Origin of the sequence: Streptomyces sp. NPDC057623 (genome assembly GCF_042800355.1) — a bacterium.
Lineage (GTDB): Bacteria > Actinomycetota > Actinomycetes > Streptomycetales > Streptomycetaceae > Streptomyces.
Window position 1 is genome coordinate 1 of record NZ_JBHVGZ010000067.1, and the last position, 46,783, is coordinate 46,783.

Sequence of the window (46,783 nt, forward strand, 5' to 3'; positions counted from 1 at the left end):
GGGAGGATGGGGGGAGTGTGGGGAGGATGGGGGGTGTGGGGGGGTGGGGGGGGTTTGGCGGTTTTGTGATTGTTTTGTATGAGGGGGGGCGGGCGCTGGGTGCCGTCTCTCTCCCCCCCGCCGCCATCCAAGGTGTGCCCGGTTCAGGGCTGCCGGGCGTCTCAGTCGCCGATGAAGCGGTCGATCTTCACTTCGGTGAGCGAGTCCAGCGCATCGAGTTGCGTAGCCGCCGCGGTGATCTGGTCGTATTCCGTCCGCAGAATGCGGATGCGGTAGTACTCGATCACTCGCGCGAGGTCGTCGACGGCCAGTTCGGCTTCGTCGTTGTCGACCATGTGGACGACCGATCGCAGTGCTGCTACTGGACCCTCCTCTCCCGCGAGCCGGCCCGAGATGCTCTCGGCGGCGGCGCGGATGAGTTCATCGGGCGAGTCCGGTTCGTTCATCTGCTGAGACTCTCTTTCGGAAGGTCACCCGGCTTTCGGAAGGTCACCCGGTCCGGTTGATGTAGGCGGTGGTCACACCCAGCGGCTTTCCGTCGGGCGCCGCGGTGGTGCGGTAGTACACGTAGACCGTGTACTTCTTTTTCTTGCGGCATCCGCAGCCGGTCCAGTACGAGTACGTGATGTCCCACTTTCCGTCATAGACACCGCCCCAGGCGTTGCGCCACTTGCCCGAGATGAGCGCCTTCTTCAGGTCGCTGAGCATGGTGGAGCTGGACCTCCACGCGGAGCGCTTGCCCTTTCCGACGTGCTTGTCCTTGATGTGGCGGAGACCGAACTTGCCGTACTTCTTGCCGTTGACGGTGACGTTGGAGGTGCTTCCCTCACGGATGGTCTTCCAGTGGCTTCCGGGAGAGCGGGACCACATGAGGATGCGCCACTTGTCGCAGGGCTTGAACGGGTTGCCCCAGGCGCCGCACCGGCCGTCGAGGTCGGTGCCGTTGACCGGGTCGGCGCAGACGAAGTCGTAGGCGTTGCAGTTGCCGCCGAAGACCGGGTCCAGCTGGAGGAACCGGGCGGTGTTCGGGTCGTACAGCCGCGCACCCATCAGGACGATCCCGGTGAGCGTCTCGCCGGAGCGCTGGTTGGAGCCGAACCAGCCGTAGCGCTGGGCGGTCTTGCCCGTGCGGGAGGCGCCGTTTTCGTTGCTGTCGACGACCGTCGGCGCGAGGGCCGAGTCCAGTGGCAGCTGGAGGGCGACGTCGCCGTGGATGCTTGTCAGCTGGAGGACGGTGCCGCCGGCCTTGCCCGTGGTCGCGCTGAACGCGCCGGTGGCCGAGGTGACGTTGCGGGTCACGGTGCCCTGGGCGGCGTCCTCCACGATCCAGCTCGGGTTGTCCGTGTCGTTGCCGTAGTGGTTGGTCTTGGCCGTGGTCTGGCTCCAGGTGCCGGCGTTGTTGGTCTCCACGGTCCAGGAGCGGAACCGCAGTCCGGCGTCGAGTTGCCACGTCTGGCGCTGGGAACCGGCGGTCTGTCGTTGCACCAGGTCGTTGGCGTAGTACGACAGGGTCGAGCCCGGGAGCGCGGTCGTGCGGCCGAAGGCGTCGTAGGTGTAGCCCGAGTCGGCGATGCGGTCCGCGGTGTCGTAGGTACGGCTCTTCACCGTGCCCGCGGTTGTCGGGCAGAGCTGCCCGGGATCGGCCGAGGTCTCGGTGGTGCCGGTCCGGTTGGAGCGGCTGTCCACGGCGTAGGTCCGCAGGGTGCAGACGTTGTCGCTGGTGTCCTCGATCCGGGTGAGGCGTCCGGCGTCGTCGTAGCCGAACTCCTGGTGCGACCAGCCGGAGCGGGTGGCGGCCTGGCCGTGGATGGTGGAGGTGGCGGCGTCGTTGTAGACGGTCACCCCGTCGCTGTCGCGTGTGTAGGTGCGTTCGACGACGGTGCCTGCGGCGTCCTTGGTCTGCTTGAGCGTGTAGCCGCCCGGCAGCTTCTCGGAGGCCACCGCGCCGTCCGCGTCGTAGGTGGCGGTGAAGGCGCCCGCGACCGAGTCGGTGACCTTGGTGGCCAGCCCGCGCGGCTCGAGAGACGAGTCGTAGGTGTAGGTGACCGTGCTGGGGACGCTGTTGCCGACCTTGACAGGGCGGTTGCGCCGGTCGAACGCGGTGGTGGTGGTCGCTCCGTCCGCGTCGGTGTAGGAGATCTCCCGGCCGAGCTTGTCGTGGGCGCGGGTCAGGGTGCCGCCGGTGGACGACGCCGTCTTGACCGCGCGGCCCGACTCGGGGTCGTAGCTCGTCGTGGTGGACGGCACGGCCGTGCCGAGGCCGGTCGTCTGCACGGTGGTGGGCCGGCCCGCCGCGTCGTAGCCGCGGGTGATGGTGCGGGTGGCCGTGCCGGCCTTCTCGGTGGTCTTCGCGGTGTTGCCCCACCAGTCGTACTCGGCGGTCATCGTGGGCAGCTGGGCCGGGTTGGTCCCGCCGCCGGTGATGTCCCCGGCCGGCCCGCTGGTGCACAGCAGGTCCGCCCACTCGGGACGTCCGGCGCAGGTACCGGTACCGGTGGCCGACCAGTAGGTGCTGACCTGGGTTCCGGCGTCATTGCCGGAAGTGCCGGGTGCCCCCTGCCGGGCGACGCGGCCCTGGGTGTCGTACTCGGTGACGGTGGTGATGGCCAGCCCGTCGGGGTCCTGCACCACCTTGGTGGGCAGGCCCTTGACCCAGTCGTAGGCAACGGTGGTCAGCTGGGCATCGGCCATGACGGCGGGGTGCTCGCGGACCTGAGCGCCCTCCTTGGTGCTGGTGATCTGGTTACTGGTGCCCACGGCGTCCGCGGGACGTCCCTCGTCGTAGAGCTTGCTGGTCCAGCTGCGCGCGAGGACGGAGGAGCCCGCCGCGACGAGCGTGGTGCCGCCCGACTTCAGGTCCTTGGCCAGGTCGATCCGTCCGAGAGGCCCGAACTTCTCCAGTTCACGTGTACCGGTCTCGTCGAACTCGGATCGTGCGGACAGCAGCTCGGCGCGCTCCGCGCTCGGCCGGTCCGTCAGCCCCAGGTCGGCCAGGGCCTCTTTCGCGGTCGCGGTCGCGCCGAGGGCGGTCTCCCGGTTCCCGGCCGACAGTTCACGCACGACGTTGCCGAACCGGTCGTGGTCGGTGTTGTCGATCCGGCCGCCCGGCTCGGCGAGGTTGACCCGCTCGCCGGACACGTTCAGGTACTGCACGGTGGCGAGGCTGTATGCAGACTGCTCCAGTGCCGATCCCGAGTGGGAGGCGGGCACCGTGTCCGCGGGGAAGACGGCGGTGGCGTCCGTGGGGATGTCCTGCTGCCCCCATGTGCGGACCGTGTCCCGGTCCATCGCGTACGGGGCCGAGGTGCCGGACAGCGGTACGTCGTAGACGACGCTGGTCGTCGCCTCGCCCTCGACGGTTCCGGCCGTGCCTTCCTTCAGTGCGGCGCGGGTGGCCTTCAGGAGCATGCCCTCGCCGGCCGAAGGATCGTTGCCCGCCTTGCCGTAGCTGAACGTCCACGGCAGCTCGCCGGGCGGTGTCAGCGAGGTGACCCGGCCGTCCGTGTCGTAGGCGTACTCGGTCACCAGCGCGGGGCTGATCTGCGGGTTCCAGGCCCGGCGGAGCTGGCCCTGGTCGTCGTACTGGTAGGCCTGCACGGCCTTGGACGTGGCGGCCGAGGCTCCGGGCTCGGTGGACCAGAGCCGGATCTCGCGGACCTGGCCGCTGACGTTGCCGAAGGCGGTGGAGGTCGCCGTCGTGGAGGAGGCGTAGACGTACTCCAGCAGGCGGCAGCCCTTCGTCGACGGGTCCGCCGCGCAGGCGGACGCGGTGGCGGCGGACGTCGGGGCCATGATCCGGGTCGGCCGGGCCAGCTCCTTCCCGTCCACGGTGACCGTCTCGGACATGATCGTGGTGGTCGAGTTGGACAGACCGTCGAACAGGGTGCTCTTGACCTGCCAGGCGGTCGCCGCCGGGTCGGCCTTGGCGAACTCGGTCACCGTGCCGGAGCTGTCGGACAGGGTGAAGGTGCCGCTTGTGCTGCCCTTGAGCACCATCTCCTCAGCGCCCGGCTCGGGTATCCACCCGTTCTTGGCCGCGTTGGCGGTGAAGTGGATCGGGCTGTCGTCGGAAAGGACCACACGGACGGCCGTGTCGGAGATCTTCTCCAGGTGGGTGTACTCCGACTCGTTCAGCTGGGCCTCGAAGCCCGACACCCACTGCTTGCCGAAGATCGCGGCCTGGTCGTCCTGCTGGGCACCGGCCTCGGGGCGGCGGGAGTGGGCGATGCGGCTGACGACGAGGTCGAACGCCGATACGTCGTCCGCGGACAGGGCGTAGTCGCCGGTCAGCAGGTTCACCGAGCCGGGTCCGACATCCTCGCTCGCGGCGCCGTCGGCGTTGCGGTCCACCACGACGGTGAGCGGCTCGGTGCTTCCCGCGGCTGCGCCGGGGCCGGTGAAGTCGGCCTTGATCTCCACGGATCCGTCAGGGGTGACGGTGGAGGCGGCGTTCCAGGCCAGCGGGGCGTTCCTGCCGTTCGTCAGGGCCACCGGCCACTGCGCAAGTGCGGTGCCGTCCTCGGTCACGTGCCCGGCGGGGATGGCCTGCCAGTCGTCCGCGGCGGAGCGCCGCCACGAGAAGGAGACCTTGTCGTACTTGCCGCCGTCGGTCTCGGCCTCCAGGGTGAGCCGGCGCGCGGTCCGGTCGCCAGATCCGGGACGCACGAAGCCGCCGGCTCCCACGTTGAAGGTGTACTCGGCCACGGAGGACCGGTTGTCCGCCTTGTCGACGGTCCGCACGAGGAGGGACTGTGCGCCGTTGTCGGAGGGGGTGACGGAGACGTTCTTGTCACCGCTCGCCCCGCCGGTGGCGACCTTGGTCCAGGTCACGCCGTCCAGCGACCACTCCAGCCAGTGGTGGTCGGAGGCGGGCGGGGTCACGGTGAAGGTGCCCGTCTGGCCCGCGCCCTTGCTCCACTTGCCCGTCGGGTAGTCCGTGGACGTGATCTTGGCGGGGGCGGAGGGGACGCTGGTGTCGACCGTGAAGGTCTTCCAGGCTGACCAGCCCGTGTTGTAGTGGGTACCGTCGTACGGGGACGTGCGGAACTTGTACGTCTTGCCGTTGGCCAGCAACCCTGACGGGACGGTCACTGAGGCAACCTGCCCGGACGGCACGTACTTGGACACGATGACGTCGCCGACCTGGGTGTTGGTGGCGTTGTCGTAGATCTGGAAGGTGCCGTTGACCTTGTCACCGTCGGCGTCGACGAAGGTGTCCCGCAGCGTCGGCGTGGTCGTGTTGACCGTGTAGGCGCCGCTGTAGGAGAAGTACGGCGGGCCGGCCTCCTGCTTGGTGCCGGTGCGAGGCCGGTAGTTGTAGTTCACGACCAGCTTCGGTGGGTTGGAGGCGGCGTTGGCGGAGTTGACCCGCTTCCACTGCGCCACCACCGTCTCGCTGGTGGCGCGCAGGCCCATGTGGCCGCGGGTGGCCTTGGCGGAGGCCCACTCCTGCACCATGGACGTCACGTCGGCGTTGATCCAGCCGTCGGGAGCCGAGGTGCAGGCGGTGTTGCCGCGGGTCTCGGTGGAGGTCGCCTTCTTCGCCGTCATCGTCGGACGGTTGGTCCACCGGCTCGACGTGGACGCGGCACCGGAGGTCCACACCTCCCACGGGTACGCCTTGCAGTCCGTGTTGCCCGAGTGGAAGTTCCACAGCGACAGCTTCGCGTCCAGCACCAGGGCGTCCTGAACGGGCGTGGTGTTCCAGGAGATGAACGATTGCGCGGTGCGCGGGGTGCCGTCGGCGTTCTTCGTGCCGGGGTTGCCGAAGTCCAGTTCGGTGTCGGTCGACCAGTCGACGGTCTCGCCCTGCTGGACGTAGGTGTCGAAGACGTTGGACAGCGAGGACGTCGACGGGTCCACGGTGACCGGGTACTTGGTCTTCGGGTCGGCGAGGAACTTCGCGTCCGGGGTGACCACCAGGTCGACGGTGGAGCCCTTCTGCACGACCTTCAGGCCTACGCGCGCCTTGTGGGTGTGCTCGCCGGACCGCTTATCGACCGTGGAGTCCCACATCACCGGCGCGGGCATGACGGCCCGCTTCTTGTTCTTCTTGTCGGTGAACAGCACGCTGCCATCGGCCAGTTGCTTGGCCTTCAAGCCCTTGGCCTTGAGCGGCAGGGTGTAGGAGTAGTCGGCCGAGGCCGGGCGCTGCTTCACCTCGACGAACTGCTCGAAGCCGGTGCGGGTGGCTTCGACGACCACGTCGGCGCCCGGTACGGCGTTGACGTACTCCGCCCGCGTCCCCTCGAGCTTCGGCTTCGGCAGCCCGCCCTTCCACTGGAGGGTGATCTGGCGGTCGCCTTCGCCGAGCGTCACCAGGTCGGTGGCCTTCGCACGGCGCGCGGCCTTCCAGGACGTCGCCGGTGTGCCGGTCCGGCCAGCCAGCCGGAGGCCTTCAGGGTGTGCGACCGGCTCTACACCCGAGCCGGACTGACGCAGGTCGACGTCGACATCGACCCACTTGCCCTCCTGTTTGAAGCGGATCGGTCCCGCGGCCAGCTCGGTGGTGAGGCTGCCGTCCTTGTTCACCCACGTCGTGGACGTCTCCGTGCGTTCGGAGAGTGCCTCCACTCGCTTGCCGGACAGCCTCGCCGCGACGCGGGCCGACGGAATGTCGGCTGCCCGGGTGGCCGCCGGCTTCTTCGGCACGGGTGCGCTGGGGGCCGAAGCGGCTGCCGGCAGACTCGCCACATCCAGCAAGGTGATGGCCATGACCAGGGAAACCCCGCCCGCTGTCCAGCGTGCGGCTCCACCCGATACCGGCCGCCCCCGCCCGCCAGGCAAGGCTCTGTACGCCGTCATGATCTTCCGATCTGTCATTCTTTACATGAACATCACATGTGTGATGGTCGTAAGATCGTATGCGGCAGATCGAGACCTGAAATCATGACAAGTCCACAGAAGTTACACAGGTGGCGGTTAGTGGCCTTCGTGATCTTCGACACCTGCCGATAGCCCGTGAAACCGACGCCTTATACGTGCGTGGCGATACCGATGGGGCGAGCTCGCGCGCAGGCCCCGGCAAGCGTGCCGTCCGACTGGGCGAGGCACGGCAAGGACCGCGCTTTGGGCCGGAGGTATGCCGCGCTCACGAAGTGCGAGGGGATCGAAGACCTTGACCTCTCCGCTGCGATCAGCGGCTCCGTACGGCAGTTGATCGTTCCTGCGGTGAGAGCTGCCGCCCACCCAGCCGCCGCATCCTCAAAGGTCGCCCCGAAGGAACGGAGGCAGGGCTGAACTCCACCGACGCCTGTGGCACCCGCAGAAAGGTCATCCTCGCCGAGGCGCTGCTGGCTCCGCAGGTTGGGCCGAAGTGCGCGTTGACAGGCGGACGGTGGTGGTCAACGTGCGACCAGATACGGATCACTTCGGCGGCCTCGCTCGATGTCGACCACACGGTCCCCCTCGTCGAGGCATGGAACTCCGGGGCCGATGCCCGGACCCGCGGCCCGGCGCGAGGCGTACGCCAACGACCAGGGCGCGCCGAACAGCCTGATCGCCGTCCCGGCAGCTCCATGTCGACGATCACGATTTTCGACTCTGTCGGCGATCTTGTGACCGATGCGCGGTCATGGCTGTGAAGGATGCGTTTGCGGAGAAGCGGGAGGTGCGCGCGGCCAAAGCCCATGCGTTTGAGGAGCTTGGCTCGTGTCGTGACCTTCGACCTGGCCCGTGTTCCAGGGGGGCGAAGGCGGCGGTGACGGCGTCGAGGTCGCGGTGGAAACGGTTGACCAGCGAGTGCACGGCGGGCAGGCATCAGCCCTTGATACGACATGCGCGCTCGTGCCAGCGCGGCGGCTGAGCGGGACCGGTCCCGGACCAGCGTCAATAGCATCCTTACCAGCGGGACTGGTCGTAGGGGGAGAGGGAACTCGTGGTGCGGGAGTGCTGGTTTTGCGGGAATGCCACACCAGCGTCGTGGCACGACCGTGTCCTGGGGCTGCACCAGGACGCCGACACGACCATGACCCCATGGATCGTTGTCCTGCGCACCACTTGGCGTCGGGAAGTCGTCTATGTGCCACGCTGTGCCCGCTGCCACACCGGGCATCAGATCGAGCTGACCGCGGCAGTGCTCTCCCTAGCCGCGCTGATCGCCTACGCCGCCAGCGGCCAGCTGGACCGACTCCTCGGCATTCTGCCGGCTTCGGTCGGAGAGCGGACGGTCGCAGGGATCTGGGCGTTCGTGGCGTGCCTGCCGGGACTCGCCTGGCTCGTCATCAGGCATGGTGGGCTGCCATGGCGGCGCCTGGCCCCCCATCGCCTGGGCTACGCCCGCCACTACCCGGAGTTCGTGCGGCTCCTGGACGAGGGCTGGAAGCCCAGGCCGGCGCCCTTCCCCTACTGGGGAAACCCGCCGAACCTCCATCACCCTCCGCAGCCGGGCAGACTCCGGCGGCTCATCGGACGAGTCATCGGCCTGGCCGGAACGGCCTGCGCCATTGCCATCCCCGTCGCCTACTTCCAGGGCTACGAAGAACTGGCCGGAGGTCTCATCGCGGCGGCGGCAGGGCTGTTCGCCCTGTCTTCGAAGATCAAACCCGAGAACTGAACGCTGTCTTCGAAGCGCTTCTCGGCCGTCCGGCCGACGAGATCGTCGGTGGCGACCGCGTGTGGCAGTCGGCGAGAGGCTGCGTCAGAACCGGTGATCTGTGATGGTCTGTGACCGACGGGCCGGTCGTTGGATGCCGAGGGGGTCTGTACGGTGCGCCCTGTCTGGTTCCTGTGGGAGGACGGCGCCTTCTGGGTGCTGACGGGTCCATGGGCCAGGTTGTTCGGCCGCGTCAACGATGATCCAAACGCTGCGCTCGTGGTGGACGAATGCGATCTCGCGACAGGTCGCGTCCAGCAGGTGATCGCCCGAGGGAAGGCCGAAATCTTGCCTTTCGACGTGCCCAGAGGCCGACGCAAGTTGGTCCGCTATCTCGGGGCGGACGATGCCCCTGTGGGATGCACGGTTCGTTCACTATCTGTATGACGATCTGGGCGAACGAGGCACGATATGGCTGCGTTTGAAGCCCGCCTCGCTCACGGTCCAGGACCTCAGCGACGCCGTCGTTCCGTGAGGCTTCCGTGCCGCCGCCCGCTTGGTGTGCAAGACCCACAAGGAAGCCGGGCTGGTTCCCAACCCCCGTGGGAACCAGCCCGGTTCGCTGTGTCGTTCCGGTCGGCTATGCGTCGGCCTGCGGCGTTGCCAGCTGGTAGGTGCGCGGTCGGTCGCTCACCTGCTCGGCGATGTTCTGCTTGACCAGCTTGTCCAGGGCGTTTGCGATGGCGCCCGAGGACTTCTCGATGACACGGCTGATGCCCGTGGCGGTGAACGCCTCGCCGGGGTGCTTCTCCAGGTGGTCGATGACCATCTGCCGCAGTGCTCCGGGTGCGAGCCGCTTCTTCCCGTCCGGCAGGGCGCTCGCTTCCACCGGGGCCGTCGGCTGCTGCTCGGGGGCGGCCTGCGGGGCAGGGGCGTCCTCGGTGCCCGCGGCGGCGTTGTCCTGCGCGTGATGCGGGCCGTCGTCTGCGCTGGCGTCGTCTTCGCTCTGCTCGGCGTCCGGTGCGGGAGCATCCGGGGCTGCATCGGCTACCGGCACGCTGTCGGCGTCCGTCCTGTCGTCGTCCGGCGCGGCGGAGGTGTTCTGCGTGGTCTCGTCGGTCGGGGCGTTCTCGCTGTCCATGTGGTCGGTGCTCGGCTCCGGGGCGTTGGAGGGGGAGTCGGTCGGCTCGGCGTTCACGGGTTCCTGGCCGCTCTCGGCGTCCTTGGTGGTGCTCTCGCCGGTGGGCGCGGCGCGCCAGCGGTCGGGGGTGCGGCAAGGGCCGTCGTGACCGCCGGGCGTGCGGACAGCCAGGCTGCGTCCCTCCAGGGTGACCAGGGCCTTGCCGGTCGTGGAGCGGCCCAGACCTGCGGCGAGGGCGAGTTCGGCGGCCGTGGCTCCGTCGTCGCCGGTGAGTTTGACCAGTTCGGCGTAGATGGCGGAGGGCGCGCCGGTCAGACCGGCCAGCGGCTCGGGCTCGGGTACGGCGTGCAGTGTACGGGTGTCGTCGGTCGTGGTGTTGGACATGAGGGAACCTCGATTCCGTCGCATATTCGGGTGGGTGAGGTCCCCGGCCGGGGGCGGAGCCGCATGGGTGCGGGTCGCGGGTGTTCGCCGGGCGCGTGCGCATCGCGGGTCTCCCGGGCGGACATGGCCGTGGCACGGGCGGGTTCACGGAGCTTCCCGTGGGCCCGCCGGGTGCGTCGGCCACGACCATGGACGCTCCGCTCCGGCGGGAAGTCAAGCGGGCCGCTCACTTCCGAATCGGGCCAGCTCAGAGCGGTCGTACGACCATTGCACGCGTGCGGTGTGCAAGTGGTGTGCCGATCGGCGAGCGGAGCTCGAAGATCCCCGGCACCGGATCCGGTCTGCCCCGGGTGCGGGGACGGATCGGCTGGCGGGCGGGCGGTTCAATTGGGCGAGGGCGGTCGATTGCGGTCCCGGGCCAGGAGCTTTTCGCGGATCCGGCGGGCTCGGCGTGGCCCGATGCGCAGATCGGTGCGCAGCCGCCAGATGCTGACCGGGTTCCCGGTGGTGGCGCGGGCTACCTCGTGCAGTGCGACGGCGCGTGGCCACACGTCGGCGTCTGTCGCCTTGTCGTTGGCTGGAGGGGGTTCGGGCACCGGCTGCCGGTGATGGGGGGTGTCGTCGGCGGTGTGGGGCCGGTCGTGGCCGGTGTCGGTGGCGGCGGTGCTGATCGAGGCGGGTTCGGGACCGATTCGGTCACGCGGTGGCAGGGCGGTCGGGGGATCGGAGCGGCTGGTTCTGGGATCGGTGCCCTCTTGGCGCGATCGGGGCGCGCTGAGGGCGGACAGGGAGTGCTGCTCGGGAGGATCGGCGGTTCCGATCCGGTTCATGAGGTCGGTGACGGTCCGTCGGTAGGCGGCGATCGTTTCCGTCAGGGCGATCAGGAGCAGGGCCGGGGTCAGGTGCAGGAGCACCGCTGCCGGATCGGCTCTGCGAGGCCAGCCGATCTGTCCGTCGGGCCACAGACTCTCCCAGGAGTTCATGAGGGCAGCGGTGCATCCGGCGCCCCAGCGCAGGGTGGTGGACCAGGCCGGCGGGCTGATCCCCCAAGAGGCCAGGCGCGCGTCCACGTAAAGGACGCCGGCGAGCGCGGTGCCGAGCATCGGGTCGAGGAGGACCGCGATGGGCAGAGGAACGTTCCGGCTGGTGGCGAAGCGGGTGACATTGACCGTGGTGAAAACCAGGGCCAGGATCCCGACCGCGCACAGCACCCAGGTCATGGCCCGCAGCAGGCCGATGGCCTCGCGGGCCGGGATCTGCTTCACCGGGCACCGCCTTCCCGGACTGAAGGCCGTGTCGCGCCTTGGAAGGACGCGGAGTTGGTGTTCGCCGGGCCCTGGCGTACGACGGCTCCGGGGTGCGGGGCGTCGACAGCCTGGCTGTCGCCGGTGTAGAGGGAGACGTGGGTGATGTTGCCCGGGCTGCTGCCGAAGAACAGCAGGTCGCCGGGGGCCAGGGGTGCCCCCTTGGGGAGGCGGGGGCCCGCGTCGTACTGGGCCTGGGCGACGCGGGGGATGCTGATGCCGGCGGAGCGGTAGGCGGCCTGGGTGAGGCCGGAGCAGTCGAAGCCGCCCTCGGAGGGGCCGTCGCCGCCCCACACATAAGGGGTGCCGAGCTGGGCGCGCGCGAAGGCAACCGCCTTGGCCGCAGCTCCGGTTGGGGCTGGCGTGGCGGTCGCGTACCTGTCGGCGATCTTGAGGACCTGGTTCACGTAGGCGTCGTCGTGGTTGTAATGCCAGATGGCGCGCCGCAGGTCCTTGCCGTTCTTCGCGCCGTTGGCACACAGCAGCCTGGCTGCGGCGTAGACCGCGTCGACCGGGTCCCAGGGGGTCGGCGGTTTTTTCCCGCCGGGCGGTACGGGATGGGCGTATGCCTTGAATGTGGACGGGAGGAATTGCATCGGCCCTACCGCGCCTGCCGAGGAGATCATGGTGGGGTGACGTGCGTGGTCGGTCTCGACCTTGCCGATCGCGGCGAGGACCGTCCAGGACAGGCCCGGGCATTCGGGCGCGGCGCGCTGGTAGAGGGCGAGCATGTAGGTGGGGATGTCGGCCAGGGCGTGCTTGCTCGGTGATGCCGCCATGCTGCCGCCGGAGGACAGCCCGCCCAGCAGCGCGGCGATGGTCAAGGCGGCCAGTAGAGGCAGGACGAGGACCGTGCAGCCGATGCCTCCTACGGCCTTGGCGAACAGGGAGCTCACGAACTCGCCTCAGGCGTGGGTGGGAGCGGGGGCACGGGGAGGGTGAGGGCGGAGTCGGCGTCGGTGGGCTCCACGTCGGAAGCAGGGCCGAGCCGGGGCCAGCGGGCGGCGAGGCCGGTGAGGGTGGTGCGGCGGGTGTCTCCGGGGCCGAGGGGGCTCCACCAGGGGCCCCAGGGCTCGGCGGTGGTGAAGTCCGCGGACGAGGTCGCGAGGTACAGGCCCAGCTCCCGCGCGGGAGCGGCAAGGCGGCGGCGGAGGGCCTGGTCGCGGGAGGCAGTGCGGGTGTGGATCAGCAGGGCCGGCCGGGCGTCGGCCGCCGTGGCGAAGGCGGCGTAGCCGGTGAGTTTGGCCTCGACGCGGGCGAGGGGCTGGCTGCCGGTGTCGTATTCGAGGAAGAACGGGAGCAGGTGGTCGCCGTTGCGGTAGTGGGCGTAGGCGTCGGGGCGGACGATGTCGCCCCAGCGGCGGGCGCAGGAGCGTTCGGACAGCCAGAGGGACAGGCCGGTTTCTGGGGTGGTTCGGCCGTGGGCGGCGAGGTGGGTGAGGAGTTCGTTGACGCCGAGGTCGTGGCCGAGGGACGGCGAGTAGGCGATGCGGCCTGTGTGGCTGGGGCGCCAGCCGAGGTCGGCGAGGTCGCAGCCGGTGTGGGCGGCGAGGACGGCGGCGCCGGCGGGGCCGAGGGTGTAGTGCTCGGGGGCGGATCCGGTCTGGGTCAGGGGGCGGAAGGAGTCGAGGACGGCGTGCTGGTGCAGGGTGCGCAGGCGGCGCTGGGCCGAGCGGAGGGAGGTGTAGGCGAGGCTGGCGATCTGGTGGGTGGTCAGGACGCGGTGTTCGTGGAGCAACCGTGTCAGCCACAGGTCGCGGGCGGTGAGGATGCGGGAGAGCGCGGCGATGTCGGTGTGCCGGGTGGGGCGTTGGCGGGTGGTGGAGGCGCGGGCGGTGTAGCGGGAGCCGGGGCCGAGGGTGGGGCGGGGGAGTGCGGGCATGACAGGTCACCACCAGGAGTTCGGGGAGATGAGGGGTGGAGGTGTGCTTCAGGGGCGGGTGGCCGGGCGTGGTCCGGTTCGGCCGCCGGCTGCCGCGCGTAGGTCTTTGGCCCGGCCGGGCACCGAGGGCGGCAGGGGGCGGGTGATGAGGGTGAAGGCGGCGGATTCCGCGCCCCCAGCGAGCAGGTGCGCGGCGGCCTGATAGGGCCCGAGGTGGGCGAGGTCGTGTGCGGCGAGCGTCGGTAGCGTGTGCCGCTCCAGCGCGCTGGCGTCTTCCGGGGAGGCGTTGAAGAAGACCTTGTTGCGGGCGTTGGCGGAGATGCCTTCGCGCAGGTCGCGCGGGAGCTGCGCGAGGTGCTGGTGGGCCAGCAGCATCGAAAGCCGGTAGCCGCGTGCCTCGGCGAGCATGTCCTCCAACGGATACGGCAGGGTCAGGAAGTTGTGCGCCTCGTCGATGCTCAGCGTGGCGTCGATCCGGGAGTGTTCGGGCATACGGGCGCGGGCCGCGGCGGCCTGCCAGGTTCCGGCGACGATGAACGAGCCGAGCAGGCGGGCGGTCTCCTCGCCGAGGGCGCCCTTGGGGAGCCGGGCGAGCAGGATGCCGCCGTCGAGGACCTGGCCGAGGTCGAAGGTGGAGGGGCCGGCGGCGATGGCGCGGCGGGCGAAGTCGCGCAGCAGGAAGGCGCGCAGCTTGTTCATCACCGGGCCGACCACGGCCGCTCGGGAGGGCTCGGACATCGACTCGTACCAGGCCCAGAAGCCGCGCAGCACCGGGTCCTTGAGCGCGGGGATGATCCGCAGTCGGTAGGCGCTCTCGCCGAGCAGGCGGGGGACGTCGGCGAGGGTGACCAGCTGGCGGGTGCGCTCGCGGTGTTTGAGGAGGGTCAGGCAGGCGGCGCGCATCACGTCGTCGGTGCGTGGGCCCCAGAAGGCGGTGAAGATGCGGCGGAAGATGCCGGTGATGTTGTCGACGACGACGTCGATGTCCGCGCCGTCCAGGACGTTCAGGCAGGGCGGGGTGTGCGGGTCGTCGGGGTCGATGAGGACCAGGCGATCAGCGCACGTGTCCGGGAGGCGGTCCAGAAGGTCGGTGACGAGGTCGCCTTTGGGGTCGATGACGATGACGCCGCGGTGGTGGCGTACGTCGTCTAGGACGAGGTTCGCGATGAGGGTGGATTTGCCGGAGCCGGTCGCGCCCATGACGTGGAGGTGGTGGCGGGCGTCGGCGACCGCGAGGCCGACGCCGCGGCGGGCTCCGGTGTCGGAGCGGCCGAGGGGTTTGACCCCGTTCCCGGAGGTGGGTTCGGGGATGGACGGGGGCGGCAGGACGGAGCGGGCTCCGGCTCGCTGGACGCCTGGCGCGTCCGGGTCGACGGGCAGGTGGGCGAGGGCGGCGAGTTCCGGCACCGACAGCAGGGCGGGTCGCGCGGGCGGGAACTGCCTACCGCTCAGGTGCGGTTCGGGGCGGCGAAGGCGGGTGCGGGCGAGGTGGTTGCGGTCGGCGTACAGGCCGAAGGCGGACGCGAGTGCGTGGGCCCGGCCGTGCGCCACGTCCTGGGCGCGCTCTGTCTTGGGGCTGCAGGTGGCGGCGTAGGTGAGGGTGCATTGCCACTGGGATCCGGCGAGTTTGGTGGCCGACTGCCTTACGGCGGTGCCGTGTTCGGGGTCCTGTTTGCCGGTGGCGGTCGGCTGGGCGCGGTGGAGGAGCAGTGCGGCCAGGGCCGGCAGCCGGGCGGGTGTCTGACCTGCCTTGAGGCGGCGTGCCTGGCGGCGGGCTCGGCGCAGCGCGCCGCCGGTGGCTGGGCGGGCCAGGATCTGCACGCAGGCGGACTCGTCCTCGCGCATGCCGGTCGCGGCCTGCAGGAGCGCGCGCAGCGGGTCGGTGGTGTGATCGGTGCGCAACGGCAGCACATCGGGGCGGGCTGGCCGCAGCCGTCCGGCGGTTACCTCGTGTCCGGTCGGCAGCAGGGGGCCGGGCTCTGTGACGCGGGTGTGGGCACCGGGCCAGGCGGCTTCGACCGCACGGCGTACGAGGCCGAGCGGTACCGTGCCGGGGACCCACAGGCGGATGCCCAGGCCGGTGTAGGTCCAGGTGTATTCGAAGGCGAGATGGGGCTGGCCCGTGGTGATCCGGCGCCACCATGGGCGTAGGAGCCCGGACAGTTGGGCCCAAAGGATCTCCCCGCCCCTGGGGGCGGCCTGGGGCGGGGCCAGGATCTCCACCCAGTGGGCGCCGTCGGTGAGGCGCTGCTGCCGCAAGCGCAACAGCCGACGCCGGGCAGCGTATCCGCAGGCTGTGGACGCGAGGGCGGCGGGAGCCACGAGAGGCGCGGACGCGGCGCACCAGTCCACGGCCGCGGTGAGCGCCGTCATACCGAACGCGCCCGGGTGACTGAGGAAGTCCACCAGCCACCCGTGCGGCTGGACAGCGGCTACTTGGCCAAGCGCCGTCACAGCTCCCACCCCTCGTCTCCGGCGGCTTCATCGATGTAGGAGCCATCGGGTTCGGCATCGCCGTCTGAGTGCTGGGCCGCGAGTTCGCCTGGGTCCGTGGTGATCACTTCGTGTTCGCCGGGAGCCGCGATGCTGATCAGGGCGACCTTGTGGCGGCGGTCGCCGGTCAGCAGTAGGGCCTCGCCGCGGGTTGCGGAGAGCAGGAATTCCCGCTCGCCGTGGCAGAGGTGGAAGTTCTCGCTGATCGTGTCGATGGCCTGCGGGGCCTGGCGGAGCAGGATCTGGGTGGCCGCGTTCGACACGATGGCCCGGCCGAGCGGGGAGGCGAGGACATCGTCGGCGTCCTGGGTGACCACGGCCAGGCCGGTCCAGTACTTGCGGGCTGCCTTGGCCATGCGGAACAGGAACCGGGCGCCGGCACCGTCGCGCATCAGCAGCCAGGCCTCGTCGACCACGACCAGATGGCGTCCGGAGGCGGGGCGGGAGGTGACTTGCCGCCAGATCGCGTCCAGGGCCAGGAGCATGGCGGGGGCTTTGACTTCCTCGGGGAGCTGGCGGAGTGCGAAGACGATCAGGTGACCGGCGGTGGCGGCTGTGCTGGGGCCGTTGAACAGCTGGGCGTGGGAGCCGGTGGTGTAGGGGACCAGGCGGTCGGCGAGTTCCGCCGCTGTCTTGCTTCCGTCCTCGGTCAGGACGGCAGTCAGGTCGGTGAGCGTGGGCGCAGTGCGACTCCAGGTGCGTGTGTCGCCGGTGATTCCGGCACGTTCGTACGCGGCGAGGAAGGCCCGGTCGAGCACCGCCTTCTCGGCCGCGGTCGGGTCGGTGCCCAGCAGGATGGCGAGGAAGGTGTGCAGGAACAGCACGCGCCGCGTCAGGACGTCCTCTCCGGTGTCCGTCGCTGCGGGGAGGTCGAAGGGGTTGAGGCGTACGCCGTCTGCGCCGAGGGCGATGACGTGGCCGCCGACGGTTTCGGCGAGGCGGACGTACTCGTCCTCCGGGTCGATCACCGAGGCCGTGACGCCGGTGAACAGCAGCCTGAGCAGCTCCAGTTTGGTGAGGTACGACTTGCCGGCGCCGGAACGGGCCAGGGTGATGGAGTTGTAGTTGTCCTGCGCGAAGCGGTCCCACAGCACCGGGGCGCCGGAGACCGCGTTCAGCCCATACAGCACTCCTGACGCAGTGCCGTCCTCGCTGGTGGCGGCAGGGAGGTCGGGGCTGGTGAAGGGGAAGCAGGCGGCGAGCGCGGCGGTGTCGAAGGTGCGGCGGATCTTCAGTGTGTCGATGCCGAGGGGGAGGGTGGCCAGCCAGCCCGGGAGGGCCCGGTAGGTGGTCGGGGCGATGGTCATGAGCAGGGACTCGGCGATCGCCCGTACGGCGGCGGCCTGCTCGGCCAGGCTCTCCTCGTCGGGGGCGTGCACCGTCAGGTAGAGGGCGACGTGGAAGAGTTTGCCCTCGCCGCGGGCGATTCGGTACGCGAGCTCGGCGGCGTCCGCTGCGGCGGCCTCGACCTCTGGGTCGTCCAGGTGTCCCTTGTCGAAGCCGGTGCGGCGGCCGGATTCCAGGCGGGCTCGCTGTTTCTTCAGTCCGGCGGCCGCGATCGGGTTGGGGACGGGCTCGATGTGCAGGGCGATGTCGAGGTGCCCGGGGAAGTTCAGCAGCGGGGCAAGCCAGCCGGGGGTGACCTCGGCCGGGTAGCCGGTGACCACCAGCGTGGTGGCCAGGTGCGCGCCGACGGCGAGGGCGCGGGCGTGCACCTCGATGGCCTCGGGTCCGGAGACGTCGAGCAGTGCTGCGGCGTCGAGGCCGGGGGCCGCGGGTACGGGGCGGTGCTTGCCGAGGCGGAGTCGGGTCATGCGGGGGCACCTTCCGGCGCGGCGGCGGGCGGGAATGGGGTGTCGGGGTTGCAGGCCGCGCCGACCAGGGCGGCGCTGCGCTCGGCGTCCAGGGGCGTGACGGTGATCTCGGCGGCGGCCAGGGCTCGGGTGGCCTCGTCGAGGCGCTGGAGTGCCCGTCCCTCACCAGCGTTCCGGCGCAGGCCGTGCGGTGCGTTCTCCTCGCGGGCGACCAGCACGATCTGCCGGCCGAGCAGGTTGTCGCCGGTGGCGAGGTCGGCGAGGAAGGCGGCGTGCGCGCGAGCGGCCCGTTCCAGCGCTGGATGGGGGAGTGCGGCGGCGTCTTGCTGGAGGGTGTCGGCGAGCGGGGCGAGATCGATGCGGTGGCAGCGCACCAGCAACTGGGCGGGTCCGGTCAGGGAGTTGAGCCAGCGGGCGAACGCCGCTGCCAGGCCGTGTTGTTCGGCCGCCGAGCGCAGTTCGAAATTGACCGTGGAACACGTCGCCAGGGCGGCCTTGCCTTCGCTGCCCAGGTCGAGCACGCCGTCTGCGGTGATGCCGTCGTACGGCATGGTCATCGCGGTCGGGGGTGGCCCGGCGGCCCTGGCCCAGCGGTCGGGAACGATGGAGGGCAGCGGGGGGATGCCTTCCGGGGCGTGCACCCGGCGCTTGGGGGCGCGGGAGTGCAGGAGGGCGCCGGCCAGGAAGCGGTCCAGTCCGATGCCCTCCCGTTGGCCGAGCGCGAGCGCGGCCACCGCTCCGGCGATGGGGATCACCATGGCTGTGTAGGCGAGCGGTGCCATGAAGGAGCGGGTGGCCCACCAGCCGCCGTACAGCACCAGTCCCGCAAGGGTGAGGATGGCGGTCTGCCGAGCGGTGAAGGGGCCCAGGAGGCGGTCGGGGCGAGAGATGTCAGCAGGGATGCGGGTGGCGTACGGGGCTTCCGCTGTCTCCTCGGGTGGGTTCATGCGGGATCTACCTCCTGGGTGGTTCGAGGGGGAGCCGTAGTTGCATGGGGCGCGGTGGGCGGGTCCGGACCCGGCGTGCGGGGATGGGCAGGGCCAGCTGGCGTGCGCGGGGTGCGGGGGCAGGGCGGGGCAGAGGCGGTGTGGCGGGCAGGGTTTGGGCGGCCGGGGGTTCTGCGGCGGCGCGCTCGGCGCGGATCGGCAGCCACAACTGGGTGGGCCGGCCGGGCCGGGCCGGTGCTCGCTGGGCGGTGATGGGCAGGGCGAGTTGCCGATGCCGTTGTGCCTGGGTGGGGTGGGTCACAGCGCGGGGACCTCCCGGTGTACGGGCGAGGGGAGCGGCGGCCGGGCCGGGGCGTCGGGGAGCCCGGCCGGCACGCGCTCTCGGAGCGGCGCCGCGAGTGCTGGCCGTAGCGGGCGTCGGATGCGCGCCGCCGGTACCCGCGCGGTGCCCGCCTGATGCGGCCGGAGCACCGGGGGCAGGTCGGCCGGCTGGCCCTGGGCGGCCACCGGGACGGGCCAGGGCCCCGCGTCCGCGGGCCAGCAGCGCTCGGCCCCACCCCCGTACACCCCGGCCGGGACCGCTGCCACGCCCCGGCCCGGGCGCGGGTGGGCGTCCACCGCCACGGCCCGGTCCTGGTCGGCCGGCTCCGGACCCGCCTGGTCCACCGCGGCCCGGCCGGAACCTGGCGCCTCCTCCACCTCCACCTCCGCCGGGGCGGTGGCGCGGCAGACGCACGCCGGGCAGGTAGTGGTCCATCAGGCGGTACAGGGCGAGGTGCTTGAGGATCCGCACCCCAGCGGGCGCGTGCGGGTTGTGCACAGGGGTACCGCGCAGAACGACCTGGAGGGTCCAGCCGGGAATCTTGAACAGCACCCAGAACAGGGCCACTCCGGCGAGCATCGTGCCCAGCTGGTCGGAGTGGGGGATCCCCAGGGTGGTGGCGCCGGGGGCGAAGAAGAGCTTCAGCGCCAGGACGAAGGTCATCGACTGGGCGACTTGGATGACCAGGCATCCGGCCAGACCGCGCCACCACAGCCGGGCTACGGGGTCGGTGAGCGGGTGGGCGTGACACGCCAGCATCAGGGGCGCGGCCACGGCCAGCAGCGCCATCACCGCGACACGCACGAGGAAGCCGATCAGTACCGCGAGCACCAGCGCGATCATCATGATCGCCAGAAGAAGGAGGTACAGCTTCAGGCCGGCGGCGCCGAACAGGGCGAAGGGCAGGACTCGTTCGACCATGCCCTGCCCGGCGTCCGACATGTCGATGGCCATGATCGCGTGAGCGAGGCCATTGGACAGGCTGATCGCCTTGCCCATCACGGTCAGCGAGGTGGCCGCGGCGATGAATCCGAGCAGGAGACGCGGGGCGATCTGCTGGAGGGCGTAGCGGGTCTGGACGGTCTCGTAGCCCATGACCGTGATGCCGCCCGCGGTCACGAACAGTACGTAGATCCCGGCGGTGATCCCCAGCATCGCGGTCCACAGCCGCTTGATGTCGGCGTGCTTGGTGACGTCGGGCGTGGCCAGCAGGGTGTCGGCGAGGAACTCGCGGACCGGCTTCATGATCTGCTCGATCAGCAGGCCGAGAAACGAGGTGATCGCGTTCACGATCATGCCGGGGATGTCAAGGAAACCCCACGCGGTGCCCTTGTCGCACTCGAACCCCGCGGCCTCGCACGCCGGAGGCGTAGGCCCCGGCGCCGGCTCCGGTGTTGAGGGCCGTTCCGGCTCGGGCGCGGGGCGGCCAGGGGAGGGGGTCGGGCCGGGTGCGGGATCCGGCCGAGGCTCCGCTCCGGGAGCCGGGGAAGGGACGGCGGGACCGGGTGCGGGTTGCGGTTCCGGCGGGTCCGGGGCCGTCGGCGCATGGGCTGGCGTATGCGTGGTGTGTGCGGAGGCCGTCGGGGCGGTCAGTGAGGTCAGGGCGAGGACAAGCAGCGTGAGCAGCAGAGGCAAGGCGCAGACGAGACGCCTGACGCGGATCACTGCCCGCCTCCGCCCTCGACGCCGACGATGCCCTGCAGCACGGTCATGATCACCGGGGCAAGGATCGCCAGACTGTAGCCGATGGATGCAGCCTTCAGTGCCCGCTTGGCGGCCTCGACTTCCCCGGGATCGCCCCCGGCCATCAGGTAGCGCAGCCCGCCGAGGGTGAGAAACAGCGTGCCGAGTCCGGCGAGGATGCCGACAATCCAGTTCCGCAGATTCGTGATGACGGTCGGGATGTCGGCCACCGCCCACACGTACGGTGTGTCAGCCAGCAGGGCCAAGACGGTGCAGGCGGCGGTGAAGCCGAGTCGGACCACCCAGCGGCCCGCCCGGAAGTCCGACGGCCGCCGTGGCCGGCGGGGTCTTGCGAACACGGCGGACGCACCTCCAACGGAGCACGGCAGGGCACCACAGGGACAAGAGGGGGAGCCACACGGGACGAGTCGTGTCGCGTAGGTGTCGTGCGGTGGCGGGGTGAGCACGAAATCCCTCGGACCGGGGCCTACCTCCTTGAGGTGTTGCGGCGGGAGGGGTTTCTCGGGTGTCAGCACGAGACGGTCGTGCTCACCCCGCACTTTGCGGTGTCCCGGTTCGGGGCATCGGCCGCTGCCCCGGACCAGGACGCGCGGCCTGCTCCGGAGCCGGACCGGGCCGCTGTCACAGTGAATAGAGATGCCGGTGGCGGGAATTGACATCCCGCCACCGAAAGTCCCCCAGCCGGGCGTTCTACTGCTCCCGCAGCAGGTGTCGCAGATGGGCAGCCAGGTGCTGCTCCGCAGCGCTGCGGTGCCGGTAAAGCTGACGCACACTCACCCCACGCTCGGCCGCCAGGCAGCTCATGGACTCACCGCCGAGTCGGGTACGGGCGATCAGCCGCGCCTCGGCCACGTCCACGACCCGCGCCTGCACGGCCCGGGCAAGCACGGTGAACTCGTCCACCGGCTCACCGTGATCCGGCTGCGGCAGGGAGCACAGGCGGTCGAGGTGCTCTGCCGCCTGACCGGCTTCGCGGCTCGCACGGCGGCGCGCGGCGTACACCAGCCGGTGCACGGCCCGGTCCGCCGCGCTGAACAGCTCCCTATCCAGCTGCTCCGCCCCCGGGTCCACCGTGCGCATTGCCGTGGCGACGGCGGCCAGGGCCTCCTGCTCGACCTCGGCGCGCTCCAAGTGAGTCGGGCGGGCCAGCCGGGCGAGCATCCGGCGCAGCACCGGCACGGTCATGGCCACGGCGACCACGTCCCACGGCTCGCCCAACTCGCGGGCGCGCCGGACGACCTCACGCCAGGTCTGTTCGCGCAGTTCGGCGCGGGTGGACGGGTGGGCGAGCTGAGTGCGCACCCGGTCGACCGGCCACATGGCGCGGTCCGGGGCGTCGCACACCAGGTGCGCGGGAAACGTGAGCGGTTCCACGCCGTGGGCGAGGGTGAGGAACGCCTGCTCCAACTCCCCGAGCGGGGAGCGTGCGGCGCTGTGCGGGTGGGCGGCGGCGGGACGGTGGGCTTGGTGACGGTGGTGCATGGCGCATCTCCCGTGACGGCGTGGACAACTTCCGCCGCCACCCCTCCCAGGCCCTCGTGCCACCGCCGCCCCCCCCGCAGGCCAGCGCCGCGCCACTCATCGCCGAATGGCCCGGCATGTGCGATGGCCCGAACCTGGCCCGCCCTCCATGGCCTCGTGTGCCACCCCGGACGGAGCAATGGGAATCGAACACAGAAAATCTCCGGCTTTGTCCTCAACCTCGTGATGCGGCTGCCCGCGGTGGCCCGGCGGTGGCTCGCACGTGGCACGCGACTGGCTCGTATGGGGAACAACCTGTGCAAACGCGATGCGCGGTAGGGAAAGACCAGAGACGCTCGATGCGCGGGAAGCGGCCGCCGAGGAGATCGAACACCTACAAGTCGATGGCAAAGATCAGCCGCCGCGTCCCTATCACTTCACGTCAGCACGGGCACGGCCCGCCCTCGCCCCCCGGCGCCACTCAGCCCATGACGCACTCCACGGCAAGCGCCCGCTCTCGTACGTCCCAGCCGCTGCCGACGACCACCTGGTTCCCCGGCCCGGACGAACCCAACGCCGCTCCCATCCCCGGCGCAGTCCTGCCCGCCTGGGCCATCGACAAGATCCGCACCGACTTCGTCGGACGCCCCGGCCACCGGCCCGCCCCGCTGCTCAAAATCGCCATCCGCGACACGGCACTCGGCATGGACACCCGGATCCCGACCACCCCCTTCACCACCCCGGCCGACAACAAGGAGGCGACGGACAGGCCGTCCATCCTCCTCGCCGAACTCCACCCCGACACCCTCCCCGCCCCCACCGACGACCTACCGACCGGCGGAATCGAGATGCCCGGCGCACTGGAGGACGGCTGGCCCGGCTTCTTCCACCGCGCCCACCGGCTCCTCCCCGACGAAGGCATTCTCTTGCTGGCCACCCGCCAGCGCCGACAGGCCGGACGCCTCACCGACCCGCTCGGCACGCTCATCGCGGGAGCCCGCACCGCCGGCTTCCGCTACCTCCAGCACATCGTGGTCGTCTACGGCCACCCGGTCGGCGACCGCCTCGTACCCACCCTCCCCGCGGACGCCTGCCGTGGCGTCGCGCACTGCGACCTGATCGCCCTGTCCGCGATCCGCCACGCGTAGGCCAAGGCCAAGGAGATATCGCCGTGCCCGTCCCCCTCTCGGTGTGGAACACCGCTCCCACCTCCGCCCCGGCCCAGCGCAAGGGCCGCTACCTGTCCGGCTCGACCGCCCACCCGGCCAAGATGCTCCCGCGGATCGCCGCCCACGCCATCTCCACCTACACCCGCCCCGGCGATCTGGTCCTCGACCCGATGTGCGGCATCGGCACCACCCTCGTCGAGGCCATCCACCTCGGCCGCAGCGCCCTGGGCGTCGAGTACGAACCGAAGTGGGCCAACCTCGCCCGCCTCAACGCCACCTCCGCCACCCACGAAGGCGGCACCGGCACAGGCGCCGTGCACTGCGGCGACGCCCGCCGCCTCACCCAACTCATCCCCGCCGCCCTGCATGGTGAGGTGGACCTCGTCGTCACCTCACCCCCGTACGGCCCGAGCGTCCACGGCCAGGTCCGCTCCAGCCGGGAGACCGGCGAACGCGGCGTGGTCAAGAAGGACTTCCGCTACAGCCACGACCCCGCCAACCTCGCCCACGTCTCCACCGACCGGCTCCTGGAAGCCTTCACCGGGATCCTCGCCCAGTGCCGCCTCATGCTGCGGCCCGGCGGCACCGCCGTCGTCACCACCCGCCCCTGGCGCGAACGCGGCGAACTCATCGACCTGCCCTCCGCCGTCCTGGCCGCCGGACGAGCCGCCGGCCTAATCCCCACCGAACGCTGCGTCGCCCTCCTCGCCGGCATCCGCGACGGCCAGCTCATCTCCCGTCCCTCGTTCTTCCAGATGAAGAACGTCCGCGACGCCCGCCGCCAGGGCATCCCCCTCTCGGTCGTCCAGCACGAAGACGTACTGGTCTTCACCCGACCGCAAAACCGTCCGGACTGCGGAACAGCCTCTTCCCGGTGCGCGACAGGAGCCGCGCGCACACCACACGCGGCCTGCACCCTCCGCTCACGCACCTGCACCACCGGGCGCCCCCATGGCCACCGCTGATCTGCTGATCGGCTCGCTGTGCTCCGGCGTGGGCGGCCTGGACCTCGGCGTCCAGGCCGCGCTCGGAGGCCGCATCGCCTGGCACGCCGAGACCGACCCCCACGCGGCCCGGGTCCTCGCCCGGCACTGGCCCCACACCCCAAACTTGGGCGACGTCCGCACCACCGACTGGTCGCAGACGCGGCCTGTATGCGTCCTCACGGCCGGATTCCCCTGCCAGGGCCTCTCCGTCGCCGGCCCTCGCACCGGGCTCACCCCCGGCACCCGCTCCGGCCTGTGGCACCACATCGCCGACGCCATCCGCGTCCTCAGCCCCTGCCTGGTGGTGATCGAGAATGTCCGCGGCCTGCTCTCCACCCGAGCCGGAACCCACGCCCTTCGCCACGTGGAACCCTGCCCGAGGTGTCTGGGAGACCGACCCGATCAACCCCGGATGCGGGCACTTGGCGTGCTACTCGCAGACCTGGCCGACCTCGGGTACGACGCGAACTGGACGTGCGTACGCGCCTCTGACATCGGAGCCCCACACCGCCGCGATCACGCCTTCCTCACCGCCTGGCCCGCAAGACGCCTCTCCGCTGAAGACCCCGACCTCGAACCTGGGCACCAACGGCGGCTCTCAGCACCCTGCCAAGCGCAGGGCCGCAGGCCACGGCCCCACCCTGGCCGACGAGGTCGAACACCTGCTGCCCACCCCGACAGCCAGCGACGGTGCCAAGGGCTCACCGAACCAGTGCCACGGCGACGGCAGCCTCACCCTTGCCTCCACCGCGGCGACGCTCGCCGCTCGCAGTGCATCAACCAACGCTGCGGCGGAGGACAGGACGGACTTGCTGCTGCCCACCCCGACCTCATCCGACGGGAAAGGCGGAGCGGGGACAACCCCGAAACGCCAAGGCGGCCTGAACCTCCGAACAGCTGTCACTCGCCTGCCCAATGGTGGGGCGCCTACTTGCCCGCCATCCGCCGCTGGGAGCACATCACCGCACACCCCGCACCCTCTCCAACTCAGCCTAGAACACGACGCCTCTCCGCCGAATTCGTCGAGTGGATGATGGGCCTCAACGGCTACATCACGGCCGTGCCCGGCTTGTCGCGGGCCACGCTGCTCCGCCTGCTTGGTAACGCCGTCGTCCCCGCGCAAGCTGCTCACGCCCTGGACATACTCCTGCCGCCACGCCCGGGCTGCGGCGCGCTTTCGGGCGCTGACGTCACCCCGGGCGGTGGACGCTGATGGGGCCGAGCCGGACCCCAGACCCGTGGCAGAACAAGGACCGTGGCCCGCGCGCCGATCCAGAGCACCCCGCCGCTTCGACAGATCACCACCTGGATTCGACCACCGCCTCGGCCGAGCAGTTGGAGTCCGGCTTGGGCAGCCACACGCCGACCGTGGAGGCAGGACGCATCACAGCGCGGTGGGCCGTGACTCCTTGGAGCCGCACCGAGCGCCTCCGCTTCGCGCGGCTCCTGTTTGGCAACGCCTTGCGGGAGGACGGCGAATAGGGGCTTGAAGAGCGGCAATTGGCCTGGTCAGAGGCTTGGGCGCTCTTACGAGAGCAGAGCTACGCTGCCCGTCCGTGCGGGATCCCGGCTGCGGCGCAGGGCACCGGGATCCCACTCTTCCTGAGTAACTGGGACGAAGATGACGCACCTTGTCACGGACCGTGCCGGAATCGCATCCCGCGAGTCCTCCGCTCCACCGCTGCGAGCCGTGGACTACCTGCGGGTGTCCACCGAGGACCAGGCCAAGGGCTACGGCATTACCTATACCGGCAAGAAGACGGCCAAATACATCGAGGCGAAGGGCTGGTCGCACGCTGGCACCTACGCCGATGAAGGCTTCAGCGGGAGTCTGGAGGCGCACAAGCGGAAGGACCTCAGCCGCCTGATGAGGGACGCCCGCACCGAACCCCGCCCGTTCGACGTGGTCGTGGTCTACGAAGAGAGGGCCATCGGCCGCCGAGGACGGGCGTTCTGGCCGTGGGTGTGGGAGCTGGAAGACCTCGGTGTCTTCGTGGCCGTCGTGAAGGACGACTACGACAACACCACGCCGGCAGGCCGTTCGAAGATGCGTAAGGGCGCCGACTATGCGGAGGACGAGCGCGAGAAGATCCGGGACCGCACCCAGGGAGGCCTTCAGGAGAAGGCGGAAGAGGGCGGCTACACCGGCGGGACGGTGCCCTTCGGCTGGCGGATTGAGGATCAAGGAAAGAAGGGTGAGAGCCGGCTGGTACTGGACGTGTACGAGGAGGACAGCGCTCCCCAGGGCGAAGCGATCACTTTGCGGCGTGCCCGCTACCTCCTGGTGCACGAGGACAAGAACTGGACTGAGGCCGCGGTCGTCCTGAACTCGGAAGGGCTGCTGACACGCTCGGGAGTCCCCTGGTCCAGGGAGAATCTCCGGGCGCGCGTGATGTCCCGCGCGGTACTCGAAGGAGTGCAGGTTTTCAGGGACCCGCATTCCAAGGACGCGCGATCCGGGCGCGGCACCAAGCTCGACAGGGACGGCAACCCCGTCTTCGGAGCCACGGTCGTCATCAAACTGGACGAGGTTTTCACGGAAGAAGAAGTCCGTGAGTTGAAAGAAGCGGCGGGCCGGATCGGCACGCAGCGGGCAGCGCGTGAGCGCTCGCGCGCCTATCCGCTGTCCAAGCGGATCGTGAGCCGATGCGGCGCCCACTACGTCGGACAGATCCAGACCATCACAGGAAGGCGCAAGTACATCTGCTCGGGCAGGCAGCCCCGTCACGCGGGAGGCCCGGTGTGCGGCTGCAGTCAGATCGACGCGGAGCGGATCGAGCAGCATGTGTGGCAGCGCATCAGCAAACTCCTCAAGGACCCGGACGCGTTGATCGATCTGGCTCAGGAATGGGCTGATGTCACGCTCGGCGCCCGAAGCGGGCACGCTGACCGTATCGAGGAACTCGATGCCCAGATCGCTGTCCAGGAGAGGGCGATCGCCACGGTGATGTCCGCCACAGCAATCCAGGCCGCGCAGCAAGGGCTGGATCAGGACGCCGCGACCCAGATGGTGACCCAGGCCACCGGCCCCATGAATGCCGAACTCGGTCAACTACGCAAACTCCGAGAGGAGGCCATCGCATGGCAGCGCCAGAACGAAGCCGCCGAGCGCCGGGCGAGGGACCTCTATGCCCTTGCCGAACGGGCCCGTGCCCAGATGCCGTTCATGAATGACGCGGAACGGGCAGATGTCATCGATCTCATCGATCTCAAGGTCACAATTCAGGGCCCTGTCCCGGTACGCAAGGGCCGCGCGGGCTGTGCTGTGGGCGCCTGGTTCAAAGAGCGCGGCCTGCTCATTCCGGTCGAGGTCCCCGATGCGGCGTGGGCGGCGATCCGTCCGCTTGTCACGAAGACCGGCAGAGGATCGGGGAAGTCCACCGATCTTCCCGCCCGCGACGCCATCGAAGCGATTCTGTGGAAAGCGCGGACGGCGAAGACGTGGAACGAGGCCGCTTCCCGTCTGGAACACGGAGTGGGCAAGTCCCTCATGGGCCGCTGGACCCGCTGGAACGCGGACGGCACCTGGGAGCGCGTGGTGCAGACCCTGTCGGGGTTTCTGGCGATTCCGGCCGTTCCGGTGCCCGAACCATCGAAAGAGCCGCCGCTGCCTGACATGCTGGTCGAGGGCGTGGTCGACCCCCGCTTGTTTCACACGGACGATGACGGTGACGATGAGGATGACAGGGACGGTGAAACACGCGATGGAACGGTCGCGTCGAGTACCACCATGAGTTGGCAGGCCGCGATGACGGTGAGCGCGATGCCGGGATGCCCCTCCCTGCGTGCCGCACCTGGTTTCTGATCCTTGATCAACTGAGAGGTTGTCACTATGGGTCCCCCACAAATGCCTTAGTGAACGCTCGCGTTCACTGCCGCGACAACCGTAGTGAGTCCCCAGTAGTGAACGCAAGCGTTCACTTACATTGTCGTCGTGCGGCCCGTCCCCCTGTAGTGGCCGTGCGATGCTCCCCAGTCCCCGGAATCCCCGCTCCCCTTGTTCGTTGGAGACGCTCAGATGGTTACCTCGCGCTGGACGGCCGCCCCCGCCCAGACGGCCTCTCTCCGCCGGCGTGGCGCCGTGCTCGAACGCGCGATCCTCGACGCCGCGCTGGAACAGCTCAGTACCGTCGGATGGAACGGCCTCACGATGGAGGGTGTCGCCGCCGGCGCCCAGACCGGGAAGGCCGCGGTCTATCGGCGCTGGCCGTCGAAGGAAGACCTCGTCGCCGATGCGTTGCGCGCCGGACTGCCGCAATTCGAGTCCGCACCCGATCTGGGGAGTGTCCGCGAAGATCTGCTCGAGCTGTGTCGGCAGGCGCGGGAGGCGATGTTCTCTCGCCCTGGTTTCGCGTTGCGGTCAGTGATTCACGAATGTGACACCAGTCAGGCCGAGCGGTTTCACAATGTGATCTTCGAAGGGGTCGTGGAGCCGACGATAGGGCTGCTCCGTGAGGTGATCACCCGTGGCATCGAGCGGGGAGAGGTGCGGCCTGATGCGGCGAACGGCTATGTCTTCGACGCCATTCCAGCGATGATGATGTACCGATCAAAGATGTGCTCGAGCGAATGGAGCGATCAGGATCTTGAGGAGATGATCGAACAGTTGATGCTTCCCCTGCTCCGTCCGGCGAGCGGCTGAAGCACCGCTGCGCGGGCCTGGAGGTCGCTTCGGTGAACCAGGGTGTCGAAGCCCGCGCCGGGCGGCGTACGCTAAGGGCGCCATGCCGTACGAACCGCCTACTCACACCGTCGAGCGCTCCCTTCGAGCCACGACCGGAGCGAAGATCATTGCCGGCGTCGACGAGGTGGGGCGCGGCGCGTGGGCCGGCCCCGTCACCGTCTGCGCGGCGATCACCGGACTGCGTCGGCCCCCTGAAGGGCTCACCGACTCCAAACTGCTCACCGTCAAGCGGCGTACCGAGCTTGCCGTCCAGCTGCGGACGTGGGTCACGTCGTACGCCCTAGGGCACGCCTCTCCGGAGGAGATCGACGACCTGGGGATGACGGCCTCGCTGCGGCTCGCCGCGGGTCGCGCCCTGGAGGCCCTGCCGGTCCGTCCCGACGCCGTGATTCTCGACGGGAAGCACGACTATCTCGGGGACCCCTGGAGGGTCCGTACCGTGATCAAGGGTGACCGTTCGTGCGTGGCGGTCGCGGCGGCCTCGGTGATCGCCAAGGTGCAGCGCGACAAAATGATGGCCGAACTGGGTATCGACCATGCAGACTTCGCTTTTGCGGACAACGCCGGGTATCCGTCGCCCGTGCACAAGGCCGCACTGGCGGATCGGGGACCCACCCCGTACCACCGGTTGTCGTGGGCGTATCTTGATGCGCTGCCCCAGTGGCGGCACCTCAAGAAGGTCCGCAGCTGGGTGGAAGGAAGCGTTCCGGAGATCGAGGGGCAGCTCGGCTTCGATTTCTGACGATTCCGCTCGCACTTGTGTGCCACCCGCCGACGCGAGCCGTACCAGCGTTTGATAAATATCAGCTCATGCCTCTCATTCCCGAGGAGCCTCAGATTCACGAGAGTGCCCAGGGTCCCCGCGCCACGCCGGCCAGCGGCCGTACCGCGCCGACCCCTCGCCCCGTACCCGGCCCCCGCCCCGCGGCTCCGTCGCGTCCTGGCCGACCCGGGCCCCCGCGGCCCGCGCCGCCGGTGCAACGTGCGCCGCGTGACGTGGCCGTGGCCAAGCCCGGACCGTCGGGTCCGGCTGCCCCCGCCTCCGCTCCGGCTGCGGCGACCCCGCAGATCCAGCTGATCCCGGCCTCACCCGAAGGCGCGCTCGACGCCGCCGAGGAAGCCGTCGACCTGCTCCTGGATTCGGGCCGTGCGCCCGGCGACGTGCTGGTGATCACCACCGGAGAGCAGCACCCGTGGGCCGCCCACGAGCTGTCCTTCGGCGAAGCCTCCTACTGGGGGCAGCACGACGCGGGTGACGACGTCTTCTACGCCGATGCGGCGGTCGCGGGTCGTGCCGCGGTGCGCCCCGTTGTCGTAGTGGCCGTCAACGGCGGTCCTGACACCGGTGCCGTCGACGCCCTGCCCCTGGCCCTCGGCCGGGCCGGTGCCCTGCTGATCGTCTGCGGTGACCCGCAGCGGATCAACTCGGTACTGGGCGCGGGCGTCTGAGTCGGTTCCGGTTCGTCCGGGGGACACCCCACAGGACCCCCGGGGGACAGGACGCCGCCGCGGCGGCGTCTGCACGGTGAGGTCTTCGGCGTGCGCCGACGAGCGGGCAGCTCGCCGTGCGTCGGCCCGTCGGGTCCGCACATGAGTCCATGCCGACGGACAGTCGTCGTGGGCCGTCCAGCCGCGGACCGGGTTCGCGGAGCGCGCTGGACGGACCTCGTAGAGCGGGTGCCCCGCGGCGTGCCGGTGACTCCGGTCGCCCAGCTCGGGGCATCCAGGGTCGCGGGCCTCGGGCGCCGTATCGCGCCCGCCGTGCCGCGCGACCGTGTCCCTCGGCCGAGAACTCCGGTCCCAGCGTCCTCAGCGAGCCGCCGCGCGCCGTAGGACCTCCGAGGCCGCGCCGCCGGTGCGGGGCATCGGGAGCGGTGACTCGGACGTCGCGAAGGGCTCGGGTGCCGAGTCGGTGCTGGGACGGCGGCCGCCGCGGCCCTCGCCGAGTACCTGCCAGCCGTCACGCGTCAGCGTGATGTACGCACCGCAGCGCAGGCCGTGCAGGGTGCAGGCGTCACGCAGGCCCCACATCCACGCGCCGTCCTCCTCCGTCCAACGGGCGTCCCCGTCACGGCAGTAGAGCAGCACCGCGGTGCGCACCGGGGTGCGGCGCCGCAGGTCGTGCGGGATGACGCGGCGCAGCTGGGCGAGCAGCGCGTTACGGAACATCCAGCCGTCGGCAGGGGCCGGGCGGCGAGTGAACGAGGCGCTCGCCCGCAGCCGCTCGTCCGGGTCGAGAACGGCCACGATCGCCGTGGCCGGCCCGGGGCGGTGCCGGGAGTGCAGACCGCTGACGACCTCGCGGGGGTTGCGCAGCAGAGGGATGCCCGCGGCGGCCCACTCCGCGGGTTCGAGCATGCGGGCCAGGGGGTTGGCGGATGCGGCGGGCAGGTCGGCTGACGTCGACATGGATGCCGCGGAGGACGGAGCGAATCCGAAGGTCACGGTCCTCCCTTCGGCTACGCGCCCACACTGCGGGCGAGGTCGGAATCGGGGGAGCGCACACCGCAGCAGAGCCCTACCGGACCACGGACGAGCCGTGCGGGGAGCGGACTTCAATTCTTCCTGCCGAACCTGGATGCGGCAACGAGCAATTGGGGCCACCGACCGTTATCTGACGGTGCGCGGGTTATATCCCTACCCAGTGCGTGACTGTGCGACGCATGGGGCGCCCCTTCACCATCAGGTCGTGGCTGCTCACCGCGCTCACCGACGGCTCATGAGCACCGGTCGCGCCGGGTGAGGTGGCCGATTGTCAGTGGCATCGGGTTGCATGGAGGCATGAACACTCTGGAGCTCCGCGCCGAAGCCGATGCCATCCTCGCTGAGCTGGTCGGTGCCCAGGAGGGCTCGGCGCGGCTGCGGGAGGACCAGTGGCAGGCCGTGGCGGCTCTGGTGGAGGACCGTCGACGTGCTCTGGTGGTGCAGCGCACCGGCTGGGGCAAGTCGGCGGTGTACTTCGTCGCCACCGCCCTGCTGCGGCGACGTGGCGCCGGCCCGACGGTGATCGTCTCCCCGCTGCTGGCGCTGATGCGCAACCAGGTCGAGTCGGCGGCACGGGCCGGCATCCAGGCGCGGACCATCAACTCGGCCAATCCCGAGGAGTGGGACACGATCTACGAGGAGGTCGAGCGCGGTGAGACCGACGTTCTCCTCGTGAGCCCGGAGCGCCTCAATTCCGTGGATTTCCGCGAGCAGTTGCTCCCCAAGCTCGCGGCCACGACCGGCCTTCTGGTGGTCGACGAGGCGCACTGCATCTCCGACTGGGGCCATGACTTCCGGCCCGACTACCGTCGGCTCCGGGCGATGCTCGCCGCGCTCGCCCCCGGCGTTCCGGTGCTGGCGACCACGGCGACCGCCAACGCGCGCGTGACGGCGGACGTGGCCGAGCAGCTGGGGACCGGCGCCGGTGAGGCCCTGGTGCTGCGCGGCTCGCTGGAGCGGGAGAGCCTGCGGCTGGGGGTGGTCCAGCTGCCGGACGCCGCACACCGTCTGGCCTGGCTGGCCGAGCACCTGGACGAGCTCCAGGGCTCCGGGATCATCTACACGCTGACGGTGGCCGCGGCCGAGGAGGCCACCGCCTTTCTACGGCAGCGCGGCTTCCACGTGGCCTCGTACACGGGGCGTACGGAGAACGCGGACCGGGTGCAGGCCGAGGCCGACCTGCTGGCGAACCGGGTCAAGGCGCTGGTCGCGACATCGGCGCTGGGCATGGGGTTCGACAAGCCGGACCTGGGCTTCGTGGTGCACCTCGGCTCGCCGTCCTCGCCGATCGCGTACTACCAGCAGGTCGGCCGTGCCGGTCGCGGCGTCGAGCACGCGGATGTGCTGCTGCTGCCCGGCAAGGAGGACGAGGCCATCTGGCGCTACTTCGCCGACACGGCCTTCCCGCCCGAGGCGCAGGTCCGGCAGACCCTCTCGGCCCTGGCCGACGCGGGACGACCGCTGTCCGTGCCGGCTCTGGAGGCGGTGGTGGATCTTCGGCGTACCCGTCTGGAGACCATGCTCAAGGTTCTCGACGTGGATGGGGCGGTCAAGCGGGTCAAGGGCGGCTGGATCTCCACCGGGGAGCAGTGGATCTACGACGCGGAGCGGTACGCGTGGGTGGCGCGCCAGCGAACCGCCGAGCAGCAGGCCATGCGGGAGTACGTGAGCACGCCCGGGTGCCGGATGGAGTTCCTGCGGCGGCAGCTGGACGACGAGGGCGCCGCCCCGTGCGGCCGCTGCGACACCTGCGCCGGAACCTGGATCGCTTCGTCCGTCTCGGCCGACGCTCTGACAGGGGCGGCGAAGGAGCTGGACCGCCCCGGGGTGGAGGTCGAACCGCGCCGGATGTGGCCGACAGGGATGCCCGCACTGGGCATCGACCTCAAGGGACGTATCCCGGCGAAGGAACAGTGCTCCACCGGGCGTGCCCTGGGACGGCTCTCGGACATCGGGTGGGGCAACCGCCTGCGCCCCCTGCTGGCCGAGAACGCGCCCGATGGTCCGGTCCCCGACGACGTCCTCCAGGCCGCGGTCGCGGTGCTCGCCGACTGGGCGCGCTCGCCGGGCGGCTGGGCGCCGAACGTCCCGGACGCCTCCGCCCGCCCGGTGGGCATCGTCGCCGTGCCGTCTTTGGCCCGCCCGCAACTGGTCGGCTCTCTCGCCCAGGGCATCGCGACGATCGGCCGCCTGCCCTGCCTGGGCACCCTGACCTACACCGGGCCGAGCGGCGCACACGCGGCACGGCGCAGCAACTCCGCCCAACGCCTGCGATCACTGTCCGGCGCGTTCACCGTCTCCGAGGAGTTGGCCGCTGCCCTGGCGAGTTCCCCAGGACCGGTCCTGCTCGTGGACGACTACACCGACTCGGGCTGGACCCTCGCCGTCGCCGCCCGCCTGCTCCGCCGGGCAGGCAGCGAGCAGGTGCTGCCCCTGGTCCTCGCCGCGGCAGGCTGAGCTTCCAGGGAGGTGCCATGGGAGAGCCGGTGCCCCCGCTCGCCGCGCGGCCGGTCCAGCGAGGCGGTGAGCAGGGTGATGCCCTCATTGGGGCCGTCCCGGGCGGTGAGGGCCACAGGGACACGGTTTCCGGCCGGGGGGTCGCTCCAGCATGGAGTGCCTGAGAGAGGGCTCGCTCAGCAGTCGGTGTGTGCATGGAACGCGGCGATCCGGGCCCACATCCACGCGGGGTTGGAGTACATCGGCCAGTGCCCGCTGTGCGGGACCTGTGCCAACTCGACGCCGTTCGCCGCCAGTTCCGGCAAGTAGGGCAAGGACGCGTTCTGCTCGCCGTACATGAACATGCGGGGGAAGGGCAGCGCGAGGAACTTCGTCAGCAGGTCGCCGTGGTCGGACAGGTCGACCATCGACTCGAAGATCCCGCGCACCGCGCGCGGGCGCACCTTGTGCCGCAGCGACGCCGCGTACAGGGCACTCGCGTACTCGCTGGAACGGTGTGCGCGCTCGACCAGCCCGTCGACGAAGCGCTTGTCGTCGTCCGCAGGATGCGTGACGATCTGGCGGCTCAGGAAACAGTCCTCGGACGTGAGGTTGCCCTCGATGTCGACGAAGCTCAGGACCCGGTGCGGCTCCTGATGGGCCAAGAGGAGTGCGGTCAGGCCGCCCAGGGAGTGGCCGACGACGTGGAAGCGCTCGATCCCCGACCGCCGCAGCACCGCCTGGGCGGTCCTGACCAGGAACGGGACCGAGATCCTCGCCGCATCGTCGCCTTCCGAACCGCCGCATCCCGGCGCGTCATAGGCCAGGAACGGGCGCCCTGCGAACTCGGGCCGGTGGACGAAGTCGACGTAGTCCTCCTTCGTCGAGCCGAAGCCGTGGAGGAAGACGACCGGAGCGCGCTCACCGTCCCGGCGGACAGCGGCGATCCGCAGGGGCACGTCGTCCACGCGGAGAGTGAGCTGCTCGTCAGCGAAGTCACTGCCTGGGGGCACGGGTTTCTCCTTCACGCCAGGCGGTAGTACTCGACGGTCGTCATACCGCTGCGGATGGCCTTGAGCGCGCGCTGCTCGGCCGCGACCCGGTCGTCGGACCGGTCCAGGGTCTTCGTCACCGACTCGGCCGGTACGACGACCACGCCGTCCGCGTCTCCGACGACGAGGTCTCCCGGTCGTACGACCACTCCGCCGACCCGGACCGGGGCATGGAACCGGCCGGGATGCTCCTTGCCGGTGCCGACGACTGTGATGTGGCGGGCGAAGACCGGAAAGCCGAGTTCCGCCTGTTCGGCCGTGTCCCGTACGCCGCCGTCCACGACCAGCCCGAGGATGCCCCGATGCCGTGCGGCCACGGCGAGGATCTCGCCCCAGTGCCCGTGCTGGGCGCCCTGGAGGTCGACCACGAGGACACTCCCCGCGGGGGCTGTGGCGACCGCGCCGTGCAGTGCGAGGTTGTCGCCGCCGATGCCCTGGACGGTGAACGCCGGACCGGCCACGCGTGCGCCCGGCCAGGCGGCGCGCAGACCGGGGTCGCAGGCGCGCGCTGTCGCCAAGGACGCCTCGTACAGGGTGGCTGTGCTGTGTCCGCGGGCCGCGTCGGTCATGCTGTACTCCTCGTCTGGAGCTGGTGGTAGCCATGTTTCTCGCGCGCCGCGCGCAGGGTGCTTCCGGCCCGGGCGGCGGCGACGATGTCCGACTCGAACCGCTCGATGCGCTCGGCGATGTCGGTGATCCGGTTCGCCTCGACGGCGGGGACCGCGACGACTCCGTCGGCGTCGGCGCAGATCAGGGTGCCCGGGCGGACCTCGATGCCGTTCACCGTCACTGGTTCGTCCACGGCGACGAGTCGCACCCGGTCCTTGCCGGTACGCATGAAGCGGCCGCGGCTGAACAGCGGGTAGTTGTGGGCCAGGGACGCCGAAACATCGCGGCAGACACCGTTGATCACGGTGCCGGCGATGCCGCGGGCCGCCGCGACCTCGGTCATGATGCCGCCCCAGACGGTGACGTCGGTACGGCCGTCGTTGTCGATGACGACGACCGCGCTCGGAGGCACGTCGTCGAGGAAGTCGCCGACTGTGCCGGCGCCGGCCTCGTCGACGGATGCGTAGCGCACGGTGAAGGCCGGCCCTACGGCGCGGAAGTCGTTCGACAGCGGGGACAGGCCGTGCAGCGCGCCCTCGACGCCGATCCGGTCCAGGGCGTCGGAGACGGCTGCGGTGGGCAAGGCGCGAAGGCGGGTGATCAGGTCACTCATCACTTCTCCGTCACTTTTCCGTTTCATCTCTCTGCTCATCTCTCTGCTCATCTCTCCGCTCATTTCTCCGCTTACCTCTCCGTTCCGGCCAGGCGGGCATCGCGCATCGCGTCGGGCAGGGGGACACCGGCGCGGACCTCGGCTTCGATGGCCGCCTCCCGGTCGGCGATGAGCTGCGCGGCCTTGAGCACGTCGACGGTCCGCGCGCGGGGGACGAACACCACTCCGCCCTCGTCGGCCATCACGACGTCGCCCGGCTCGACGGTCACGCCACCGATGACGACCGGCTCGCCGGACGACTTCTGCCGCAGCCGACCGCGCGCGGTCACCGGTACCTGGGCCCGCGCGTAGACCGGGAAGCCGAGCCCCCGGGCCTGGCCGACGTCCCGGCAGGCGCCGTCGGCGACCACACCCCGGACCCCACGCACCGAGGCCCCGACGCTGACGATGCCGCCCCAGGACGAGACATCCGTACGACCGCCGTTGGCGACCACGATGACGTCCGTCACCCCGGCCTCGGCGATCGCGCTCGTGAGGATGTGCGCACCGCCGTGCTCACCGGTGAGGGGCCCGAGCTCCACGGTCCGCGCGAACCCGGCAACCTTCGGACGGCCCCACATGGGACGCAGCCCGCCCTCGCCCGGAGGGAGCCCGCAAGCGTTGAGCGCATCGGACAGGGCGGCCGTGTCCAAGGCGGTGAACTGCGTCAACAGGGCTGCTTCAGCTGTCATGCCTCTCAGTGAAACAAGCGAGATCCATACACTGAAGGTCTGACTTCATCTCCCAGCGATATGCAGAACGACTCATCGGGCGGAGGACACTGATGATCGAGGTCCGGCAGGCCCGTTACTTCCTGGCGGTGGCGGAGACGCTGCACTTCGGCCGCGCCGCCGAACGGCTCGCCATGTCGCAGCCGCCGCTGAGCCAGGCGATCCAGCAGTTGGAACGGCAGCTGGGGGCACGACTCTTCGACCGCGGCGGACGGAAGGTCGCTCTCACCGAGACCGGCCGGGTGTTCGTGAAGGAGTGCCGCAAGCTCTTGGCAGCAGCCCAGCACGCGCAGGAAGTCGCCGCTCAGACCGAGGCGGGACTGGTGGGCACACTGCGCGTGGGTGTGGTGACGTCGGCGCTGAGTGAGCCCCTGCTGGGCACGATCGCCGACTTCCGGCAGGCCCGCCCGCGGGTCGAACTCCAGGTCATGGAGGTGGACACGCCTACGGGGCAGGACCTGGTGACCAGGCACGACCTCGACATCGCCGTCATCCGACCCAGCGCACCGGTCCGCGGTCTGCGCGTGCGGCCGTGGCGCCACGACCAGTTCGTGATCGCCCTACCGGAGCGGCACCCTCGGGCAGCCGAGCGCAGCACCGTGGCCGTCGATCTCTCCCTCTTCGCCGACGAGCCCTGGGTCTGGCTGCGGCGCGAGGCCTCACCGGACTACCACGACCAGCTCATGGCGACCTGCCGCCGGGCGGGCTTCACCCCCGACGCACGCCATCTCGCCAACTCGATCCTGACGCAACTGGCCATGGTCGCCTGTGGTTTCGGCGTCACGCTGGTCCCGAACGCAACCGCCGCGCGTACCTTCCAGCGGCCGGTCGCGTACCGCCGGCTCACCGACCCCGCCGACATCGTCGAACTGTCCCTCGTCACCCGGGCCAACGCCCAGGAACCGTTGGTGAAGGAGTTTCTGCGCATCGCGTCGGGGGAGTCGATCGGCGCCGCACAGCTCAAGTGACGGCCGCGTCGGGGCTTCGAAACCGGCCTCAGCCTTGACTTCGGATCCGCCTCTGCCCTGACCTCGAAACCGGCCTACGACCTGGCCTCGGGTCGTGGCTCAGGCGCGGCGTCGGGGACATGCCCGGGTTGTCGTGTCCCTGGTCGGACTTATCCACAGGGCAAAGCGGAGTGCCGGGATCCGGGAGATCGTCTGCCCATGACGAATCACAGCGAAGCAACGGGGTCTCCTGAGAGCGACGACAACACGGGCGGTGAGCACCACCGGGCTGCTGGTGCGACCGACGCGAACGACACGCCTGAGATGCACCACGCGCAGGTCCGGCCCGACGAGGACCACGGGCACACGGGTCGCGCGGGACACACAGGACGCACGGGACATGCGGGACGCACAGGGCACGTGGAGCGACTCGACTGCAGCACCCACGAAGCGCACCTGCCCGAGCACCAGGTCACCCTGCGCACCCCGGCCGAACTGGCCGACGCCCTGCCCTATCTCCTCGGGTACCGCCCCGAGGACAGCATCGTGCTGGTCGCCCTGCACGACAGGGCCGGCCGCGGACGGTTCGGCGGCCGGGCCCGGCTCGGCATTCCCGCGAGCAGGGACGACTGGGACTCCGCGGCCCGGCAGTTGGCCCACGGACTGGTGAGGGGCAGCGAGCGCAGGGGAGTCCGGCCGGAGCAGATGGTCGCCTTCCTCTGCCAGGAACCGACCGAGGGCGAGACGGGCCGACAGGTCATGGAACGGCTGCGTCCGCTCGCTCAGAAGATGCGTGTCGCGTGCGGCGGCCTGGACGTTCCGGTGATCGAGGCCCTGTGCATCTCGGACGGCCGCTTCTGGTCGTACTGCTGCGACCGAGCCGAGTGCTGTCCGTCCGAGGGGCGCCCGATGGGCCTGCCCGGTACGTCCGTGCTGGCCGCCGCGGCCACGTACGCCGGAGTTCAGGTGCGCGGCACCTTGCGCGAGCTGCGGGCCAGGCTGCAACCACTGGAGACCGCTGCCGCTCTGGAGCAGGAGGCCGCTCTGGACAAGGTCGGCATGGCGCTGGTGCCCAGGATCCTCGACGACGCCTCACGCGCGGGCGTGGCGGAGCAGACGCTGGAACTGGCCGAGCGGCTCAGGTGCCGGTTCGCCGCGGCCCCGCTCCTGCCCGGGGCGCTCACGGCTGATCTCCGGGACGACGAACTGCTCGGACACGACGAAGCCGCGAGGCTCATTCTCGGTCTCCAGGACCGTTCGACCCGGGACCGCGCCGCCGAGTGGATGGAGGGCGACGAGGCCGGTCCCGCCCTCCGGCTGTGGCGAGCGTTGGCCCGCCGCTGTGTCGGACCGTACAGCGAGCACGCGGCGGCACCGCTCACTCTCGTCGGCTGGGTCGCCTGGTCCACCGGCGACGACCTGGAAGCCCGAGAGGCCCTTGCCATGGCCCTCGGCGCGGACCGCGACTACCTCTTCGCCCGCCTGCTGCACCAAGCCTGCAACGAAGGTCTGGACCCCGAGTCGATCCGCCGCTGCCTACGTGCGGAACGTGAGGGACGGGAGCGGGCGGGCGCGGGGCCGCTCGACCAACCGGAGGAAATGGAAGAACCGGCAGGGGATGAGGTTGCAGAGCCGGCACAGGGCGAAGCTGAGGAGCTTGTGCGGGGCGAGATGGAACAGCCGGTCCGGGGCGAGGTGGCGAAGCCGGTACAGGGCGAGGCGGTGGAGCAGTCTGCGCCGCTGTCCGAAATGGGTGGTCGTCGTGCGTCTCGGCGCCGGGCGGGTTCTGTCGGCAACCTCCCACGCTCCGTGAGCGGCACCGGGCGACAGCGGGGGACGCGCGGGCGGGCGACGAGTGTCCAGCGCCCCCGTGCATCGGCGAGGACGCACCCTGATGCCTCGCGGCCGGGCGGCACGGTTCCGCGCAGCTTGAAGGCGAGCAGCTCGAAGGAGAGCAGCTCGAAGGAAGGCAGCTCGAAGGAGACGGCATCGCGTACGTCGAAGAAGGCTGCAGGCCGTCGGATTGAGCCCCGTCCGGACGGGGTGCGTCCCGGCAGCCCCGGGGGAGAGAAGGATGCGTGAGTCATCGCGGCGAAGCAGCGCCCCAGGCGGTCGGGGTGGCAGCTGCGGCGGGCGGTGTGGTGACCGATGCCGTGGAGGTCGCGGCTGTTGCGGTGCCGATGCCATGGATCGCTTCGGCTCGCCCGGTGATTCCGGTGATTCCGGTGAAAGGGCCGGTCCTCCTACCGGGTTACCCCGTGCCGGGCGTGACCTGGAGGGATCCCTCCCCGTTCACCTGAGTGGCGGAACGCCTGAACCGGCCGTGCCGCCGCATCGCCCCTGTCACTCCGGGTCCCCCAGCCGGCGCCGCACACGCCCGTGGCGCACAGAGCGCAGAGGAAGCCGCCCCATGCCACAGCCGACTCCGGTGCCACCACCGACTCAGACCTCCCCGGCTGCAGACGATCGCTCGACAGCCGGCGGGCTGGTCCCCTCCCAACGGTTGGATACGGGGCTGCCCCCGCCCGGGGACGCTGCGGAGCGGCGCGTGCCCAGGCTGCTGAACGACGACCTTCGACGGGCCGAGCACACGCATCGGCCGTCAGGCCAGGGCCCGTCGCCAGGCCAGGGCCCGTCGTCCTCGGCCCTGATGATCCCGGACACGGCAACGCCCACACAGGCCGAGCACGCACGGCGCTTCGCCCAGCCCCAGGACACCCCTTCGACGGCCCAGCAGTCGGTCGTGCGTCGGTATGCCGACCTGCCGCCCACCCACAACGCCCTGATCTGCGTCGCCCTGCCGGGCCTCGCCATCTCCACGGACCAGGGGCAGTTGACCGGCCGGGGCCTCGACGGGTTCTACCGAGCAGGCCGACGCGTGCTCTCGCGCTGTCAGATCCGGGTGGCCGGACGTGAGCCGCTCCCGGTCCAGGCCAGGATGACCACGGCCGACCGTGCCCGGTTCGTGGGCACGTTGCGCAGTTCCCCCCAGGCGGGACCGGACCCGGACGTCGTGGTCGAGCGAATCCGTCACGCGGACGGTACCGAGCGGATCACGCTGCACAGCGCGGCCGTTCGACCCCTGCGTCTGCCGGTCGAGGTCGCCCTGGGCACGGACCTGGCCGACCTCGGCGCGATCGCGAGCGGCAACACGGGACCGGAACTCCCCGCCACCGTCCACGACTCCGGCCTGCGCTGGTCGTCAGCCAGAGGAGGCTCGGCTGTGACGGCCGACCCGTCGCCGGCCGACGCGCTGGCCTCCGCGGGCCTGCTGCGGTGGGAATTCGTGTTGCCCCCGGGCGGGAGCGTGACCATCGAACTGCGGGTGCGGCCCGACGGAGCGGGACCCGTGCGCGCCGTGGGCCGAGCGGCGACCAGCCCGCTGGCGACGGCGCGGGCGGCCGGTGACGATCCCGGGGCGGAGGCGTTGTTACGGACGAGCATCGAAGATCTCCAGGCCCTTCTGCTGCGCGACCCGGCCCACCCCTGCGACATCCACCTGGCCGCCGGGGCACCGTGGCGCTGTGGCCTGGCCCCGGCCGAGGCCCTCGCAGCGGCCCGGATGACCCTGCCTCTGGGCACCCGGCTCGCCGCGGGCACGCTGCGCACCCTCGCCCGCACCCAACTCCGGGCCCAGGGACCGAAGTCCGGCATGATCCCCGCGCCGCTCCGGGACGCGGGCACGCATCTGCCACCGGGCTGCACGGGCACGGAGGCGACGCTGCTCTTCCCCGCGCTGCTCGCGGAGGCCCGACGCTGGGGGCTGCCCGAGCCCGAGACCGAGGAGCTCCTCCCGGCGGCCGAGCGATGCCTGACCTGGCTGCGGACCACCGTGGGTGACGGCAGATATCTGCCCGACCCGCATCCCGGCGGGCCTGTCCGCTGCGAGACCCAGGCCCATGCCCATCGCGCGGCACTGTTGGGCGCCGATCTGCTCGACGCCTGCGGCAGACCGGGCGGTGCCGAGCTGCGGCACTGGGCCGGGACGCTGCGGACGGCGTTTCGTGCGGACTTCTGGATCGACGACCTGAGCGGCGGCCGGCCCGCTGCCGCCCGTGCCCCGGACGGACGCCTGGTGCCACATCTGGGCGCCGCCGCCGTCCACCTTCTCGACACCGGCCTGCTGGGTGGGGGCGAACAGGCGCCCGGCCTGCTCGGCAAGGTGCAGACCGAACAGCTCGCCCGGCTGCTCGGTGGGCCGGCCATGGACTCGGGCTGGGGCCTTCGCGGCCTGGGCGTGAAGGAGGCCGGGTACAACCCCTTCGGTCACCGCAGTGGCGCCGTGCGGGTCCACGAGACCGCGCTCGCCGTCGCGGGCCTGGCCGCGGCAGGCTACGAGAAGGAGGCGAGCGGGCTGCTGCGGGGCGTGCTGGCGGCCGCGGCCGCGTTCGGCCACCGGTTGCCCGACATGTATGCGGGGGAGCGCCGTACGGACGGGAGCGCTCCCCTCCCGCATCCGGCGGCCTGCCGCCCCGCGGCCACGGCGGCGGCGGCCGGAGTGCTGCTGTTGACCACGCTCGCGGGTGTCCGCCCGGACGCTCCGGCGGGGACGGTCACGCTGCGCCCGGTGCGCAGTGCGCCGCTCGGCGAGATCGTCCTGACGGGCCTCCGCGTCATCGAAGCCCCCTTCTCCGTACGTGTCAGCCGGCTGGGGCTCGCCATGGTCGAGGAGGCGGCCGACGGACTGCAACTGCGAGCGTGACCTCGTACGACGCCGGTTCGTGCGACGTGCAGGAGGGGGTGGTGAGGTCCATACCGGGCCGAATTGGATCAGCCATCGATGCGCCCGACGAAGGGAGTGTTTATCGTCAAGCAGACGACTATGATCGCCGCATGCCCTACGACCCGTCAGCCTTTCCGCCTTTTGCCGTTACCGTGGACCTGGTCGTGCTGACCGTGCGCCGCCATGCCCTGTGCGCGTTGGCGGTGCGCAGGGGCGAACCGCCGTTCCAGGGGCGCTGGGCACTGCCCGGTGGGTTCGTACGGGCCGACGAGGACCTGGCGCAGGCCGCGGCACGGGAGTTGGCCGAGGAGACCGGGCTGCGGGCCCATGACCCGGCCGTCCCGGCGCAGGACTACGGTGCCCACCTGGAGCAGCTCGCGACCTACGGTGACCCCAAGCGGGATCCGCGGATGCGGGTCGTCAGCGTGGCCCACCTGGCGCTGGCCCCCGACCTGCCGGCGCCCCGCGCGGGCGGCGACGCCAGCAACGCCCGCTGGGCGCCGGTCGACGAACTTCTGCAGCAGGGCGGTTACGGCCGCGACGGCGAACCGGTCGCGCCGCTCGCCTTCGACCACGCGCAGATCCTGGCCGACGGGGTGGAGCGCGCCCGTTCCAAGATCGAGTACTCGTCCCTGGCCACGGCGTTCTGCCCTACCGAGTTCACTGTCGGGGAGCTGCGCCGTGTCTACGAGGCGGTGTGGGGTGTGGCGCTCGATCCGCGCAACTTCCATCGCAAGGTGACGGGCACACCGGGCTTCCTCGTCCCCACCGGGGGCACCACCACACGCCAGGGCGGCCGCCCCGCCCAGCTCTTCCGGGCGGGCGGCGCCACGCTGCTCAACCCTCCGATGCTGCGCCCCGAGGTCTGACCCGAGAGCGCTCGCCGCGACGCTCGCCCGGACGCGAACCGATGCCGATCCGGGCTCAGTCCGGGCTCGGTCCGGGTGCAGTCCGTGCTCGAGACGGAAGCCGTGGGACCCGGCCGGACCGACTCCGGTCTCCGCAGCGGGCCTTGCCCTACCCGAAAAAACGGACATACCGCGCTATCTTGCTGCGAGTGATCCAGGCCATCGGACTGACCAGCGACCCTCGCAAGGAGCTTCCTCCCGCCGTCGACGACGTCTCCTTCGAGGCGCGCGCCGGTCGCGTCACCGCGCTGCTCGGAGCGTCGGGAGCGGGCAAGACGACCGTGCTCAGACTCATGCTCGAACTCCAACGCGGCCGTGGAATCACCTACTTCAGAGGTCGCCCCCTGCACCGCATCGCCCACCCGTCGCGCGAGGTCGGCGTGCTGTTGGGCGACCTGCCCGGGCATCCGTCGCGCACGGTCCGCGGCCATCTGCGCATGCTGTGTGCCGCCGCCGGAGTGCCGGCCCGGCGTGCCGACGAAGTCCTGGAGGTGGTCGGCCTCGTCAGCCTGCGCGAGGAACGCCTCGGCACTCTCTCGCGCGGCATGGACCGCCGCCTCGGTCTGGCCTGCGCGCTGCTGGCCGACCCGCACACCCTCGTGCTCGACGACCCCGCAGGCGGGCTCTCGGCCCGCGAGAGCCGTTGGCTGTACGGCATGCTGCACGCCCACGCGACCCAGGGCGGCACGGTCCTGCTGACCACGGCCGACCCGAAGCAGGCCGCACGCACCGCCGACCGGGTCGTCACGCTTCAGCGAGGCAGACTCATTGCCGACCAGGAGGCCGCCGACTTCGCCCGCACCCGGCTGCGCCCGCGCGTCGCCGTCCGCACGCCTCATGCCTCTCGCTTCGCCGCCCTGCTCACCAAGGAGGCGCGCACCGCACACCGCTCCGTCGAGGTCGTTCGGGAGAGCGGCAACCGCCTCTCCGTGTATGGCACTACCTGTGCCGACGTGGGCGAGATCGCCTTCCGTCACGGCATTCTCGTACATCAACTCGCCGACGAGATCGGAGACATGGGGCCGGGAACCGAGGCGGGCCCCCGCACGGCCGAGCCGCGGGCCTGCGAGGTGCCGCAGGCGCCGGATGCCGCGTTGGCCGCAACCGGTGGCCGCAGACGCAAGGCCGCGCCCCCGCCGGCGCCGGACTCAGGGCGCACCGGGACCGACGAGCAGGCGACTGTGAGGGAGGTGCCTCAGGAGGCGGGCCGGGAGCCGGCCGCAGCCGCCACTGATGGGCAGGAGGCTTGCGCGGAGGTTCCCCAGGCGCGGGCGGGTGGTCCGAGACCAGCCGGCGCGCCCACGGGCGGGTCCCGCACACCGGACGCCGGTTCGCGCTCGTCAGGCTCCTCTGCAGTCGCCCTCCCCGATCTCCCGCCCCCCATCTCCGTCCGCCCCGCCCCCAGCCCCCTCCGCCCCCTCCGCTACGAACTCCGTCGTGCCGTCGGTGTCGGCACGAGCTTCGCCACCGGTGCCGCCGTGCTCGTGGTGTCCGCCCTCACCGCCGTACTGCTGGCACGCGTCGGGCACACGCCGCAGCACCGCCTGATGGCGGCGTGGCCGCAACAGCTCCCGCTGCCGCCCGCGGCGATCGGTGCCGGGCTGCTCGGTGCGATCGCGTTCGGCGACGAGTTCCGCCACCCCGCCCTGGCCGCGGACCGCGGCACCGTCCCCCGCCGGCTGGGGCTGCTGGCCGCGAAACTCCTCGTCGCCTCCGCCACCGCGCTGGTGCTGGCCGTCCTCACCGTGGGCTGCGACACCGAAGTGCTCTACCTCGTCTACGGACGGGAGCTCGCGGAGGTTCCCGCCGAGTGGCTTTCGCTGAGCGCGAGTTGGATCGGGCTCATGGTCGGCTGCGCCTGGGCCGGCGTACTCGCCGCGGGTCTCTTCCGGTCCACCACGGCCGGGCTCGCGGCGGTGGTCTCCGTGCCCGTCGTCGTCGTACCCCTCGTACAAAAGGCCTTCGAAGGGCCGTCTGTGCGGACGGCGGCCGGGTTTCCGCTGCGGCTGCGGGAGGTGCTCCTGTCGCAGTGGCCCTTCGGGGGCGAGCGCTACCTGGAAGCCGCCGCGCGCGTGGTCGCCCAACCCGTCGGCGGTGCCCTGACGTTGTCGCTCACCGCCCTGCTCTGCGCCTACGTCCTCACGACCCTGCGAAGCAGGGTCCGATGACGACCGTCCCTGCCGCCCCCGGATCTGTCGTGCGCACAACTCCCCGGGGAAAGCCCATTTCTTTCCGATAAGGCGTCAATTGCGACGGGGTGAGCGATCACCCTTTCGTGTGCTTTTCACCAAAGACCTCAAGGGAGTTGAGGAGGGCGCCGACAAAGGATCCGTGAGTACCCTTGCGCACACCATGATGACCGCCGCCCGCGCCGCCGACTCCGGTCTTGCCGGCCCGGGCGATCTCGACCGCTACCCCTACGCCGAGGCCACCGTCGCCGACCGCGTCGGAGCCTCTGCCTGGGACAGTGCGGAGCCGGAACTGGGCCGTATGGGCCGACGCGCCGCGGGCAGCCGCGGACGCGGGCTGCACGGCCAACTCGTCCAGCAGCTTGGCCAGATGATCGTCTCGGGGGACCTGGGCGCCGACCGCCCGCTCGTGCCCGAGGAGATCGGCCAGCGCTTCGAGGTCTCCCGCACCGTCGTCCGCGAGTCGCTCCGCGTCCTGGAGGCCAAGGGCCTGGTCAGCGCCCGTCCGAACGTCGGCACGCGCGTGCGTCCCGTCAGCGACTGGAACCTCCTCGACCCGGACATCATCGAGTGGCGGGCCTTCGGACCGCAGCGCGACGACCAGCGTCGGGAGCTGAGCGAGCTGCGCTGGACGATCGAGCCGCTCGCCGCCCGCCTCGCCGCCGGGCACGGGCGCGACGACGTCCAGCAGCGGCTCGGCGACATGGTCGAGATCATGAGCCACGCGATGGGGCAGGGCGACGTCCTCACCTTCTCCCGCGCCGACGCCGAGTTCCACTCGCTGCTCATCCAGGTCGCGGGCAACCGCATGCTGGAGCACCTGTCGGGGATCGTCTCCGCCGCCCTCCAGGTCTCCGGCGGCCCTGTGACGGGTTGCGACCGGCCGAACGAGGCGTCGCTGGCCCAGCACGGCAGGATCGTCGACGCCCTCGCCGCCGGCGACGGAGCGGCCGCCGAGGCCGCCATGCGTCAACTGCTCACCGTCCATCCCGAGGTCGAGCGCGTGGTGCCCGCCCCCCGCGAGCACTGACCGCGCCCACGGGGGCGCGGCCGGGAGTGCCTCCCCCTCCTGTGGCACCTCCCGGTCTGTGTGCCCCCTCCCGTCGGACCCGCAGGATCCACCCCTGCCTCTTTGGGTTCCCCGGTTTTGCGGGGCCCCTGGAACGGCGTGACACGCTTTGGAGGAGCTGGGGGGCACCAGTTATTTTCTCATTTTCATGCTTTTTGT

At 70.9% G+C, this 46,783-nt stretch carries 31 protein-coding genes and 3 pseudogenes; 16 read left to right on the forward strand and 18 right to left on the reverse strand.

The genetic code is table 11. The annotated features are described in order from the left end of the window. Positions 1–161 precede the first annotated feature (161 nt). Both ACFU95_RS40630 and ACFU95_RS40635 read right to left on the reverse strand, forming a co-directional pair. On the reverse strand, positions 162–446 hold the full coding sequence (locus tag ACFU95_RS40630) for a hypothetical protein (protein ID WP_383839356.1): 285 nt from the start codon (positions 444–446) through the stop codon (positions 162–164). Positions 447–489: 43 nt separating this feature from the next. Further along, positions 490–6,714, reverse strand: a complete 6,225-nt coding sequence (locus ACFU95_RS40635; protein WP_383839358.1) for a DNRLRE domain-containing protein — start codon at positions 6,712–6,714, stop codon at positions 490–492. Between the two features lie 1,252 nt (positions 6,715–7,966). Here ACFU95_RS40635 and ACFU95_RS40640 point away from each other — a divergent pair. Together ACFU95_RS40640 and ACFU95_RS40645 are read left to right on the forward strand one after the other, a co-directional pair. Then, positions 7,967–8,554, forward strand: a complete 588-nt coding sequence (locus tag ACFU95_RS40640; protein WP_383839361.1) for a hypothetical protein — start codon at positions 7,967–7,969, stop codon at positions 8,552–8,554. A 129-nt stretch (positions 8,555–8,683) separates the two neighbouring features. Beyond that, positions 8,684–9,068: pseudogene (locus ACFU95_RS40645) on the forward strand (pyridoxamine 5'-phosphate oxidase family protein). Between the two features lie 105 nt (positions 9,069–9,173). Here ACFU95_RS40645 and ACFU95_RS40650 read toward each other — a convergent pair. From ACFU95_RS40650 to ACFU95_RS40695, 10 genes are all read right to left on the reverse strand, one after another. Further along, positions 9,174–10,058 carry a hypothetical protein gene (locus tag ACFU95_RS40650; protein WP_383839364.1) on the reverse strand — a complete coding sequence of 295 codons (885 nt, stop codon included), beginning with the start codon at positions 10,056–10,058 and terminating at the stop codon, positions 9,174–9,176. 383 nt (positions 10,059–10,441) lie between these two features. After that, the gene (locus ACFU95_RS40655) at positions 10,442–11,323 is read right to left on the reverse strand and encodes an extensin (protein ID WP_383839367.1); all 882 of its coding nucleotides are present in this window, start codon (positions 11,321–11,323) and stop codon (positions 10,442–10,444) included. Then, a complete protein-coding gene (locus ACFU95_RS40660) occupies positions 11,320–12,258 on the reverse strand; it encodes an NlpC/P60 family protein (protein ID WP_383839368.1) in 939 nt (312 codons plus the stop codon). Before ACFU95_RS40660 ends, ACFU95_RS40655 begins: the two co-directional genes overlap by 4 nt. Next, complete coding sequence (locus ACFU95_RS40665) at positions 12,255–13,244, reverse strand: replication-relaxation family protein (RefSeq protein ID WP_383839371.1); 990 nt, start codon at positions 13,242–13,244, stop codon at positions 12,255–12,257. Before ACFU95_RS40665 ends, ACFU95_RS40660 begins: the two co-directional genes overlap by 4 nt. A 48-nt stretch (positions 13,245–13,292) precedes the next feature. After that, positions 13,293–15,698 carry a helicase HerA domain-containing protein gene (locus tag ACFU95_RS40670; RefSeq protein WP_383839374.1) on the reverse strand — a complete coding sequence of 802 codons (2,406 nt, stop codon included), beginning with the start codon at positions 15,696–15,698 and terminating at the stop codon, positions 13,293–13,295. Continuing rightward, positions 15,695–17,551, reverse strand: a complete 1,857-nt coding sequence (locus ACFU95_RS40675) for a VirB4 family type IV secretion system protein (RefSeq protein WP_383839377.1) — start codon at positions 17,549–17,551, stop codon at positions 15,695–15,697. The genes ACFU95_RS40670 and ACFU95_RS40675 overlap by 4 nt, the downstream gene beginning before the upstream one ends. Then, a complete protein-coding gene (locus ACFU95_RS40680; RefSeq protein WP_383839380.1) occupies positions 17,548–18,498 on the reverse strand; it encodes a PrgI family protein in 951 nt (316 codons plus the stop codon). The genes ACFU95_RS40675 and ACFU95_RS40680 overlap by 4 nt, the downstream gene beginning before the upstream one ends. 7 nt (positions 18,499–18,505) lie before the next feature. After that, the gene (locus tag ACFU95_RS40685; RefSeq protein WP_383839382.1) at positions 18,506–20,116 is read right to left on the reverse strand and encodes a hypothetical protein; all 1,611 of its coding nucleotides are present in this window, start codon (positions 20,114–20,116) and stop codon (positions 18,506–18,508) included. 365 nt (positions 20,117–20,481) lie between these two features. Further along, a complete protein-coding gene (locus ACFU95_RS40690; protein ID WP_383839385.1) occupies positions 20,482–20,862 on the reverse strand; it encodes a pilin in 381 nt (126 codons plus the stop codon). Between the two features lie 352 nt (positions 20,863–21,214). Continuing rightward, positions 21,215–22,006 (reverse strand): hypothetical protein, encoded by a 792-nt coding sequence (locus ACFU95_RS40695; protein WP_383839388.1) that lies wholly within the window; start codon positions 22,004–22,006, stop codon positions 21,215–21,217. A gap of 467 nt (positions 22,007–22,473) precedes the next feature. On the opposite strand from ACFU95_RS40695, the gene ACFU95_RS40700 reads away from it, so the two are divergent. From ACFU95_RS40700 to ACFU95_RS40715, 4 genes and pseudogenes are all read left to right on the forward strand, one after another. Next, complete coding sequence (locus tag ACFU95_RS40700) at positions 22,474–23,133, forward strand: hypothetical protein (RefSeq protein WP_383839391.1); 660 nt, start codon at positions 22,474–22,476, stop codon at positions 23,131–23,133. Positions 23,134–23,156: 23 nt separating this feature from the next. Further along, on the forward strand, positions 23,157–24,119 hold the full coding sequence (locus ACFU95_RS40705; protein WP_383839394.1) for a TRM11 family SAM-dependent methyltransferase: 963 nt from the start codon (positions 23,157–23,159) through the stop codon (positions 24,117–24,119). Beyond that, positions 24,106–25,353, forward strand: a complete 1,248-nt coding sequence (locus ACFU95_RS40710; RefSeq protein ID WP_383839397.1) for a DNA cytosine methyltransferase — start codon at positions 24,106–24,108, stop codon at positions 25,351–25,353. Before ACFU95_RS40705 ends, ACFU95_RS40710 begins: the two co-directional genes overlap by 14 nt. A gap of 408 nt (positions 25,354–25,761) precedes the next feature. Next, positions 25,762–27,666: pseudogene (locus ACFU95_RS40715) on the forward strand (recombinase family protein); the annotation flags it as partial. Between the two features lie 149 nt (positions 27,667–27,815). Here the strand turns inward: ACFU95_RS40715 and ACFU95_RS40720 are convergent. After that, positions 27,816–27,971: pseudogene (locus ACFU95_RS40720) on the reverse strand (MFS transporter); the annotation flags it as partial. A gap of 187 nt (positions 27,972–28,158) precedes the next feature. Between ACFU95_RS40720 and ACFU95_RS40725 the strand changes: the two are divergent. The 3 genes from ACFU95_RS40725 (at position 28,159) to ACFU95_RS40735 (ending at position 30,273) form a co-directional block, all read left to right on the forward strand. Then, complete coding sequence (locus ACFU95_RS40725; RefSeq protein WP_383839400.1) at positions 28,159–28,782, forward strand: TetR/AcrR family transcriptional regulator; 624 nt, start codon at positions 28,159–28,161, stop codon at positions 28,780–28,782. An 82-nt stretch (positions 28,783–28,864) separates the two neighbouring features. Next, a complete protein-coding gene (locus tag ACFU95_RS40730; protein ID WP_383839403.1) occupies positions 28,865–29,566 on the forward strand; it encodes a ribonuclease HII in 702 nt (233 codons plus the stop codon). A gap of 68 nt (positions 29,567–29,634) precedes the next feature. Further along, complete coding sequence (locus ACFU95_RS40735; RefSeq protein ID WP_383839406.1) at positions 29,635–30,273, forward strand: hypothetical protein; 639 nt, start codon at positions 29,635–29,637, stop codon at positions 30,271–30,273. 360 nt (positions 30,274–30,633) lie between these two features. Here the strand turns inward: ACFU95_RS40735 and ACFU95_RS40740 are convergent, their stop codons facing one another. After that, on the reverse strand, positions 30,634–31,269 hold the full coding sequence (locus ACFU95_RS40740; protein WP_383839409.1) for a hypothetical protein: 636 nt from the start codon (positions 31,267–31,269) through the stop codon (positions 30,634–30,636). 336 nt (positions 31,270–31,605) lie between these two features. Between ACFU95_RS40740 and ACFU95_RS40745 the strand changes: the two genes are divergently transcribed. Next, the gene (locus ACFU95_RS40745; RefSeq protein ID WP_383839412.1) at positions 31,606–33,765 is read left to right on the forward strand and encodes a RecQ family ATP-dependent DNA helicase; all 2,160 of its coding nucleotides are present in this window, start codon (positions 31,606–31,608) and stop codon (positions 33,763–33,765) included. 176 nt (positions 33,766–33,941) lie between these two features. Here ACFU95_RS40745 and ACFU95_RS40750 read toward each other — a convergent pair whose 3' ends face one another. From ACFU95_RS40750 to ACFU95_RS40765, 4 genes are all read right to left on the reverse strand, one after another. Continuing rightward, positions 33,942–34,757 carry an alpha/beta fold hydrolase gene (locus ACFU95_RS40750; protein ID WP_383839415.1) on the reverse strand — a complete coding sequence of 272 codons (816 nt, stop codon included), beginning with the start codon at positions 34,755–34,757 and terminating at the stop codon, positions 33,942–33,944. Positions 34,758–34,768: 11 nt separating this feature from the next. Beyond that, positions 34,769–35,365, reverse strand: coding sequence for an RraA family protein (locus ACFU95_RS40755; RefSeq protein WP_383839418.1), 597 nt, complete (start codon positions 35,363–35,365; stop codon positions 34,769–34,771). Continuing rightward, the gene (locus ACFU95_RS40760) at positions 35,362–36,018 is read right to left on the reverse strand and encodes an RraA family protein (RefSeq protein ID WP_383839421.1); all 657 of its coding nucleotides are present in this window, start codon (positions 36,016–36,018) and stop codon (positions 35,362–35,364) included. The genes ACFU95_RS40755 and ACFU95_RS40760 overlap by 4 nt, the downstream gene beginning before the upstream one ends. A gap of 71 nt (positions 36,019–36,089) precedes the next feature. Beyond that, positions 36,090–36,749 (reverse strand): RraA family protein, encoded by a 660-nt coding sequence (locus ACFU95_RS40765; RefSeq protein WP_383839424.1) that lies wholly within the window; start codon positions 36,747–36,749, stop codon positions 36,090–36,092. Positions 36,750–36,841: 92 nt separating this feature from the next. Here ACFU95_RS40765 and ACFU95_RS40770 point away from each other — a divergent pair, with 92 nt between their 5' ends. From ACFU95_RS40770 to ACFU95_RS40795, 6 genes are all read left to right on the forward strand, one after another. Beyond that, on the forward strand, positions 36,842–37,756 hold the full coding sequence (locus ACFU95_RS40770; RefSeq protein ID WP_383839427.1) for a LysR family transcriptional regulator: 915 nt from the start codon (positions 36,842–36,844) through the stop codon (positions 37,754–37,756). Between the two features lie 198 nt (positions 37,757–37,954). After that, positions 37,955–39,817, forward strand: coding sequence for a DUF4192 domain-containing protein (locus tag ACFU95_RS40775; RefSeq protein WP_383839430.1), 1,863 nt, complete (start codon positions 37,955–37,957; stop codon positions 39,815–39,817). Between the two features lie 751 nt (positions 39,818–40,568). Further along, complete coding sequence (locus tag ACFU95_RS40780; protein ID WP_383839459.1) at positions 40,569–42,437, forward strand: glycogen debranching N-terminal domain-containing protein; 1,869 nt, start codon at positions 40,569–40,571, stop codon at positions 42,435–42,437. A gap of 131 nt (positions 42,438–42,568) precedes the next feature. Beyond that, the gene (locus tag ACFU95_RS40785) at positions 42,569–43,327 is read left to right on the forward strand and encodes an NUDIX domain-containing protein (RefSeq protein WP_370265275.1); all 759 of its coding nucleotides are present in this window, start codon (positions 42,569–42,571) and stop codon (positions 43,325–43,327) included. A gap of 188 nt (positions 43,328–43,515) precedes the next feature. Next, entirely contained in the window at positions 43,516–45,534 is a 2,019-nt protein-coding gene (locus tag ACFU95_RS40790; protein WP_383839433.1) for an ATP-binding cassette domain-containing protein, read from the forward strand. A gap of 163 nt (positions 45,535–45,697) precedes the next feature. Beyond that, positions 45,698–46,585 (forward strand): FadR/GntR family transcriptional regulator, encoded by an 888-nt coding sequence (locus ACFU95_RS40795; protein ID WP_383839436.1) that lies wholly within the window; start codon positions 45,698–45,700, stop codon positions 46,583–46,585. Positions 46,586–46,783: the final 198 nt, after the last annotated feature.

What these genes read in the sequence shown, in the direction of transcription:
- ACFU95_RS40630 (WP_383839356.1), bottom strand. Translation starts at nt 446, where the DNA reads ATGAACGAACCGGACTCGCCCGATGAACTCATCCGCGCCGCCGCCGAG.
- ACFU95_RS40635 (WP_383839358.1), bottom strand. Translation starts at nt 6,714, where the DNA reads ATGGCCATCACCTTGCTGGATGTGGCGAGTCTGCCGGCAGCCGCTTCG.
- ACFU95_RS40640 (WP_383839361.1), top strand. Translation starts at nt 7,967, where the DNA reads ATGACCCCATGGATCGTTGTCCTGCGCACCACTTGGCGTCGGGAAGTC.
- ACFU95_RS40650 (WP_383839364.1), bottom strand. Translation starts at nt 10,058, where the DNA reads ATGTCCAACACCACGACCGACGACACCCGTACACTGCACGCCGTACCC.
- ACFU95_RS40665 (WP_383839371.1), bottom strand. Translation starts at nt 13,244, where the DNA reads ATGCCCGCACTCCCCCGCCCCACCCTCGGCCCCGGCTCCCGCTACACC.
- ACFU95_RS40675 (WP_383839377.1), bottom strand. Translation starts at nt 17,551, where the DNA reads ATGACCCGACTCCGCCTCGGCAAGCACCGCCCCGTACCCGCGGCCCCC.
- ACFU95_RS40680 (WP_383839380.1), bottom strand. Translation starts at nt 18,498, where the DNA reads ATGAACCCACCCGAGGAGACAGCGGAAGCCCCGTACGCCACCCGCATC.
- ACFU95_RS40685 (WP_383839382.1), bottom strand. Translation starts at nt 20,116, where the DNA reads ATGATCGTGAACGCGATCACCTCGTTTCTCGGCCTGCTGATCGAGCAG.
- ACFU95_RS40695 (WP_383839388.1), bottom strand. Translation starts at nt 22,006, where the DNA reads ATGCACCACCGTCACCAAGCCCACCGTCCCGCCGCCGCCCACCCGCAC.
- ACFU95_RS40700 (WP_383839391.1), top strand. Translation starts at nt 22,474, where the DNA reads ATGACGCACTCCACGGCAAGCGCCCGCTCTCGTACGTCCCAGCCGCTG.
- ACFU95_RS40710 (WP_383839397.1), top strand. Translation starts at nt 24,106, where the DNA reads ATGGCCACCGCTGATCTGCTGATCGGCTCGCTGTGCTCCGGCGTGGGC.
- ACFU95_RS40725 (WP_383839400.1), top strand. Translation starts at nt 28,159, where the DNA reads ATGGTTACCTCGCGCTGGACGGCCGCCCCCGCCCAGACGGCCTCTCTC.
- ACFU95_RS40730 (WP_383839403.1), top strand. Translation starts at nt 28,865, where the DNA reads ATGCCGTACGAACCGCCTACTCACACCGTCGAGCGCTCCCTTCGAGCC.
- ACFU95_RS40735 (WP_383839406.1), top strand. Translation starts at nt 29,635, where the DNA reads ATGCCTCTCATTCCCGAGGAGCCTCAGATTCACGAGAGTGCCCAGGGT.
- ACFU95_RS40745 (WP_383839412.1), top strand. Translation starts at nt 31,606, where the DNA reads ATGAACACTCTGGAGCTCCGCGCCGAAGCCGATGCCATCCTCGCTGAG.
- ACFU95_RS40755 (WP_383839418.1), bottom strand. Translation starts at nt 35,365, where the DNA reads ATGACCGACGCGGCCCGCGGACACAGCACAGCCACCCTGTACGAGGCG.
- ACFU95_RS40760 (WP_383839421.1), bottom strand. Translation starts at nt 36,018, where the DNA reads ATGAGTGACCTGATCACCCGCCTTCGCGCCTTGCCCACCGCAGCCGTC.
- ACFU95_RS40765 (WP_383839424.1), bottom strand. Translation starts at nt 36,749, where the DNA reads ATGACAGCTGAAGCAGCCCTGTTGACGCAGTTCACCGCCTTGGACACG.
- ACFU95_RS40770 (WP_383839427.1), top strand. Translation starts at nt 36,842, where the DNA reads ATGATCGAGGTCCGGCAGGCCCGTTACTTCCTGGCGGTGGCGGAGACG.
- ACFU95_RS40775 (WP_383839430.1), top strand. Translation starts at nt 37,955, where the DNA reads ATGACGAATCACAGCGAAGCAACGGGGTCTCCTGAGAGCGACGACAAC.
- ACFU95_RS40785 (WP_370265275.1), top strand. Translation starts at nt 42,569, where the DNA reads ATGCCCTACGACCCGTCAGCCTTTCCGCCTTTTGCCGTTACCGTGGAC.